Here is a 47,330-nt window from a genome sequence, read left to right on the forward strand (position 1 = left end):
CATCGCACCAGTCGTCACTATAGGTCACGGCGTAGCCGACCGGCAAGGGCTCGACAGCGTTGTAGGCATCAATGAGGGCCTGATGGGCGGGACTTCCGCCTTGGGCGCCTAGGTAGGCTTGGGCCTTGGAGAGAAGTGCTTGGATTTGTGGCTTCATGGGTGGGTTCCTCCTTTGAATGAGATGAGATGGGTTTCGAGCGTGGGATGGGTGGCTTGGGGCGTGAGCGGTGGGCCTAAGCGGTCTTTACCTTGGTCTTAGTCTTGCGTCGGCCATAATGCCAGCCTTGAAGCAGTGCCCCTAGGAAGACGCCAACTAGGTTGAGGGTGCCAACTAGGCGGTGGGCCCAGGGGTCGGGCCAGGCATAGAGTTCGGCTAGGCCTTGAACTAGGACCGCTAGCGCCGGAATCAGAATGAGCGCTATCCATTGGATCGTCGCATAAGCCTTGCGACTAGTGGGAAGATGCATAATGACTGCCTCGCTTTCTTTGCTTAGAGATAGAAGTGCGTGGGTGCATCAGGCCAGACTGTGGGCCCGCCTGTCCTCCAGGCACCCCAAGCGTTGGCGGACGCGGGACAGGTCCTGAGTGACTGTTGTGACTTGAGTCTGGGTCACTCCCAGGTCGGTCTGAGCGACTTGGAGCTGGGCTTGGGTGGCGGCAAGATCAGTTTGCGTGGTGTGCAGGTCAGCTTGGGTGATTACTAGATTGTTTTGTGTAGCATGCAGGTTGGCTTGGGTGGTGACTAAGTCTGCTTGGGTGGCATGCAGATTGGCTTGAGTGGTGACTAAGTCATTTTGCGTGGCATGCAGGTTATCCTGGGTCGTCGCCAGGCTGGCTTGCGCGCCTTGAAGATTACTCTGCGTACTAGCCAAGTCCGTCTGCATACGCTCAATTCGAAGAATTAGCGTCTGGATCGCCGCAATCAGGCGCACCAACTTACCCAGGAGGGTCGCGCCCGCGACTAGGCCGGACGCCAGCGTCGTAAGCTGTAGCCATGTCATGATGAAGGCTCCTTTCTGAATGATGGTGGGGTGGCTACTTGGTTGGCGCCAGTCCATTGTTCTAGCTATCTATGGACTGGCTCGTAAGATACTAGGTGTTTTTGGCTGCGCCATGTCGCGTTGGAAGCCCAATGCGACTTGGCTCATCCCCAACGCGACATGACGGGCGTTATTTCGCCCTTTTCCTAGCTGAAAGAGGGGGGCTGTCGCAGCCACGTCGCGTTGGAGGCCCAATACGACGTGGCTCATCCCCAACGCGACGTGGCGGGCGCTTTTTCGCCATTTTCCGGACTAAAAGAGGGCGTACCGCCTTAGCCATGTCGCGTTGGAAGCCCAATACGACGTCGCTCCTTTCCAACACGACGTGGCGGGCGCTTTTTCGCCATTTTCCGGGCTAAAAGGGAGTTTCCTGCCGCAGCCATGGCGCGTTGGAGGTCCAATGCGACGTGGCACTCCTCCAACGCGACGTGGCGGAGGATTTTTCGCCCTTTTCTGAGCTAAAAGAGGGTATCATGCCGCAACTACGTCGCGTTGGAGGCCCAATACGACATGGCGCTCCTCCAACACGACGTGGCGAGGGATTTTTTGCCCTTTTCCGAGCTAAAAGAGGGGGGCTTGCCTCAGCCTTGTCGCGTTGGACGCCCAATGCGACATGGCGCTTCTCCAACACGACGTGGCGGGCGTTTTTTCGCCCTTTTCCGAGCCAAAAGAGGGGGGCTTGCCTCAGCCTTGTCGTGTTGGAGTTCCAATGCGACGTGGCTCACTCCCAACACGACGTGGCGCCACCCCACCCCTAAGCCTCAGCCTTATAAACTTCCTCTACGGTGCGGGTGACGTAGTTGGCGGTCTTCTCCTTGGCAAACTGGTCGACGGCGTCCTTGGTGAAGATGTCCTTGCCTACGATGGTGGCCATGGCCGCTTTGGCCTGGTCCTTGGTGATGTCTGCCTTGGCGTGGCGCAGGCTAATCTTCTTAGACTTGCCGTCTGCGGTCGCGAAATTCATCTCAAATGTCTTAATGGTTTTGTTAGCCATGATGGGTTCCTCCTAAATTATCTACTCTACTCAACAAGTCGATTAGTTGACGCTGAAGACCTCGGTCACCTGGGTCTCAGTGATGGGATGCTCAACTAGAGTAGCAATAGCGTCGCGCACTGACTTGATGTCCTCGGCGCTGGCGTTCTCTACCAGGTTGGGCATAGAGACATTCTCCGCCTTCTTGTTCTCATCCAGGGACTTGAACTTGAGGATGCCCTTAACATATGATCGTGCCATAATGAATCACTCCTTAAACTAGTTTCTTGTAACGTTACATACTTAAAAAGAATTAAGCCCCCGCCTCATGCCCAAGTCAGCCTCAAAAATTTATTTTTCTGCAAAATAAAAAAGCCCCCTCTGCGGGAGCTGGAGAAAAAGAGCTGAGCAAGGCACTCAAGCCGACCAGTCGCTAGCTTGCAGGGTCTGGCGTAGGCGCTTGAGGCGGGCATAGTAGGTATTCTTACATATGCCTAGCTCTTGGCATTTGGCCCCAAGCGAGAGTTGCTCGTTCTGGGCCACACAGAGGAAATGATAATCTGCTGGCGACAAGACTTGCGACAGCAACAGCGAGTTGACCAGGTCGTCTAGAGGCGGGCGACTGGCGCCAACCTGTTCGGCAAAATGCAGGACCTTCTGATTGCCAATCAGGCCTTGCGCCTGACGTGATCGTTTGGCTAGGAGTTGACCTAGATGCCAACTCAGGCCCCGCTGAGCATAGCCCACGAAGCGGAAGCGGTCAGACTCGCTGAGCGCGTTACCATCGAAGTCGCGGGCTAGGCGGACAAGGTGAAGGTAGAGTTCATTAAAGTAATCGTCATAGTCTTGATCCTTAGCCAAGAGATGGTATTGGTGCAAGACATGATGCAACAAGAGCCGGTAGCGGGCCAGGAGTTGCTCTTGGTCCAAGGCATAATGGTCGGAAGTCATAGCTGTTCCCTCCTTAACCCTTGTTAGGCAACTGCATGGAGTTGAGGCCGCTCTTGCGCCAAGTCCTTATAGGCTTGGTCCAACTGAGCCTGCAAGTCGACCGGGACCTTCCATTCCTTCCAGAAGCTGACAGCTGCTTCATAACGCTCCTGTGGCAGATGGCCATAACTTGATAAGCTAAAATGACTGAGGAAGGCCAGGCGAGCCGTCCGATAGACTAGACGCACCAGTTCCGGACGCCGAGCTATTAGCAAAGCATCCTTGTCCCCTAGTCGTTGGTGGATCTCATGACGGCGCAAGCGCGTTAGGGCATAAGTGGCTTCAGGTGACAGAGGTTGCCGGTCTAAGAGAGTCGTTAAAACTTGGAGATGGCTGTTAATCTGCCCCAGCAACTGGTGTTGAGCTTGGACTTGGGCTTCTAGGCTAGTCATTTGATTGTTCAATGTACTTGGGCTTGCTGTTTCCATGGTAGTTCCTCCTTATATTATGCAACGGCTTGATTTTCTTGGGTTGGGTTAGTGAAGTTGGACTGAGGTGTGCTAGGGCCAGGGCTCGCCTGCTTAGCCTGCGTTTGACTGGCTTGTGTCTTAGTACCCTCAGTTGTCACATCTCGCCGGCCTACTGCTTGGGCTTGATGGATGCTGGCACGCATGGATTGAACCCAGTCGTCCACCCGGTCAATCTGCTTAAGATAATGGTCGACCATAACCTGATTCTGAATAGCCTTAAAGTCATCAATATAGCGCATAGGCGCTAGCTTAACCAGCAAGTGGTCAATCTCATGACTGAAGGCGATGATTCGATTGAGGCCCTCCAAATCCGGAATGAAGGTCGTGGACCGATTAGCAAAGTGCGATAAGCCCTCCCGGAATCGCTTGAGGTAGCGGTAGCGCTCCTCAATAGATTGTAGCTCTTCCTGATACTTAGCATTAGCCTGCTTAAGGGATTCCCGTAGACGTTGGTTAGTGGCCTCCGCCTCGGCTAGCTTGGGGGCTAGTGGGTTGGACTTCAGGTCTTGACTTGGGGTAAGCATGTTAGTCTGAGCCTGGCTCGCTTGGTGTGTAGCATTGTCCGATTGGGCGTCAGACTGGAGCCCGTCAGCTTGAGGGCTAGTTGGAACCTGTTGCGTAGCAGCTTGGTTAGCAGCGGGAGATTGCGGTGCACTAACTTGACTTGCTTCAGGCGAGACGGCATCCTGTGTCTCCTTCTCACCCTTTTGACTGTCAACTTGTAACTGACGACCCTCCTGGAAGCAAGACTCCAGCTGTCCCACCTTCAATAGTCGCTTAACAGTCCGAAGTTCTAATTGAGACATTTGATGCAGGTACTTGCGCTGTCCTGAGGGTAAGGTATAGAGCTTCTGACGATGTTCCTCGGGAATGGTCGCAATCAAGTAAAGTAGCGATAAGCCTAGATGCTCGTAGCACTTCATCTTAGGTAAATTCTTGGTCACAAACATCATGCGATTGGCTTCATCATAACTAATATAAGTCGTCTCTAACCAAGGGAGAAATCCCTCCTCTGATAGCAAAAACGACTTGGCAAAGTGTAAACGCCGACCTATCTCCCAATAGGATCGGGTGACCTGAACGGAATAGGCTAAAATCTGCTCTCTCACCTTGGATAAATCCAAGTTTTTTAAATCATCGAATTTCATGGTTTTTCTTCCTTCCAAATGGTTATAAAAACCCATGCAACAAAGTATTTACTTTTTTGATATAACTTTCTTGTTCGGTCATGATTTTTTGGTGAGTTCGGGTTAACCCGAACTCGAATAATTATATTGTCCCAATATAACGGGTTCGATAACTGCGCCTCCTGATGTCATATGTCGAATTTGATGTCTTGGGTATCACCCATATTCACCCCTAAATGACGTAGGATACCCATACAAGAGAAATAGAAAATCTCAAGTTGCTCTTCAACCGTCAGTTCCAAAGCTAGACAGACCGTAATGATGGTCTCAATGCTTAGACGGCCACAACCATTGAAGATCCGAGAGACTGTAGCTGGCGAGCAATAGATTTTCTCTGCAAGCGCACGCTCTGTCATGCCTCTCCGCTTAAGCGCCTCATAGAGACGCTCATGATCGTATTGGTAGCTAATCTGAATTTGCTGCATCTCTCTCATAAAGTAACCCTCCTTTCTTATAGAATTTGTCTTGATATAGCAAAAAGACGACTTCTACCTAACTGCTTAACCATGGAGCCAAACGAGAGAGAGAATCCGCCTTAACTTACTATAGTTATATTATACGCCTGGAAATTCTAGAAAGAAAGCCCTTCACTAAATGATTTCATAATTTGCAACAAAATTCATTTTGAGCAATATTATAGTCTAAGAAATGGCTTATTGATGGGCTATTGTTAATTGAAGAGGTTAATGAGGTTGTGCACATTACGGTGTATAATGAAGGGGATTGTAATGGCAATAAGTATGTATAGGATAACTAGTATGAAAGATAATAGTCCGGTAAATTACTTTATATATCTCATATAAGTTGAAAATACTAAGATTGGAATATCCTACACCCTCTTTACAATATCACATCAGAATTACATTCTTCAAATTCCCCTTCAATAACCTCATCTTGATCAAGTATTTCTATAAAATCTGGCTTTAGCTCATCATATCCGTCAGTAAACTCCCCTTCATACATTTTTACGAAACTATCTGCCAACTTATTTCCCATAGGCTTGAATGAAGCATACGTCATTACTCCGGAGATTACTCCACCTACTACGGGAACAGATTTAGCGACAAATGAGCCTACCGATTTCTTTGTTATTTTAATGCCAATATAACTAGCGGTTTTCTTCACTAAAGGGTACCAAACGGTTTTGGTAAGTTTCCGTCTCATCACTTTTTTTCCCATATGTACCCCTGCTTTTATAGAAGTATTCATAACTAAAGAGCCTACCCCACTAGCACCCATCATAATCCCTAAATAGCCAACAATACGATGTTGGATTTCTTCAGGTAATATCTCATAGTCTTCTCGAAACAAATCATCTTCTCCGAATAAATAAGCAATCTTTTGAGCCAGATTCAGGGCAAACGCCATATTTTGCACAACATCTATCGTGGTAGTCGGCACTGCAATTACTGGATTTGCCGGTAAACCCGCTATAAATGATGCTAACGCCGTTTTTTTCGTGCATGAATCCACCAATCTTGTAGCTCTTCGTCGAAGTGCTTTAATTGTATAGACTGCCTGTGGACCGTCCTTTAATATAACATCCAGATGCTTACTATTTTTGAATTCTTCTCTCAAAAAATTATCGCGACTAACTTTTACTATTGGTAATTGGCAAGCCGATGTAATCGTCTGTAACGCAATTTCAGCCATTTTGTTATTATCAGTAGTAGACATGTAATTTCCCCTATCTCTATAATTCTTTAGACATAAGTGTATCACCTTCTACCTTTAGATTCCTTACACTATCTTGCTAAATAATTACATATCCTTGCGGATATAAGTAAGAAAATTACGTACTTTTGTTTCAGGATAATATGCTACAGTCATGTCCCAATACTAAATTAGATTCAGCAAACCAATAATGTTCCTATTTTTTTGGACAACACTGCCACTAAATGAAATATATAATTGTACGGCATTTTCTACTATAGAAATACCAATTGAAAATAAACAAAAACAGAGCAATCCTCCTCTACCAGAAGATTGCTCTATTCAGTCTACGTTGTATGATTCTACTAGTAATTGATAATGTTAACTATCTCTGCTTACTCTAAAATTGTAAATCCTAAGCTAGAACTATCTCTTAAGAACATTTGGACTGTCTCAAGAGAATATTCAGTTAAATCCTTATCTTTCAATTCTAACTTCTTAATCAAGTCTGAAGTACAGGTGATGATGTCCACTCCTAAGGAATCCGCTTGATAGATGTTGAAGGTCTCGCGCGGACTAGCCCATAATAGCTCAACGCCTTCTTTTTGGCGGCAAATAGCAAGTGCTTCTTGCATGATTGGCATTGGATCAACGCCTGTATCCGCAATACGTCCTGCAAATACGGACACCACTGCTGGGGTTCCGCTCTTGAGCGCATCCACTACTTCTCGAACTTGCTCAACCGTGAAAATAGCAGTTACATTGACTTTGATTCCTTCTGCAGTCAATCTATCAATTAATGGGGCGGTAGACTCACCCTTAGAGTTGGTGACAGGAATTTTAACGTAGACATTATCGCCTAAGGCTGCAATTCTACGCGCTTCTTGCTCCATTCCTTCTAAATCATCTGCAAACACTTCAAATGATACAGGATAATCAGTAATCTCTTTTAAGACATCTTTTGCAAAACCAATATAGCTAGTAATTCCTGCTTTTTTCATTAAACTAGGATTGGTTGTAAAACCTGTCACTAAGCCTGAATTTAAATCATGCAGCATCGTTTCCAGGACAGCGCCATCCGAAAATACTTTAATTGATAATGCTTTGCTCATTTGCCTATTCCTCCTCCGTTACATTATTCAATGCTTCCTTAGACTTGGTTAGGATAGATGGCAGAATCAACACGATTGCTAATACTGCAGCGACAACATAGATACCGACTGAACCGACAGACTCTCCTACACGTCCTAATAAAATCCCAAAGATACCAAAGTCAAAATCTCCGAAGGTCGTATTAGCGAAACCTAGTTGGCCTAAGACTGGTAATAGCGTAGCAGGCAGGAAGGCAAGGAATAACCCATTAACAAATGAGCCAATAACCGCACCTTTGCGCCCACCGGTTGCATTACCATAAATACCTGCCGTTGCGCCACAGAAGAAGTGCGGCACCATGCCTGGGATAATTAAGACGCCACCGATTGCGCCAAGAATGAACATGCCGATCAGGCCTCCGAGGAAGCTAAAGGCGAAGCCGATAATAACGGCCGTTGGGGCATATGGGAAGAATACTGCGCAGTCTACAGCAGGAACTGCGTTCGGAATGATCTTAGTCGCAATGCCTTGGAAGGCTGGAATTAAGTCTGCCAGAATCATACGTACACCTGAGTAGACAATGGACACACCCACTGCAAATGTTAGCCCACTAATAACTGCAAAGATAAAGGGATTCTTACCTCCAGCTAATTCTTCTACTGCCTGCGGGTTACGAACTAAACAAGCTACTACTCCGACTAGATAGAAGGCAACCATCACAATCCCCGTAGAAATCGTGGTATTTCTGAGGAAGCTCCATTTTTCAGAGATTTCCAATTCCTCAGTACTTCTGCTATCTTTACCTACTTTCTCTCCAATCCAAGCTGATAAATAGTAGCCAAGGCTTCCAAAATGCCCCATGGCAATTTCATCACCGTCTGTCACCTTGAGGGTGTATCGTTGTCCGATAGCCGGTGAAATTGCAGACCAAGCACCTAGGAAGAAGCCACCAACCAGGACAAGTGTTACGCCTTTAAATCCGATGGCCCCTAACACTGCTGATAACAAGCAAGCCATGAAGAAGCTATGATGACCGGTTAAAAAGATATACTTAAAGCGCGTGAATCTTGCAAATAATAGGTTTAACACCAAACCCACAATTAAGATAGACATGGTTTCTACACCTAAAATTTGTTGCGCTACACTGGTAACAGCCTCGTTATTAGGAACCACCCCAGTAATGCCAAAACCTTCTTCAATTAATCTTGCTAAAGGTCCTAAGTTAGCTTGAATAACGCCAGCACCTGCCGCTAACATCAAATAACCTAAAACAGGCCCTAAGGTACCGGTTAAGACCTTATGTCCAGGCGTTTTTAATGCTACCAAGCCAATAAAAGCAATTAAACCCATTAAGAAAGCCGGTTCACTTAAGATGTTTTGTAAAAATGTCAAAATGCCATTCATTGTACTTCCTCCTTCTTTTAATGCTAGTGATATTATTGATTGACCATCTCTTTTAAGATTGGAACAAGTTCCGTTTCAATTTTCTTGCGATTGGTATAACTTGGCACGAGGCAAACTTTCGTACCTTCTGGGAATATATCTTTAAATTCCTTTACGGTTACATACAAATCTGCATTCTTACCAACTGCTGCATTGGAATCGCATGATTCCACATCTACGTCAATCCCTAGATCCTTAGCAATTGTTTCTACCTTGAAACGTAGCAATAAACTACTACCAATTCCATTACCACAAACAGTGACTACCTTAATCAAGTTACTCTCCTCCTTCCTCTATGATTTTGTCAATAATAGCCAATATTTCCCTTGGGTCAGAAGCTGCAATTAAGGAATCAATTGCCTCTTCATCATCTAAAATTAAGGCTAACTCTTGTAAGGCTCTTAAGTGCGCAGTTGAATCTACTGCAGCTAAGACAAAGATTAATTGAACCTTCTTATCGTCATGACCCTCTTCAGAGAAATCGACAGGTTCTTTTACTTGCAATAAACTAATGCCTAGTTGATGCACGCCTGCATCAGGAGAGGCATGAGGTACAGCTACTTTGGGCGCCAAGACAATATAAGGTCCTGTTTCATTAATGGACGCTATCATGGCCTGAATATAAGATTCTTCAATATAGCCATTGGCAAGCAGTGGCTGAGCCGCCAGACCAACGGCATCTTGCCAATTACTCACGCTGTCTACTTGTTGAATCAATTCTTCTTTTAATAGTTCAGTCAAAGAATCACCTCCTAATAATTGTTGGTTGTTTTGAGCAAAAAGATAATGGATTAACTCATTCTTTAAGCCTTCTTCATTCTTGATAGTGGTATATTTGGCCACAATCCCCATCAATTCGTCTATCGATACCACATCCTCTTTTTCCAGGTGCAAGTATTCATACACCCTTCGTTTTAAGAGAATTTTTTCAATAGAAGTCATTAAGGGTTTAACTAGGAAGACCTTGTCTTGACTTTCTAAATGAGTGGTTGAAAAAATAACTTGAACATCATCCCTCTCCATATTATCTACAGTATTAAAATGACTCCTTGAGATTGACTGGAATTCCATCCTTGGAAAGATTTTCTCCAATTCAGATTGCAGTATCAAGGATGTACTGACCCCGTTGGGGCAGACGATCATTGCCCTTAAATCCTTCGTTTCTCTACGCTTGACTTGGGACTGTAAATACCCACCAAAATGTATAGTGAAGTAGGCAATTTCGTCGCTAGATAATGGTTTGTCAGTCATCTCTTCTAGCGGTTTTAAACTGCGTCTAATTAATTCATACAGCGAACTATATTCTCTCTTGATCTGATGGGTTAAGGGATTATGCAAAGAAATATTGAATAAAAGACGATAATAAGACGGATACAAGTGCGCATACAGATTCTTCCTGAACGAAATCCCTATCGGGAATTCAAGGCCAGTATTGGCTTTTACTTGCTTGATAATTTCGTCCATAATCTGCACTACAGTCGGATCAGGGTTTAAATCCAAGTTGCCTTGTAGACATCCTGCAAGTCTCGACAGAATATAGTCTCTTTCTCTGGCTAGCCTCGGATATTCTTCCTCAAGTTCCTCCACTAGCTTCAATAGGGCTGTTGCCTTAATATTACGGTAGTCCTCTTGCTTTATTTGATAGTCGCCTTCAATCTCGATTTCATTCAGAACAGCCATCACGAGCGAAACTATTTTCACGTTTTCGAAAATAAAGGTAAGCTGATATTTTTCACTCAGCATTCGGATTTGAGAGAAGATGGCTGCGTCCTTAGTTGCTATGCGACATTCCTTGAGCACATAATCTAAGATAAATCGTCCACTCTCTAGACGCATTAACTTCTCAATCGTGCGCTCTAGTAATTGCCTTAACTGACTTCCTGTGCCTTCCAAATAATAGCCCTCACTACGCGTGTATTGTAATGAGATTGATTGATTTTTTAGCAATTGCCGAATATCTTTCAAATCAGCTACCACTGAGTTTTTGCTCATTCGTAATAAGTCTTGCAAATGATAGTTGGATATGTAGTCTGGATACAATAGCAAATAAAGAATAATCATATCCAGCCGTTCATGTTGAAAAATATAGGATCTACTGCTTATATCTACATGACCTAGTAGCTCGCCACTTGAAATAGCAGGTACTCTAATTAGGTCATTCTCAATTCTTATGTTTGGAAGTAATAATTGACTCAGCGCTTCATTGATTCTCAGAATATCTGAAAGGATGGTTCTCCTACTAGTATTGGACAAATTCTCTAACTCCCCAATTGAAGAATTAGTATAATTCAGGAAAAATTGGTATTTCTTTATGAGCTCATTGGTAAACACGTTCTCCCTCCTATCTCTATTATACTTAGGCTTTCTCTCGCCTTAAACAGCCTTTGAGCACAATCTCATGCCTAATCTAGAACAGCAAATTGTGCTCAGTGTATCCCCTTTCATTTAGGGACGTGTCTTGGCTTATTTTTAAGCCAAAAATGCCCTGTATGTGTGTAAACAGAAAAAGCCAGATAATCCCTAGCACAATGTAATGGTCCGAAAACATTGAAAATGGAGATTAATCTGACTTATCTCAATTTTAACCTAAAAGTTGAATAATTAACAGTGGGAGATTGAGTTAGTGGCATAAATATGTTAATAGTGTCTTAAATATGCCCTACATCGCCATTCATATCTTCTTAATGCCGCTACCATCCTCCTGAAAGAGATTTGACTTTTTCCAAACCTGTACAGTATAATAAACATAGAAGGAGTCGAGTTAGCCCTCGACTCCCATGCAGAGCCGTATAAGACGGTGATGCGAAGATGACTAGAAATAGCCGTCCCGCGGGTCAAAGTGGGGACGGCTATTTTTGTCGTTTTTATCAAGGTTCTTGAGGCATCGGGATATAGGCCCTCTTCAGCGGGATTAGTTGCTGGTAGCGTGGACTCAAATTAGGGTAATGCTTTACAAGCAAATCCACCAACTCAGTTCCATTAATCCCACGTATAATTGGCGTGTTATCCAAATACTTTTGAGCATTCTTTGTATAGCTAGACAGCGTTACGAAAAGGCCATAATCTCCTTCTTTCATTGCACCTTTGAGGAATTGTATGGTTGCTTCCTTGATGGGGCTATCTTGACTTTTGACTTGAACAAGAATTCGCGGAGGCAACTCATCCTTGTAGGCGGTGATATCAATTCCGCTATCTCCACCTTGCGCAGAAACAGTCGTCCGGTAACCCATGGCATTCAGCAAATCGTTTAATGACATTTGATAGATATTATCATTACTTAATCCTGACTGCTTCATAGTAACTCCCTTCTAATTAAGATTACCCATATATCTCTACCAAGATTGCTATGTAGTCACATTTTCTAATATAAGCTCAAATTAGCACAAAATAGATATGTATTTGTTATCTGCTTGATTCCTTTAAAAAAGAACCAAGATTACTCTTAGTTCTCGTTTTAACAGGATGCTTGAACAATATATACTTATAATCTAAACTCTTAGATTAATTTCACGAAAGAAAGAGTTCATGTCAATGCATCTTATTCCGAGTTGATCGCAAACATCCGGAATTTTCGCATTTCTACTAGGAGTATTTGAGTTTAGATTGGGGTTTCTTAACTCTTCAGTAACGATAGTATGATTTCCTTCTTTAGCTATTGCAATAATCCAAGGATCCGCAATTCTGTATTGCGCCCATCCTCTTTCTGAATTTAACGCCTCCTTTTTATAGTATCCACAGGAGCTAACGTGTTCGATAATACTAGCCCAATTATCCACATATTCTTCATGTTGCAATAAATCAGTTGTATAGTTTTCCTCTAACCATTCTTTAAAACTACTATCATGATATGTTTCACTAACTACAATACTAGGAATGATAACATATGTATTTAAGATTTCGGGTAGCTTCTCCCAAAAACTCGGAAAGTACTCTCTTTTATAATATCTATCATAAAAATTAATATAAATATTAGCATCCAGCAGATACATCTATCTATCCCCTTTCAGATAGTATCTTATACCCTTTGTATTTAACACCTACAATATCTATTGCCTCAGTATAGGATATTTTATTTTGCTTAACTGCTCCATCCACATATCGAAAGAACTTGTTATCTATTCTAAACAATAAGTTATTTCTGTAGTTTCCTCCACTAGAAGTGGATTTTTTCGCTTGAAGCGCTTTGTACTCAGCCTCAAGTTCACTAATTTTCAAACTGTATTCTTTCTTCGTTATATATCCTAAATCTAACAATCGCCTTGCTACAACAAATTTGCTTACCTCACAATTATTAGAAAGGAGGGTCAAATTTGTATCTAGTATATCATGTTTATTGTACTGTTTTCTAAGGACGTGTGTTGGAACAAGTATCTTACCCGTAATATTGTTAATAACAGCTTCCAATTTTCTCTCGTCATTTGAATTTTTGTTTAATAAATCGTCGTTACCCAACATAAGGTGTATAAATTCATGAACCAGAGTGAAAAGTTGCCCAGTTTTAGTATCTTTCTGATTAATAAATATTAAAGGTGCCTTTTTATCTGATAACGCAAAACCTCTAAACTCTTCTATATCCAACGGCCTATGGGTGTTGTCTTTAACCTTTCCATTAAAGAAGATAAAGACTCCAGCATTGGATAAATTTTCCCGATATACCTTAAGTCTATTCTTTTGTATATTTTCACCTAGATATTTCAGACTTTCATTTAGAATTTTATCTGGGCTATCTTGAAAATTAAATTTACCAATAAACGGGCACTCATCATCTATTTCATTACGCAAAAACTCTTGCTTTTCTTTCATTTCTTGGATAGTGTCCCTGAGTTCATGGGTAAATTCTTGAATAGGTTGTGATTCCAACGTGCGGAAGTTAACCTGTAAATCTCTACTTTCAATTATTTCATCCAAAAAAAGTAAACCGATAGGTACCCTGATTGAATTTGAAATTTTTACAAGTTGCTTAAAGGTGGGTTCTTTAGAACCCTCTAAAATTACATCAATTGACTCTACTGATTTTCGGATTGTATCTAAAGGTATATTTGAAGATTCTATGTAACTTTTAAGGACCTCTGTATTAATTTTCGCAGTGCTTTTCATACAAATCTCCCCCTCTCTAAATATATCTTATAATCTGAGTATACCACAAAAAGGTCAGACATGTTAGTCACAGACGATAAAAGGAAACTATCGCAATAGTACTGAATAATTCAAAGAGCCCCGGTGAACTGTGTGTATTTTAAATAAAATTCTAAATTCTAACTTGCCACATTCAAAAGTTGCACCGTTGATTAGTTATAACTATGTCTTCTTAACCTTATAAACTATCCCTTTGCCTAAAACATCAAATAATCATATATAATATAGTGAAACACTTGCCCTGTAGCCCAATCTATTTCTATTCGTCTACTACAATATCATCTAGTAAAACAACTCTTAAATTATCATCCAATAACTCAGGGCCCAATATCAAAACTCCCAACAACTTAAAACGAATGCTATAAATTATCTCGTCCTTAATATTTAATACGAGATAACTGTGATAAGCTGATTCTGTCTAAAGCCTTAGTTAAATTTACTAGATTTTCTACACATATACTCGCACTATAATTTAATTGATAACTCTAGCATTGGTACGTCCACTTTTAATTCGAATATTACATACACAAGCAACAAATAGAATTTAGTACTATCCACATCTTTCTAACTAAATTAATCCCTCATATACACCTTGACCATCACCTTCAGCCAGTCGCCCCGCTTCTCCTGAGACTGATAGCGGCCATAGATTTCCTTCCCCGCATCCATCAATCTGGCTAGTATCTGGTTTTGCTTTTTAGGGATATAGCCGATAGGCTCACCATCAAGTGTATAGAACCTGATAGCCCACTCATCATGGTAATTATCAGGCTCTCGTCGGCATATGAGGCGATCGCCTACTTGCATGTGCATCAAGGTCAGCTCAATATAATCGATATGGCTAGTCCCTGCTATCTGGACCTCCAAGAGGAAGATTTCTTGTTCAAAGGGTATAGGAAGATTATCGCCCGACTTGCCTCGCTGATTGAGTAAGTTAACTAAGCCACGGTCAGGTAGCGGTTGTAAGCTATTCAACGGTGCCACCTCCTTGACGGGCCATAACATAGAGTGCGTCCAGACGTTGACGATAGCTAACAATATTAGTCTCGTATTGCTGAATCAGTTCTTCATATTCCTCTTGGCGCTCACGTAATCGTTGATCATCTTCCAGAATTTCTAAATAAAGATAAGGATAGCTTTGTCGAATCGTCGCCATACGCTCCCGATAGTTTGCTATCAAGTCCTTGGTCTCCTCAAATTTTGTCTGCCAGTATGACAGCGAATCAGACTCTTCGCGATTGACTTCTGGGTCCTGTCCACCCTGAATGACAGCCAAAATTCTCATGGTGACCAAATCACCGCTCCGATAGGCTTGAACCGCACGCTCGAAGAGTTGGGCATATTCCGGGCCTAAATTAGGATTCATATCCGGATGCCAAGCCTTGACTAGCTGTCGATAAAGCTGTTTTAACTCCTTCATTTCTTCTTCTGATAGGCAGTCTGCCTTGGCTCTACCTAGAGCTCTATCAAGTTGGTTAAGTTGCTCCGTCAGCTTAGCTTGAAAAGACGCAAATTCTGCTTCTAAGCGTTCTTGGATGACAGTAGGTTGTACCGGCTCCCCACGATTAATGCAGGCCTGAATCATACTAATTTCTCGTCTCATCCGACTAAAGGTCAGCTGTAATTCGAAGGCCTTGACTTCAAGATAACCCATCTTGAACATATAGTCATTTTCAATATTGACGCAAATAACATAGCGTAAATGATCATGCTCTCCCACTAGGTCTAACAATTCTTGTTGCAGGCTCGCAACCTTTTCCTGGAGACTGGCTAGAGTTTCCCAGTCTGTTGACTCTTGATTAGCTGCTATCGGAATGTCGGGTGAGTCTGACTTGTGGTGCCAGACTGGTCGAAGCTCCTTGATAGAAGCTCTAAAAGAGGAGATAGCTTGGAGATTATCTTCTATTTTCTTGGACATGCTAGTTGCTCCTCTCATAGTTAGATGCATTGCTTTCAGTATATATTACTAGCTCCAGCCTGTCATTGCACAATCTTGCTGAAAAGTTGCATTTTCTTGCGATAATAGTGTGTCCTTACATGAAGTATAACAAGCAGCTAGCTTAAGCGGCTAACAGCTTGTAGGATTAGCAAAGGAGCCAGTGGCCCACTAAACAAAGTGGACCACTGGCTCAGACAATACCGTCCCCTTAAAAATGCGCAAAAAAAAGCCAGGTAATCTCTGGTACAATGTAGTTGTCCGACAACATTGAAAGAGGAGATTACCATGACTTACCTTAATTTTAACTTAAATCTAGGAGAATTAACAGAGGGAATTTTAAGCCCTAACCAAAAGTATTCTTAAAGAAAGTAGCAAAGCTTTCTTTCCCGAGAAAGAGATTTGACTTCTTCCAAACCTGTACAGTATAATAAACACAGAAGGAGTCGAGGGCAAACTCGACTCCCATGCAGAGCCGTATAAGACGGTGATGCGAAGATGACTAAAAATAGCCGTCCCGCGGTTCAAAGTGGGGACGGCTATTTTTTGTCGTTTTTATTGAAGAGTTTGTGGCAGAGCCCAATCAAGGCAATGACAAAAGTGCCAAATTCCAAGATAAGCCTTACCACAGCTTCAGCTGACAAATTCAGTGTCCTCCTTCCCTCTAGATTTTGATGGATGCACATAGGGCACCACCTCCTCCTGAGTGGGAGTCACCACCGTCTTCACTTCTCTACAATCTCTATTATACGCCTATTGCAAGGAATATGGAAGAGCAAACACGAACTATAGTTCGCTTTTTGTCATAAATAGAGCCCACCTATTGGCGGGCTCTCTGAGTGTATATAAAGTTTATTCCATCGCTTGGACTTTTTCTTCAATGAAGGCAATCTCTGACTCACTCAACCCATACTTTTTGTAGAGTTGTTGATCAATGTCTGCAACAGATTGTGACCAATCAATATCAGAATTAGTTGTAAAATCTTGAAGCGGTACCTTCATCCACTTTTCTCGAGTATTTGCTTGAGTGATTTTAAGAATACCTAATAGTGCCCTTGAAAATTTCGTTTTAACATACTTTAATGCCGCTTCTGCCTCTAAATAGGTATCAAAAGATCCTATGGATAAGAAGGTCTCTGTTGCTCCAATGAGCGGTTTTCCTATTAGGGGAGTAGATATAGCTTCTCCCAGCGCCCCACTTCCATTCGCTTGAGGGATAATTACTTTATACTTATGGAAACTCTGAGGAGGATTGATATGACTCTTATCAATCCAGAAATAGACCCTCTTAAGATTCAGTAAACCAAGAAACTCTACATATTCTCTCCCATCGTTCGGTTTCTCTTCAAAAAACACAATATCTTTCAAAATTTTAAAGGCACTTGAACCTATATCGAACTTATGTCCTTTTGATTGAATTTGCTCAATGCTAGGATAATCATCTAGAGCTTTTTGAGATAGCTTATATACACCCCGACCGCTAATTATAGTGTCTAGTGTGGATTCTCTTCGTGCTATAACTTTATGTAGAATGCTATTTAATTCCTCAAAAGTTGTAAAAGTATCTATCGGATCAAAGCAGCGTGTTAAATCTCTGTAAGTTACAACTACTCCGCCTTTAATATCTGTATTAGGGAATACTTTTGAGCTATCGACCTCAAAATGCAATACGCTTAGATGCTTATCATCTAGCATTTTTCTATTCCAATTTTTTGGCGTGCCACCTGCATTAAATAAAAATCTTCCTGGGGTAATTAAGGCAACCTTATCTGCCACCGCGTATGAAAGTTCCATAAAAAGATGATAAATAGGTGGCGCAAAAGTAGTATTATCACCAAGTGTTGAATCCTGATACGGCGGATTCCCCACCACAACATCAAATTTCACGTGACCAAACGCCTCCTCTACTTTTTCTTTACCCTTGTCTATATCCTGCTTTAGGACGTCCGTTAGCCCCGGAATATAAACCACATTCGTCTTATAAGCTCTGTATCCTGCTAGGGTCCGCTCCGTAATGGTTTTGGCCATTGGAGTTTGGGCAATGACATAGATATTTTTCATTAGAATCGACTGATAGACTTGTCTATCAATAAATCGCTTGTCTTCATTCGCTAACATGGCCTGATAGTATAAGCTCATCGCAGCATGCAAGGGATATAGGCCTGTCTTAGAGTTTATATCAATAATCTTGGTGTCTGGGTGATAGATTTCCTTAGTCACTTCACGCTCTACCCAATGTAGGTTAGGTCTTCCGCCGTCCGTCATCGCATGGAAATCATCATCATAGAAGTTCAAACCACCAATCCCCTTGGCAATTTGCATGTTGACAACACGCCATGGGGTGAGGACTGTTTCCTTATCGGGATTCTTGAAACTGCCAAATAATTCAGCAATCCGCTCTGCACGTTCAATAAAGTCCAGCTCGTCTAGCTCTTTGGCGCGATGCCGAATAATTCGACCTGCTTCCACGAAGACTTCTGCATCATAGAATTGTGCGATGTCATGGAACAGCTCCTTAGTAAAGCCCTTAGGCATAAACTCCTTCCAAGACTTATCATCCACCTGCTTGATGAATTCCTCAATCGAGATATCCTCTTGAATATCGACATTCATCCCATAAATCATGAGAGGAATCTTAGTTGATACCCCTCGCAAAATAGAAATCATGGTCTTACGCTGTTGCTTAGCCTTCTTAATTTTATCAATTGCTTCTTGCTCTTCTGGGGTGCGGTCTCGTTTTTTCTTTTTCTTGCCCTTCTCACCCTTCTCGTATTCTTCATCGGTCAAACCATTGTCATTCACAGTAATCGTTTTAGGTGTTTTCTGTTTGCTCGTTTTACCGACAATCGCGTTCAAGTCTTGGAACAACTTAGCATCGCCCTCTGTTAAGGTTAGAAGCTTATCATTATAGAGACTGTCGTCTTCAAATCCAGATCGTACAGCTTTTTCCGCATATACCTTCTTCAATTGAGTTAACATACGATCGACATCATAAGTCTTCATGCCATTGTCTGCTTGACCAAGAATTGGCAAGAAGTTCAAAAGGTGAGACATGGCTTTCTTCTGCTGATGTGTATTCTTCTTACCCACACCAGAATTAATCTGCGCACTCTCCGCCATTACGGTCAGCGCTCGATCTGGCGCAAAATCAAAGATATAACAATGCTTCTTCATCCCTAATTTTTCATGAGCAAATGGCGTCTGAGCACGAAAAGCAGCCTGTAAATAGTTCATTGCTGAGTTGGTATTGGATAAAAATATTACGGCCGTCCATTCGGGAATATTGACGCCAGTCGTTAACTTACGAACCGTTAGGGTAATGGTTTTTGTCTGCGAAGGGTCATCTGTTATCGCCTTACGCACTTTTTCCAGGTCCGCCTCATTGGCAACGCCATCGTCACTATCCCGCTCGCTTCCTCGAACTACATTAACAATTTGGTACTCCTTACCAAAAATTGGATGCTGCTTCATAAGGTCTTCTAAGGCGTTGGCTTCTTTAACTCCTGGTAATAACCAAAGTGTGTGTCGCAATTCTTCTCGGTAGGCCTTGGTCGAGAAAGGATAGTTTGTTCGGCTATCAGGATTGGTAATATTATCAAGAAAGGCTCGAACCTCTTGCTTATGGACTAGGCAACCTGAGTCATCTGTACGGAAGAACTCCCTGAAATTAAAAGATTTCCGTTCGTCTAAAAATTTTTTATTCTTCATTTCGAAGGTATACATAGATACCTTCGGTAACTTCTCGTAAGGGTTTGGTTCATTGGGTTTCTCGAGTGCCCACTTAAGCTTAGCCGTCTGTTCCATGGTATAGTCCCAGGTATAAACTTGATCTTCTTCAAATTTATCCAAGAGATTGAAGGGGGTCCCAGATAGCTCCAGAACTTTGGTTTTATCTTTAACTAACTGCTCCATTACAAGTTCACTTAGCTGAGTCTGAGTCCCTTCATGGGCTTCATCAATCAGAATAAGATCCCAGTCTACCTCAGCAAATTGGCTCAAGTTCGTTTGCGCATTATTATGACGTAAGAGCTGAATGGAAGCAAAATAAACAAAAGGCTTGTTTCCCTTTTTGAGCGATTCAAGCGAGGCACCTTGGGTCACTGAACCATATTCATAACCTTCTTGGTTCATCATCATTTTCTTAAAGTCCTGGAACCAAGAGTCTGATACAACGGGACGATGTGTCATAATCAGCACTTTTTGGAAACCTTCTTCTTTGACCAACTGAAGAGCCGTCAATGTCTTACCAAAGCGCATTTTAGCATTCCATAGCATTGTATCCTTAGTCTTGAAGGCCTGACGCGTCTTCGCTACTGCTTCTTCTTGTTCTGGACGTAAAACGACAGCCGTCTTCTCTTCTACCGACTCATTGATATACTCACGTCCATCCTTTACCGCTTGAATAGCTGATTTAGCTGTCTCCAAATCCGTATCAAACCACTCATTGCCTTCTAGTAATTCCGCATGCTTAATTCCAGAACGTCTCAATACATTATGGACATCATAATCATGAAACCAGGTCTTGTCTGACTTGCGATAGGCCAGTTCAACCCATCCCAACATAAAAGGCAGGCCTGAGGTCTTCATATATTGTTTAATTCGTTTAGGAGCTAACTTCCGTAAGAAACTACTATTCGGACTCCAGTCTCCCTCGACTTCATCTTCTGGAACAGTTCCTTCGCCAACTTTGTAAGTCCCATCAAAAGCAGGAAATTGGCCACTTGCATTGTCAACTGTCTGAACATAGATAAATTTTCGCTCAGCCGTTTTGTAGAGGGCTTGGGCTTTAGGTTCTAAAAATTCATCGAATAAGTTAGCCTGAATTTCATCGTCAATATAATTAATAACGAACCAGACTAAGATATAGAACATATGCTCCAAAGCTCTAAGCGCATTCTCTTGCGTTGCGTCAGAGGGGTTCAGAACGTGGGCAGAATTATTACCTTTCCCTTTAATCTCGTAAAAATAATCCACAACATGTTTATCATTAATCGAGTACTTAATTTTCCGAAGAATCTCATTGAAATTATCCCGCTCACCCAATTCAATGTAGGCACGATCAGCAAATAACTTGGCTGTATTTTCCGCGACTTTACGGACTTTGGTCAAGGTCCCTTCATAGTCTTTCTGAGCGTAGTTCTCTTCCGCCATATTAATAGTCGCATACAATTCTGCTGTATCTAAATCGACACTTAGAAAATCAAAATTTGAAACCACACTCATCCTTAATCCCCCAATAAGTATACTTTTTGTATTTCAATTTCTGTTATGACTCTTTCAACTTCAGGCTCTCTAGAAGCCTCATCCTCCCATTCAAAGAGGCTAAGTTGTTCCATTACAAGTTTTTTCTCCTCTTCCACTTCTTCACCGAATAATTCCGCAAAGGCAAATGGAATAGCTCGAACTTTGCTCGGATATCCCGGCACTTTCTGCCATTCAATCATTCGAATTGGCTCTTCAGTTATGGGGTGACGTTTGGTTAAGGTATTCCCTCTTACAATATTCTTGTGGATGATATAATTTGCCGATTTGTAGATGTTGGTCTGACTATTGAGTCGCTCACCAAAAGCCTCTTCATACCAATCGAGATAGTAATTAAACATCCTCGAGCGTGCTACATCAAGATTGTCTGCAAGATACTCGATGCCATAAATTGAGGCTAGAGCTACTAGTGCCTTGGTCTTCCAATTACGTTTATCATACTGCTCTGTTACAGCCTTCAGCTTCCGTTCTAGAATTGCTAAGAGGAAGTTGCCATCTCCTGCTGCTGGCTCTAGAAAAGTAGCATAAATATTTTCGCAGGCTTCTTTTATGCCTGGAGTATCTAGCATCTTCTTCACCATCCAAGCAGGAGTAAAGACTTCCCCATGCTGCTGGACGCGTTTCTTACTTTTTATTAATCCCTCTGACATGCACTCACCCAGCTCCCATTCCCAGTCCACAAACCCGAGGTTTTTCGGACTAGAGGTGACCTATGCTATGGTGAACCCAGCACTACTAACTAGATGGGTGCAAAAAGGAGTATGAAAAATGACAAAGAAATATGGCTATGTACGGGTATCGACTGCTCAGCAGAAGACGGATATTCAATATGAAGAACTGCGTCAATACGGCGTCTGCCAAATATTCGTCGACAAGACAAGTGGCACTACAACTGAGAATCGGGAAGCTTTGCAGAATCTTTTGGAGATAGCGCAGCGCGGAGATGAGGTGGTGGTTACCAAAATTGACCGATTAGCACGTAGCATTATTGACCTTAATCAAATTGTGACTACCCTCAACAGCAAAGGTGTTCAAGTGCGATTTTTACAAGATAATTTGATCTTCGAGGCTCACGAAAAGCCAAGCCCCTTAAGCTTGCTGATGTTCAACATATTAGGGGCATTTGCTCAGTTCGAACGTGACTTGATTATCGAACGTACAGGGGCAGGAATTGAGAAAGCAAGACTGAATGGTATTAAGTTAGGCCGACCACGAGAACACTATGACCGAATTGAAAGGGCACTAGAGCTATATCTAAATCGGCCGCAAAATCAATTGTCAATCCAAGAAATTCTTCAACTGACCCAGGTTAAAAAATCCAAGTTTTACTACTACCTAAACCAACTAAAAAAAGGCAATCTTAACCTCTAGCAGAAAGTCCAAAAAATGGTATAATAAGTCTTGTGAGAAGGCGACTAAAACCGCCTTCATTAAACGATAAAAAAGAGTCCGAAAAACCTCGGTTTCTCGGACCCTTAGCTCAGACAAGGCGGTGGCCTAATGGCGGATTTTATACTTGAAGAAGTACGATTTGACAAGGACTCGATTGGACAAATTACAGAAGAGTTACTTACCGACTATCCCATTATCTACATTCTGCATAATACGGACAAACGTCGACCTGATGCCTATATTGGTGAAACAGACCAGATGCCCAAGCGCATGAAAGCTCACCTAAAAGATCTACGTCGCTGCAAGATGACCCAGACACTTCTAATTGGTAACCAGGACTTCCATAAGTCCGCTACCTATGACTTCGAAACCAAACTCATTAACTATTTCCTAGCGGATGAGAAATATAAGTTGCAGAACCGGAGCCAGACTAAGCAGAAGAAGACGGCTAATTACGCTAACAAGACTTACTTCCAGCAAGAGCTATTTCCCCGACTATGGGAAACTTTACGAGCTAAGAACCTTGTCAACCACACCATAGATGAAATAGAAAATAAGGACATCTTTAAGCTGTCGCCATTCAAAACACTGTCTACTGCCCAACAAGCCATTAAAGATGAAGTGCTCAACTTCTGCCAACAAGCACTCATCGACAACCAACACCACCTCTTCCTAATCGAAGGCGAGGCTGGAACTGGCAAGAGCGTTGTCCTCTCAGCCATTATGCATCAGCTGGCAGATTTGGCTGCGGACAAGAGCTCTCCTTTCCATGGGGTGAAGAGCCGTCTCCTAGTCAACCATTCGGAGATGCTTAAGACCTATAAAGCTATCGCTGCCGGTTTACCTAATCTCAAGAAGAATTCCTTCGACAAGCCTACGCCTTTCATTAACAAGGGGCAACCAGTCGATATTGTCCTGATTGATGAGGCCCATTTGCTCTTGTCTCAGTCTGATGCCTACAATAACTTCAGACAGGACAACCACCTAAGCGAGATTCTCAAGTTAGCCAAAATCGTGGTCTGTATCTTTGACTCTAAGCAAGTTCTCAAGGTTAAAAGCCACTGGGACAAGGAACGTCTCTCTGACGTTATAGGGAGCGAGCTCAAGCTTCATCACTTCCATCTGACCGACCAATTCCGTATGCAGGGGGCTGGTGCTGTCATTGATTGGATTGATGACTTAGTGGACCAGCGCCGTCTGTCGCCTTGGCCAGAGACGGATGGCTTTGACTTCCAAGTAGTAGCGGACCCTAGCCGCTTCAAGGATATGATTTGGGAGAAAGATCGGATTCTAGGCCTGTCCCGCATCATTGGTACTTTCGACTATGAGCATAAGAAGGATGGCAATAGTTATCTGGTTGACCCTGGTGGGATTAACCTCCCTTGGAATTCAACTGTAGATAACCAGACTTGGGCCGAGCGGCCTGAAACCATCCGTGAAGTAGGCTCCATCTATACTATCCAAGGCTTCGACCTCAACTATGCGGGCGTAGTGATTGGCCCTTCGGTCGACTATGACCCTGAGATGAATCGGATTGTCGTGGACCCGAACCGTTACATGGACCGTGGCGCCAAGGTCCGGCGAGCTGATATGGATGATGACACCTATGCCCAAGCCTTGGAGCAGATGATTCTCAATTCCTTGAATGTCCTACTCAAGCGCGGTGTCAAAGGTCTCTACCTTTACGCCGTTAATCCACGTCTGCGAGACAAATTATTGGCTCTACAAGCCGCAGCAAAATCCACAGAGGAGTGATATCAATGACCATTATGGACGAAATCAATGCCTTCCGCGATGCACGCAACTGGCGTCCCTTTCATAATGAAAAAGACCTAGCCATATCGGTTGCTATTGAAGCAGCGGAGCTTATGGAAATTTATCAGTGGCGGTCACCCGAGGACGTCAACAGCCCTGAGTTGGAACATATCAAAGAGGAGTTAGCGGACGTCCTCATTTACACCTATATGCTAGCCGATAACCTAGGCCTCGATATTAATCAGATTATCCGGGAAAAGTTGGTTAAGAACGCCATCAAGTATCCGTCACCGAATGAATAAGCAAAACCGCCCGTTCCCACGGGCGGTTTTTTCTTACATTTCTTTCAGCTTCCTCAGTTCTTCTAATAGAGGCTCATAACAAACCTTAGAATAGTCTGTAACGTCCACTTCGTAGAGTTTTCCCATTTCGAAGTGATTATAGCCTCTATCCTCAATGATTTTAGCAAACTCTTCCTTAGTAATCAGCTGGTCTGCTTGCCTTCTGTCTTCCAATCTATCACCATAGTGATAACAGCTAGTGATATAGCTTAAATGACGTTCTGGCGATAAGTCTCTCTTGAGCCTTCGATCCCATAAAGTCTCAAAGTCGCATACTAATCGAATAGTAATAACGTCATAGTGATAGGTGGTAGATAATTCTTCTAGCCTTTTTCTTTGTTTGTAGGAGAAGGGGTATTCAGATAAGATAAATTGTTTACCAATCTTCATATATAAGTCAAGAGCCTGATAATAATAGGTCCAGACCTTTTTTTCCAATTCCATCTTCTCTTCACTTGAGCTGAATCCCACATTATCTGCCAAATTCTCCTTCAACTCATCTGGCGAGATGGTATAGGTCTCAGGAAGTTCGTGGCAGATAAGACGACTTAAATAACTCTTTCCTGTCGCTGGTGGCCCAGCAAGTAGAATTAGGTATTTTTTCATCATAGTCATCACTACCCAACATTTAAGGGTTGATTTTTATTCATGAAGAGCCCGATTTTATGCTTCACGATTTCCTTTACTTTTTGATTGGCTGGAATAATGTTATAGCGAAGCGACCTATTCACGGGAGTCTCGGCGAAGCAATCTTTGGCTTGCTGGGTCCAGTTGACGAGCAACTCCGTGCCAACGTTAAACTTGCGAATCCCATTATTGATTAAATCAGGGTAATCTTCTTCCTTAACGCCAGTCCCACCGTGAATCACTAGCGGAACATCCACTACTTGATGGATTTCTTTTAAGAGTGGGATCTTCACATTTGTTTTCGACTTGAATTGCCCATGGTTGGTGCCAATCCCTACTGCCAATACGTCAACACCTGTTTCTCGAACGAAGGTAACCGCATCATTAGGTCGGGTATATTCTTTATCCTCTTCGGATACGGAAACTCCTTCTTCCGTTCCACCAATGGTCCCTAGCTCCCCTTCAACCGATACGCTTCGCGCATGTGCATATTCTACGACTTGTTTAGTCTTCTCAATATTCTCCTTGAAGGGCAGACTTGACCCATCGAACATAACGCTAGAATAACCTGCCTCGATAGCATCCTTAATCGCATCAAAATCCTTAGCATGATCTAAATGCAAAGCTACATCCACAATCATAGAATTGGCTAACTCTTCTACTACGGCAACGATGACATTGTAGCCAATGTATTTTGCGGTATCGACACTCGTTTGTATGATAATAGGAGCGCCCATTTCCTTTGCTGCTCGAATCATATCGGGGAGCATCTCTAAGTTATGCATATTGAATGCACCAATGGTCATATTCAGTCGTTCTGCATCATCTGTTAGGTCTCGAACGGTCTTATACATACTCTTTCCTCCCTTCCATCCCTAGCGAGAAAGCGTCAATTTCTTGGCAAGATTTCTCATGTCATCTAACTTATTCATGTAGTAATCGATGCTAGCATCATCCCGGTTCTTGGCAGCTTCTGCACGCTTGCTATTATAGAGCAACATGAGCTTCTTATAGCCTTCTCCCATGGAAGGTTTCAACTCTTGGCTTTTTTCCAGGTGTTCAATGGCATCGTCTACCTCGTTTAATTGCCAGTAATAAATTCCCACCTGCTCATATAGCTTCGCTAATACTTTCTCATCTGAAGTAGCCTTAATTTTCTCTAAATCTCTCTGGATTAATTCTTGAACTTCTTCCTGGGAGATTAGTCTTTCTGGCTTTTCTTCAGTTTTCGTTTTTTGGACTTCCTTCTTTTTAGATTTGAACCAATCGAACATGGCGGTCACCTCACTAATTAGAACATCTTAAAGATTGGATTGAGGACCCAGAAGTATAGTAAGGCTGCGGTTACCGTATCAACGTCCGTTGCTGTCGCATTGATGAAGCCTAACTGATTGAAGGCTGTAACAAGCAAGGCTGGAAGCAAGGTAATGAAGAACCCATGGGCAATACCGCCAATGATAGCCCCTCTTCTACCACCTGTTGCGTTACCGAAGATACCAGCAGTCCCCCCTGCGAAGAAGTTGGTTAGCATCCCTGGCAAGATCATGGCTAGCCCGAAGAATGGTAGGGTAAACATGGCGATAAGCGTACCGATAGTCGTTGTAATGAAGCCTAAGATAACAGCATTTGGTGAATATGGGAAGAAGACTGGACAGTCGAGCGCAGGAATGGCATCAGGCACCAGTTTCATGGCGATACCACGGAAAGCTGGCACGATTTCACCAAGCAATAAGCGAACCCCAGCTAAGAGGATGTATACCCCAACAACGAACTGAATTGATTGCAAGAAGGCATACATGATATAGTTTTGAGCGCCTGTATCAACTGCTTCTGGACCCGCGAAGAGCGCAGTAATGATGAACATTGGGACCATGACCACCATGACGGATAAATAGGTATCTTGTAGGAACTTGAATGATTTTGGCAGTTCAATTTCTTCAATCGACTTCTTATTCTCACCACGTTCGCCAAATAGCTTAGCTACCCCTGCTTCAAACATATAGCCGATAGTACAGAAGTGACCTAGAGCGATATCATTTGAACCTGTAATCTTGCGAATAATTGGTTGAGCGATGGCTGGCATAGCCACGGTGAAGATCCCACCAACTAAACCACCGACCAGGATGAGCACAGGACCTCTTAATCCACCAGCATAACCAAAGACGGTAGTCATGGTGGCCATCCAAAGTAAGGCTTGTCCTGTTAAGAAGATATACTTCCATTTAGTAATACGGGCTAAGATGATATTGAAGACGAAGATAGCAAGAAAGGTTAGGGCGATGGAACTCCCAAGGCCTAGATCATTCATGGCTTGACCGTTAATCGCTTCAATAGATGGCACTATCCCTTGAGTATGGAAGCCTTTTTTGAAAATTTCACCAAAGTAAATCAGACTTGCGACAATAACACTTGATCCGGCACTCAGAACTTGAAAACCAAGCAAGGTTTTTAAAGTACCAGAAACTACTTGCCCAACGGATTTTTTTCTGTAAAATGAGCCCCAACATCGCAATGAGAGAGACTGTAATCGCGGCATTTGTCAACACATTATTGATAATGAAATTTAGAATACTCATTTCCATTTCCTCCTTCTAATGGATGAAGCCTTTTGCTTTCAAAATGGGGATTACCTTTTCTTCTATTTCAGAACCGGAGACAATATTCTTAAGGAAAGCAATGGCTGTCTTTTCCGTATCAATATTGAATTTCTCGAATTGCTTTCTGAAGTTTTCGGCTGTAATGATAATATCTGGGCTCATAGAAGCAGCAGTAGAGATATCGACATGATCTAAATGAGCATCCACATGATACTTATTCAATACATCTTCTGTCGCCATCTGTGCTGCAAAACTAGACCCTAAACCTGCACCACAAACAAATAACATTTTGACCTTTCCCGACATTCGAATCTCCTCCCTAGTCTTGTAATAAGATGGTTTTGGCTGATTGGATATCTCTCGCTTTTGATAGCTCCTCAATTTTATTTGTCGCACGAATCAAATTCACTAAGCTCTTCATAATATTGAGATGTGAGAAAGAATCAATGGCTGACAAACAAAACATGACGGATACCTGTTGCTCCTTACTCTCTCCAAAAGAAACAGGGCACTTAAAAATACTTAAGCTGAGACCTAGTTTTTTGGCACCATCTTCTGGTCTTGCATGAGCTAACGCCATATGAGGGGCTAAGACAATGTATGGCCCATATTTTTCTACTGTGCGAATCATCTCATCAATATAGTGTTCCGTAATCGCCTCCTCATCCAATAAAGGTTTTGCTGCAAAGCGAATTGAGTCTTTCCAATCCATTTCCTCTGACGTAATCTGAATGTTTTGATCCATTAAAATATCTTGAATCATAGGCTGTACCTCTCTTGGATTAATATCTAATCGATATTTCTTGAAAATTGTCTCTAAGTCTGTATAAACCTCACCATCGACTGATTGATTCTTTTCAAAAATCGTGAGCACTTCTCTTAGCATTTCCGTGTAATCTTGTCGATTAGAAACTAATCTCCTTCTTGGTTGATTTAACTCTAAAAACTGACGAATTTGCTGCTTGGTATTTTCATCTAAGACTGAGTTAACTACTAAGACTGGTTTGGTGACGTCCTCTAACTCAATAGTTGAAAACACAATGTCTGCATCTAGTTTCTCAATCACTCCCACTTCACTCGAATTTAAGATGGCTACAATTTCGACATTGAAGAATTCAATAAGAGTTTGCGCCAATAATTGGCTTGTTGCGATGCCATAATGGCAAACAACGACTGTCTTATAGTAATAGGATGACTCTTTATTGAGTTGGCTAAGAATTGTAGAAAAGTGAATACATAAGAAAGCTAACTCATCATCAATAATTTCGCTTTCTAACACCTCCTCTATCCTGCTTTTAAAGACTGTCATGGCTTCAAAGATTTCTGTATAGTTTTCAATAATCTTCTCCTTTAAAGGATTAGTTAATTGAATATGATTATTCACCCGAGAAGCCAGTGCAATGAAGTGATTGAACAGTGCTTGTTGCAAGGTGCTCTCCTTGTGGGAGAAAGGAATACTCGTACGTTGCTCTATGAAGCGAATGAGGTCTACTACTAAGATTTGTAGCTGTAACCAGTTGACGGTTGAAGATAATTTCTGCAAATTAAAGGATTGTAGCATACGGAAAATATAGTCTTTTTCGATTTCTCTTTCCTTGAGCTTGAAGTTCATGGCTACTCGCTCAACAAACTGCTTAGAGAGTCCATCCTCTTCTAGTTCTCCAATTGGAAGTTCCCTTTTCTCAATATGCTCTCCTTTACGAACGCGCAGAATCCAGTTTAGAGTAAACAAGATATAATTTAGCTGATAAAGCTTATCTACACGTGACTCGAATACTTCTTCAAATAATTGATTGAGTTGCTTAACTTTCTGAGCAAAATGCTTAAACAAGACTTTTGACTGCTTCATTTTATTCTCGGCTTTTGAGAGATGATTGCTAATGAGTGAGTACAACATGATGCGAATAGAAGATTCTTGTCCACTTAACAGGACACCTAATTTAGGTTGGCTCACGATCTTTACTGAATAATCTCTCAATAAGGAACGCAACACTCGCATATCTTCATCAATTGTAGATTTAGAGACTCCGTACTCTTCCTCTTTGGCATAGAGATAGACTGGGCTAGTGCTAAAGGCTATTTCGACTAGCAAATCCAATACCCTTTCTTCGCGAGTTAGGTATTCCTCATCCAATTTCAAGCCAATGAATTCCTGAAGCTTAGACTTTTCTTCCCTATCAAGAGATAAAGAGAAACCCTTACGCCTATCAGAATGAATCCTTGAAAAATGATTTTCTTCCAAAATTTCGTTTATTTCCGTAATATCATTTCTGATTGTTCTGCCACTTACTCCAAATTGCATTTCAAATTGCCGAAGATGTATTGGCACATAGGAAAGTAGTAATAGATTAATAATCTCTGTTTGACGCGCATTCATACTTTTCCCTTCCTTATCTAAATTATATATGGCTCCTATAACTAAATGTAGTAGATATTATTTCACTTCATACCGGAAATTTAATAAGCTATGATATTTTGTTGGCTGCCAAGCACTTTAACTCAATATATGATGTTAAATCACTCACACCAAAATACTTTTTTAGAAAACTGATAAACGATGAGCAGACTAAAGATCTTTGATGGCCTAAATATATTAAAATAACCCCAAAAGTTGGGTAATTAATCCAACCTTTGGGGTATAGTTAAGCATATTTACGGCCTAGATTACATATGCACCTTAGATTCTAGGTAGCTATAACTGGAGTTAGCCGTTTTTCATTTTGTATTTGCATCGGGAAAAGGAATTAGTGGACCACTAGCACCTAGTTATTCTACCTTTTTAGTGGCTTTTCGGCACTTCCCGGCCTAGCCAGTGGTCCACTCGACGGAGTGGACCACTAGCTCCTTACTTTTCTACCTTTTTAGTAGCTTTTCGGCACTTCTTGGCCTAGCCAGTGGTCCACTCAACAAAGTGGACCACTAGCTCCCTACTTTTCTACCTTTTTAGTAGCTTTTCGGCACTTCTTGGCCTAGCCAGTGGTCCACTCGACGGAGTGGACCACTGGCTCCTTACTTTTCTGCCTTTTTAGTAGCTTTTCGGCACTTCTTGGCCCAGCCAGTGGTCCACTCGGCCGAGTGGACCACTGGCGCCAAACGAGTCACTTGCTCTTAGCTCCGATAGGTCACACCAGGTGTCAGGCAGTCTTCTAGAATGGCGCGTACATCTTTCGCTGCGAGTGGCACATAGCTAGCCGTCAGGCGGGGCGCCACGCGTTCTGAGATGACATCGAATTTGGCGTCATCGATGCCGACTTCTGGCAGGGTCATAGGCAGGTGGGCCAGGTCTTCGAAGAACTGATAGGTAGCTTCGATGCCGGCCTTAGCCATTTGGTATTTATCGGCCTGCTCGGGTACTAGCCAGACGGTGCGGGCATAGTGGGCGAAGCGGTCCACTGTCTGGTCATTGAGGACATAGGCCATCCAACGCGGGGTCAGAATAGCTAGGCCGACTGCGTGGGTAATGTCATAGTAGGCCGACAGCAGATGTTCAATCGCGTGGCAGGTCCAGGCACCGGCCCGGCCTTTGGAGGTCAGGCCGTTGAGAGCCATGGTGGAAGCCCACATAAGGTTGGCCCGGGCCTCGTAGTCATCAGGGTTAGCCAGCGCGACCGGCAGATAACGGATGCAGCAAGACAGAATGGCCTCGGCTAGGCGTTCTTGGATGAAGGCTTCTTGATGTTGGAAATAATTCTCGAAGGTATGGGACATAATATCGGCGGTCCCGGCGGCCGTCTGATAGGCTGAGACCGTGAAGGTGTAGGACGGGTCGCAAATCGAAGCGTAAGGATAGAGGACATAGGCGCCGGTCCCCTTCTTATCATCTGTCTCGAAATTCGTAATGACCGCCCCCGTATTCATCTCGGTCCCGGTCGCTGACAGGGTCAAGACATCAATCAAAGGCAGGGCTTGGCTAATCTTGCTTGGATCTAGCACTAGTTCCCAGGCATCCCCGTCATAGCAAGCTGCCGCCGCAATAACCTTGGAGCAGTCAATGGTAGAGCCACCCCCTACGGCCAGGATGACGTCAATGTCGTGCTCCTTACAGAGGGCTGCCCCCTGACGAACGGACTCAATGCGGGGATTAGGTTCTACGCCAGCTAGTTCCACAATTTGGCAGTCAGACAAAAGATCCAAAATCCTATCATAGAGGCCTATCTTCTTAATAGAGCCCCCACCGTAGACTAGGAGAACGCGCCGGCCCTTGGCCTTGACTAGTTCCGGCAGATGGGCGATTTGGCCCCGGCCGAAGTAGAGCTTGGTCGGAATGTCGTAAATAAAGTTATCCATAAATTTCTTCCTTTCTATGGTAAAGCTAGGGGGAATGTAAATAAGGAAGCTAGGCTGGCAAGCTCAGTTTGCCTACCAAGTCAATTTGAAGCAAGTCTCGCTCAGGGCGGCCTGGTCTGGCGTCAGGACAATCGAGCCCATATCGGGATGGTGAGGGGCGTCAGGCGCCACCTGGGTTTCGAAGCTGACACCGATATAAGGCACCTGCTCCTTGCCACCTAGGATAAAGCCTGGCAGTTGGTGGTTATGGGTATAGATGACCGCGCATGGCCGGTCGGTCCAAACCTTGACCTGGCGACCGCTAGCCGGTTCGATTAAAGTGCCCTGAGGGGCGTCTTCCTGGCCATGGCCCAAGGCGTGAGCCTGGCCGACTGGCACCGGGGCATCTAAGACATAGGCATGGTCTAGCCCCTTGCCTCGGATGGCCAACTGCTCTTCCTGGGTGTGGCGGTCAATGACCTGGCCTAGGGTCTGGTTCGCTAAACGCAAGTCCAAGCCTGGATGCTGATCCAAGGCCCAAGTCCCCCCTAGGGGCAGGCCGGCTGGGGTCAGCGGAATCATGTGGCTGGCCTCAACTTGTAAGATATGGTTAGTGATGGGCGCTTGAGCATTGCCGTTGAGGTTGAAGTAAACATGGTTGGTCGGGTTCCAATAGCTAGGCGCATCGATGCTAGCCTCATAGCGAACGGTCCAGCAATTGTCCTGGTCCAGGCTATGGATGACCCGGGCTGACAAGTTACCTGGATAGCCATTGTGGCCGGCTGGGTCCACTAGGCTGAAGATGACCGAGACTTGATCCGCCCCCTCTTCAATTTCATAGTCCCAGTTAGCCAGATCCAAACCTTCTGGTCCTCCATGCAAATGGGTGGATCCTTCGTTAGGCGTCAAGGCCAAGGCTTGCTGCCCTAGACTCAAAGGCTCAGGCCCAATCCGGCCGGCTACCCGGCCCACTGTGGCCCCATAATAGGTATGGTAGCGGGCTTCTTGGTCTAAATCACTTAAACTGAGGATCAAGGATTCTCGACCATTTTTGCCAGGAATTGATAAATCACTAATGCGGGCACCCAGGGTGCAGAAGCTTGCCCGTAAGCCCTGCTTATTTTCTACCAGAATTTCCGTGACTTTTTTATCTGTAAAATTTTTTGATATTTCCTTTACATACATCTTGAATTCCTCCGTTAAACCGTTTACAATATAACTATACCACTTTTTAGCACCATGAGACAACAGCAAAAATCATGGAACTTGGCCTGCTAACCAATATTTTGGAGAAGTTTAATTAAAATTTAATGGGAAACTCAATGGTACGGGTTCCATTTTTAATTTAAATGGTGTATTATTATAGTAGAACATTGCACGTTCGCTCAAAAACAGAAAGGAGATTGCTTTTTATGTATATTTCGAATGTAAATTCTGCATCAGTCAAGCTAACTTCGATTACAACTCAGCAATTACCTGCCAACGAGCATCACAAAATAGCATCAGAAGATTTATTAATTTTCTATGTTAACAAAGGCGCGGGTATTTGTCACTCAGAATATGAACAACACGAGATTAAGAAGCGTGATGTCATTATCCTGAACCCAGGCACCACCATTACCCTTGATCCAATTCGGAAGATTGACTGGATCTGCATTGCCCTATCCGGCGTTGTCTTCACTTCCTCTCAGGAAGCCAACTCTAGCTCACAATTATTTGTGGCATCCCATCCTAACCCAACTCTCAAGTACTACTTGGACTTGGCTCTGATTGAAGAGTCCAACCGTTTCCGCGGTTCCGACCTCATCATGAAAAAGTTGATTGAGTGTGTGATGATTCATCTCTTACGTCACAACGAATTATCAATCAAGGACGCCAGCCTCCAAGCTAAGCATAATGAGATTGACGTGCTCCAAAATTATATCCGCAAGAACTACTCTAAGAAGATTACCTTGGAAGAGTTGTCTGACTTGGTGGATATCAATAAATACTACCTCATTCGTCTCTTCAAGCAACAAACTGGCTTGTCACCAATTGACTACCTGATTCACGTTCGCTTAGAAGAAGCAGAGAAGCTATTGGCTAAGTCTAACATTACCGTCTCTGATATCTCAGACCGGGTTGGCTTCCACTCACCTTCTCACTTCTCCAAGACCTTCAAGGAGAACAACCACTGTACGCCTTCCCAATACCGCAAACGCTACTCAGCTAACACGGTGCCATTATAAGGCTACTCATTTTGACTTTTATCCCTGCTGCGGCAGGGATTTTTTTATGCCACAAATACAAGAAGAGCGCCCGACTAAGTCGGGCGCCCTTTGCCTAGGCTTAATTAGTTGCTGGCGCCAGAAGTAGCGTCAGCTTGTCCGCCGCCACCGTGGCTGTCTGGCGCATCAGAAGCACCAGAAGTCGCATCGGCATGGCCGCCACCGTGTGGGCCAGGGGCCACACTGCCGTTACCGCCAACGAGGCGTTGACCAGTTGATTTTAAGTACCAGTCTAACCATGGTTGGAAGTTGAAGACAATCTCGTTGATCCCAGCGTAAGACCCATCTGGATAGTACATAGCTTGGTAGTTGTGGGTGTTAATAACCCCTTCAGGTGAACCCGGTACGATAGTCCGTACGTATTCTTGGTCCCCGTTACGGAGAACCCCAACTACCCACTCAACGTTCTTCATCCGCGCAGCAGGCAAGGAGTTGTGAACGGTTGATAAACGGCTACCTGATTGAGATGGAACGCGTTTAGCGAACATGGTGTTAGGATCTTGGTGAGCGTTGTTATAGTAGAGGAATTGGTTGTTATCATCGGCATAAGTCAACTCGAAAGGCATGGCCTTAAGGAACATGTCGATTTGGTTAACGGTCAGAATCCCGTGGTCTAACTTGACGTAAGTATCGCCAGAAACTGCCCCTACAAGCTCAGCTGCTTTTTCTACCCATTCTGGATCATCTGGATCCACCCCTTGGATGGTAGTCGCGATTGGGTTAGTTACATCTAAGTCTTCAGGTTCGATTGGTTTTGGTTTCTTCAATTTAGAAACAACCTCCACATACTTAACGAAGTTATCCAAGCAGGAGCCTAAGAACTTAACCGTGCCTTCGTTGGTGATGTTACCGTTCAAGTCGAAGGCTTCTTTGGCTTTACCTAATAGGAATTCATTCCCTGGTAAGGTATAAGCGTTAACCCCTGGTGCGTCCAAGATCTTGCGTAGGTGAACTTGAGCACGTGAAGTCCCTTGGTCATGGTAGGAAGCCCCTACGATCATGACAGGTTTGCTTTCAAATGGGTGTACTTCATAAGACAACCATTCCAAGACATTCTTCAAAGCTGCGGTAATGGTGTGGTTGTGTTCTGGGGTTGCGATGATGACCCCATCCGCACGTGTGATTTTGTTGTAAAGCAAGCGAAGCTGGAAGCTATCGTCCCATTTGCTTTCTTGATTGAAGAGCGGTACTTCATCAATTTCCAACACTTCTAATTCGAATTTGAGTTTGAATTCCCGGCGGATAAACTCTAATAATTTACGGTTATAGGATTGTTCAGCGTTTGAACCAACAAGTCCGACAAATTTCATAGTTTTCTTCCCTTCTCGTCACGTATGTTATAGGTTTTCCCAGTCAAAGTTTTCCGCTTCTTTGTGGAGCAGATCTTGCGCGCTTTTTAGCTTTTGCGTAATCTTAACGAATAAACGGAAATCATCGAAGATGGCGTCTAATTTCTTAATGGTGTCTAGGTCAATTAGGTTGCCCTTCTTGTCAAAGGCCTGTAAGGAGTGTGACAAGAGGAATTCTGAACCAGGCATGACGTTAGCCTTCAATTCTGGGGAGTCCAGGATTTGGCGTAATTGTAATTGAGCCCGTGAAGAACCTAAGGTCCCGTAAGAAGCCCCAGTAATCATAACTGGTTTATTCAAGAGTGGGTAAATCCCATAAGACAGCCAAGCTAAGGCGCTCATTAAGACCGCTGGAATGGCGTGGTCGTATTCAGGTGTCCCGATAATAACCCCATCAGCTGCGTCAATTTTAGCGGCAATTTCCTTAACGATTTCTGGAACTTGCTTATCAGCTGGTTTGTTGAAGAGTGGGATATCTTGAATCTCAACGAGTTCGATTTCTGCCTTATCAGCAAAATGCTTCTGCATGTATTGAAGCAAACGACGGTTAGTGGAACGTTGGAAGTTAGTCCCAACAAGTGCAATAAATTTTGTCATAAGTGTTCCTCTCTATACTTAGAATGTTCAGTCTCGCTTGAGACCGGAAGTATGGTAGATGTGTTGGTCTTGGGTGACTAAGACAGCCTCTAGACCGGTTTGAGCCTCGACCTGGGCCAGGATATCCGCTGGCATGTCGCCGAAGAGGCGGGTTGTCCAGATTTCGCAATCGACGGAATGCTGGGCAATAATGGTCAGGCTGGCAATGGGGCTAGTCATAGGATAACCCGTCTGGCGATCCAGTATGTGGTGGTAGGTCTGACCTCCGCGCGATAGGGTCCGCTCATAGATGCCTGAGGTCACCACCGATTGGTCCACAATAGGTAGGACCATGAGGTGTTGGCCCCGTGCCGCCAAGGGATTCTGAATACCAATTTGCCAAGCTTGCTGCCGGTCTTGATTCTGGCCAATGGTCAGAATATTACCGCCTAAGTCAATCAAGGCTGATTGGACACCCTGCGCTAACAAGAAATCCTTAAGACGGTCCGCAATATAACCTTTGGCTAGGGCGCCAAGGTCTAGCTTCATGCCGGGCAAGGCCAGCTGGACTGCCAACTTGTCCTCATCCATGAGGATATTGGCTGGGTCCGTGAGAGCCAAGGCCACTTGAATTTCCTGTGGGCTTGGGACGCGGGCATCTTTAAAGCCAATCCGCCAGATTTGGACCAAGGGCCCTATGGCGATATTGAGATGGCTACCAGGGGCTAGGCTGTGGGTCCGTCCCAGTTGAATGAGCTCGAAGAGCTCGGGATGGACGGTCACCGGGGCCAAGCCTGCTTGCAGGTTGACCTGCATGAGCTCCGAGCGCGCATCATTGGCACTAAAGCGCATATTATAGGTATGTAGACGTTCTTCCACCGCATCGAGGAGGCTCGGATCTTCCGAGTCTGCCAGTGAAATGGCGATTGTCGCACCCATCAAATGAATGACACGTTTGATATAAGGCAATTCACCACTCCCCTCCGTGTTATACAAACATCCACCCCTATTATAACACCTCTATAGCGTTTTCACAAGTTATTCTAGAATCAATCCTGAGGGCCAGGCATGGGGCTAAGATGAGGAAAAGCTGACGGTCAGCCTATTGACGAGATTGGGCGGGTGCCTGCCTGTCAAGCAGCCTTCGGGCAAAATTTATGGTGGCTTCTTCCTTAAGTCTTTTAGGCAAAGCAAAACAGTAAACCTTATTCGGTTTACTGTTCTATCTTAGATTTAATAAGTTGGGCCTTGCCTACTGGCGATAGTCTTTTATCTTATCTTCATAGTCCCTTAAGAGATTCTCTGAATAGCGTTTTTCCTTGTCAGAATCTCTGACTTCTTTCCAGAGAATGGCCGCTACTTTCAATTTATTTGAGTAGTGGCCACTATGTTTATCGGCACAAAAATCCTTTAAGAATTGATTCCATTGGCAAACAGCATGATCATACTTGGCATAATCTGATTGGCCGTAATAGACCTTCAGCAAGTCTCGAATTGTAAACTTGCCATCCTGTTCGCTTTTTACTTTCCGCCAGGCAGTCGCCATATCAGCAGTAAATTTAAAGGGCGAGATCCCCGTTACAGCAGCGAAATATTCTCTGAATTTGGCATTAAAGGAAAAACCACATTCAAGTAAGGGGCTATCTAAGCTAATATTTTCAACTTGCTTCTTGACCTTTTTTCTTGGCGATTTCTTAATTAAATTGTCTTTGAAGTAGGCTTCAATAATGTGATTGAGTTCTTGTTTGGTTCCTCTATATTCTAATCCTAAAGACTTGCATATCTGTGAAATTTCCTCACGGTACCAATAGTATTTATTAAACTGGTCAAAGGATGTAATTTTATCAAAGTCAGGTCTAGTTTCCATCAATTTGTTAGCTCCTCAACACTTATTTGCTTTTTCGACTCAACAGCATGGCCTTTGACTGACTTTAGGCAAAGGCTTGCAGCATGAGCTTTAGAGGCTGACCACAAAGCGGATGACCCCATCCTTGTAGTGGACGCTAATCTTGCCCCGGTGCAGGCTGACAATGTTTTGGGCCATGGACAGGCCGATGCCGTAGCCTTGGGTGGAACTGGTGCCCCCACCTACTGGCGTCGAGTCTAACTCAGCCCCCTCTTGGCTAACTACTTGGCGGGTGCGGGACTGGTCGGACCGATAGAAGCGGTCGAAGAAGAGTCGGTAGTCCTGACCCTGGCCGGCGGCATAATCGTTGGAGACTGTCAAGACAGCCCGCCCCTTTCTAAGCCAAGGCTTGTAATTGGCCAACTGCAGTCGCACAGTGCCCTGAGGGTCGCAGTACTTGCGGGCATTGTCCAGGAGGATGCTGACCAACTCATAGAGGTCGTCAGGCACCCCTTGCAGGCTGATGCCTTCTTGAATGTCGGCCTCGTAATGCAGGCCTTCTTGCTCCCAGAGGGCCGACATGTTGTGTGAGACCCGCTGGACCAGTTGGCTAAAGTCTACCGTAACAGGCGCCTGGTCCTTGCGTTCTTCTAGCCGAGCCAGGCGGATTAATTTAGCGATCAAATGATCTAAGCGGTCGACCTGATCCTTGGTGCTCTGGGTCCACTCCGTCTCGCCGGTTAAGAGCTCCTGCAGTTCATTATTGGCTGCAATGACCGCCAGCGGCGTCTTGAGCTCATGCCCGGCATTGGTAATGAAGGAGCGTTGCTTGTCGTAATTGCGGACAAAGGGCCGGATGGCCAGGCCTGAGAAGATGGTCACCACCACCACAAAGGCCAGCCAGCTGATGGCTGCGATTTGGATAGAGAGGACCAAGAGGGCCCAACGGTCGCGGAAGGCCTGAGTGGTCTCGAAGAAGACGACTAGGCGTTCCGTCTCGGAGACGGGACTAATGCGATAGGAGAAGTAGCGCCCATCTTCTTCCAGGTAACCCCGATCACGGAAGGATTGCAGGCCCGACTGATCCACAAAGCCTTGAATTTGTTCCGAGGTCAGGTGGTTGGCCGTGCCCGGGTTGATGATGGCCTCGTTGGCCTTGATGCGGGCGCTAAAGTAGTTAAAGTTATAGAGGGTCCCCTGGCTGACAAACTGGCGGTCAAAGGTCTGGCGGTTCTCATTGGTGTCGGGGATGGTACCGTTATTTTCCGTCAACAAGTCTAGCACGGCCTGAATATCGTGCTCGGTCTGCAGGTAGCGGACCGTGTTAATGACGCCGACTAGGGTCATGAGGATGAGGGTAATAGCCAGAGTCGTAATGGCGATAAATTGGAAACGTAGCTTGCGGAACATGGCTAGTCGCCCCCTTCCAGGCTCTGGCTAGGCTCAGTCGGCGCGGCTTCCACTAGCAACTGGTAGGGACCACTTGGCTGACCCACAATCTGGAGATTGGAGCGGATGCTGAGTAGCTTTTGGACCAAGTAGGCCAAGTAGACATTGACTAGTTCATAGTCGGCTGGGCCCGGCTCACCAGCCCAGACATGGTCATAGATATAGGTCTGGGACAGGGCCTTGCCTGGATTCTTCATGAGCAGGGCTAGGAGCTTGGCTTCCTTGCCGGCCAGACGAATGGCGTTGTTGGCTGACACTTCCATTTCTTCTAGCTTGAGTTGGGTGTTGCCTAGGGCCAGTTGTGGCGCCTCATAGTGGTCCACCCGGCGGGACATAGACCGCAGGCGGGCCAGGAGTTCTTTGAGTGAAAATGGCTTGGTCAGATAGTCGTCGGCTCCGGCATCCAGGCCGGTCACCCGGTCGTCGACTTCGGCCATGGCCGTCAGCATAATGACGTGATTGGTGTGGCCACTGGCCCGAATTTCCTTGAGGGCTTCAATGCCGTCCTTGACTGGCATCATAATGTCCAGAATCATGAGGTCATAGACCGTCTGCTGGGCCAGTTGGACCGCTTGCTGGCCGTCCTTGGCCCAGTCTACCTGATAACCTTCATGGGCTAAGGCCGTCATCACGACCCGGGCCAATTGTTGTTCATCTTCAGCTAGCAGGATCCGCATGGACCTCACCCCCTTGGATTAAGTGTCGAATGGTCTGCATGGTCAAATCACAGGAGGCCAGCTCGTCGGCGCAGCGTTTGAGCTCGCGACTGATGCGCTCCGGATTGGCAATATCATGTTTGTACTTCATCTGATGCTCTAGGCTAGCCCAGGAATCCATGGCGATGGTTCTGAGCTGAACCTCGATATAATAACGACCCGGCGTCTGCCCCTGACAATCCGGATAGTCGGTCTCTACCTCTAAAATGACATGGTAGGAGCGGTAACCATTGGGCTTAACTTGGCTGATATAGTCCTTCTCCTCCACTACCTCATAGCCGGCTTCCTGACGCAGGCGGTCGACTAGGTTATAAATATCTTCGACAAAGCCCGTGACAATTCGGACGCCAATAGCATCGCGAATAACCTTAAGGGCTGACTGCGACGTCTGTTCTAGGCCTTTGCGCTGGCACTTGTCTCGCATCGAGTCCTCAGCCTTGACCCGGTAAATCAGATGCTCATAGAGCTTGAAACCCGTGGCGGCCTTGTTCTCCTTATTATAGTCTTCCAGTTTGTTAATCAAGTCTTGCATAATAGGCGCTAGGTAGGCCCCGTATTCGCCGTATATTTCCTCATGTGACATGCCGTCACCTCCTCGCAAAGCTTCTTGCCCCTATTATAACATCTCACCCGCCTTTTGTGGTTTACAACACATTTTCTTCTAAGAAATTTACATCTTAAGATAAATCGTGCTTAGGCTAGCCGGAGGAACTTGCTAGTAGCTAGCAATTTTCTGCTAATGAGCTTGGGCTAGATTAGCCGACGAGCTTGCCTGATTTTGACTCCTAGCTGATCCCAGCCAGTCCATCTTTCTGCCTATCCATGGACTGGCACCGGGAAAATCACCACTATACATCTCTTTTCCCTGCAAGCTTGCCCTGCCAGTCCATTGTTCCACCAATCCATGGACTGGCACACAGACACCTAACTTACGGGCCGGTTTGGCGCCTTTTCCTGGGTTTCCGACCTAGCTAGTGGTCCACTCTTCAAAGTGGTCCACTGGCTCACGGCTTCTACCCCGGTTTGAGCCCTTTTCCTTGCTTTCCGACCCAGCTAGTGGTCCACTCTCCAAAGTGGTCCACTGGCTCTCAGCTTTCTCCCCGGTTTGAGCCCTTTTTCTGGGTTTCCGGCCCAGCCAGTGGTCCACTCTCAAAAGTGGGCCACTAGCTCACAACTTTCTCCTCAGTTTGCACCCTTTTACCAGGTTTCCGGCCCAGCTAGTGGTCCACTCTCAAAAGTGGGCCACTAGCTCGCGGCTTCTACCCCAGTTTGGGCCCTTTTGCCCTATTTCCGACCCAGCTAGTGGTCCACTCTTCAAAGTGGGCCACTAGCTCGCGGCTTCCACCCCGGTTTGAGCCCTTTTCCTGGGTTTCCGGCCCAGCTAGTGGTCCACTCGACAAAGTGGGCCACTGGCTCTCAGCTTTCTCCCCGTTTTGGACCCTTTTACCAGGCTTCCGGCCTAGCTAGTGGTCCACTCGACAAAGTGGACCACTAGCTCACAGCCTTCTCCTCGGTTTGGCTCTATTTCTAAGTTCCCCAACCCATTTCCACACAAAAAAGCAGGGAAGCTACTTCCCTGCTTACTGACTTTACTTTAGTCGATTTCTAGGCCGCCGGTGTAGAGGCGGTAGTAAGTGCCTCGCTCGGCCATGAGAGAGGCGTGGTTGCCGCGTTCGATAATGCGGCCGTGGTCCATGACCATGATGACGTCAGAGTTGACGATGGTAGACAGACGATGGGCGATTACGAAGACGGTGCGGCCGGCCATGAGACGGTCCAGGCCTTCTTGCACCATTTTTTCGGTCCGCGAGTCGATGGATGAGGTGGCCTCGTCCAGAATGAGGACGGGCGCGTCAGCCAAGGCCGCACGGGCAATGGCAATCAGCTGGCGTTGGCCGTTGGAGAGGCCGGCCCCGTCGTCCGTCAGCATGGTTTCATAGCCCTGATCCAGGTGCTTGACGAAGGAATCGACGTTGGCGATGCGAGCCGCCTCCAGAATCTCCTCGCGACTGGCGTCTTCTCGGCCGTAAGCGATATTTTCCGCAATGGTCCCGGTAAAGAGGTGGGTATCCTGCAAGACGATGCCCAGAGACTTACGCAGGGAGTCCTTGTCAATCAGCTTGACGTCGACACCGTCATAGGTAATAGAGCCTGACTGGATATCGTAAAAGCGATTAATCAAGTTAGTAATGGTGGTCTTACCGGCCCCAGTTGCCCCGACGAAGGCCACCTTCTGACCCTTATCAGCGTAGAGCTGGATGTCATGCAAGATCTGCTTCTTGCCATCATAAGAGAAGTCTACATTGTTGAAGACCACATTCCCTACCAAAGGCGCCAACTCGTATTGGCCTTGTGGACGCGGATGTTTCCAAGCCCAGCGGTTAGTCTTCTGATCAGTGACAACTAGCTTACCGTCGACTTCTTCTACATTAACCAGGCTTACCTTCCCTTGGTTGACTTCAGGCTCCTCATCTAGCAAATTGAAGATGCGGTCTGCCCCAGCCGATGCCATGAGGACAAAGTTAAGCTGTTGAGAGACCTGGGAAATCGGCCCGATAAAGGAACGGTTGAGTTGCAGGAAGGACATAAGGCCCCCAATGGTCAGGCCGCCTACGCCATTCAGGGCCATAAAGCCCCCGGCAATGGAAGTCAGGACGAAGGAGACGTTACCCAAGTTCCCTAAGATTGGCATAAGGACGTTAGAGAAGCGGTTGGCCAGGTAGGAAGATTGGAAGAGTTGCTCGTTAATTTGGTCGAAGGCTTCAATGCTGGCTGCTTCATGGACAAAGGCCTTGATGACCTTCTGCCCAGACATCATTTCTTCAATAAAGCCATTCTCAATCCCTAAATTCTTCTGTTGCTCGCCAAAATAGCGACCAGACTTGCTGGAAACGGTCTTGATGACCCAGACCATAATGGCCAACATGACCGCCACCACTAAGAAGAGCAAGGGACTGACTACCAACATGGAGATCGTGACCCCGATCATGGTGATAGCAGACGAGAAGAGCTGGGGAATTGACTGCTCGATAGCCTGACGCAGCGCGTCGATATCGTTGGTATAAATAGACATAATATCCCCATGAGGATGGGTGTCAAAATACTTAACTGGTAGCTTCTGCATGCGCTCAAAGAGTTGATTACGTAGGGAACGCAAGGCATCCTGAGAGATGGTAGCCATCATAATGGAGAAGCCGTAGTTGGCCATGACCCCAACTAAACAGAAGAGGGCTAAGCCCAACAAGAAGTCACGCAGAGGCCCAAAGTCACTAGAGCCCGTCTGCAACATAGGCTGGATGAAATTGTCAACCAAGGAGCGGATAGAACTGGTCAAGTTAACGGTCACTAGGGCTGATATAACAATCAGGACAGCGGAGACTAGGAGGACCCACTTGTAGTCCTGCCACATGAATTTGAGGAGTCGGACAATGGAAGTCCAATCGCCACGTCTTTTCTTATTCTCCATCTGAGGCCGCCTCCTTTCCTTGGGTTTGCATTTGATAGACTTCTTGATAGATAGCGTTGCTTGCTAGCAGCTGCTCATGATTGCCAATGGCATCGATTTTGCCGTCATTCAAGACCACAATGCGGTCGGCCTCTTGAATAGATGAAATCCGCTGACCGATAATGAGCTTGGTGGTCTCCTTAAGACTAGTAGCCAAGCCCTGACGAATCAGACTGTCGGTCTTGGTATCCACGGCCGAGGTGGAGTCATCCAGAATCAGAATCTTAGGATTCATGAGCAAGGCGCGGGCAATACAGAGCCGTTGGCGCTGACCACCAGACACGTTAGCCCCGCCACGTTCAATCATGGTGTCGTAACCATCCTTGAACTCGGAGATAAATTCGTGGGCCTGAGCCAGCTTGCAGGCTGCTTCGATTTCGGCGTCAGTGGCATCCTTCTTACCCCAGCGCATATTTTCCTTAATAGTCCCGGAAAAGAGCACATTGGTCTGCAGGACCATGGCCACTTGGCGCCGCAGGCTATCAAGGTTGTAGTCGCGGACATCCTGTCCCCCAACCTTGACAGCACCGGCTTCCGCATCGTAGAGACGCGGAATGAGTTGAACCAGGCTGGATTTACCAGACCCGGTCCCGCCTAGAATCCCGATAACCTCACCAGACTGAATGCTGAGGTTGATGCCTTCTAAAACATGGGCCTTGTCACCATTTTCATCCGTATAGGCAAAGCTGACCTCTTGGAATTCAATACTGCCATCAGCCACTTGAGTCAAGCCATTTTCAGGCGAGACAATGGTAGACTGGGTCTTGAGGACTTCATTAATCCGTTCAACGGAGGCGATGGATAGGACTAGCATGACGAAAATCATCATGAGCATCATAAGGGACATGAGAATGGTCATGGTGTAAGAGAACATAGAAGTTAATTCCCCGGTTGTCATGTTTCCGACCACAATGAGATGGGCCCCCATCCAAGAAATCATAAGGAAGGAAGCATACATAGACAGCATCATAGCTGGCGTGCTTAAGACGCTGACATTAATAGCCTTCATGAACATGCGGTAAATTCTGCCAGAAGCAGTTTGAAACTTAGTAGTCTCCTGGGCTTCCTTAACATAGGACTTAACCACCCGCATATTGGTGATGTTCTCTTGAATACTACTATTGAGATTATCGTAAGCCTTGAAGACCTCAGTGAAAAGTGGATAGACAATCTTAAGAATGAGGGCTAGTACACTCCCTAAGAATAGGGCTACCCAGACAAAAATCATGGCCATCTGGCCGTTAATGAGGAAGGTCGCCCAGATGGCAAAAATCAAGTTAAGCGGTGCCCGCACGCCCACCCGGATAATCATTTGATAGGAGTTCTGAACGTTGGTCACGTCGGTCATCATACGGGTAACCAGCCCCCCAGAAGAGAAACGGTCAATATTCTCGAAGGAGAAGGACTGAACCTTGGTGAAGAGGGCCTTACGCAAGTTCTTGGCGAAGCCAGCCGAAGCAAAAGCCCCATAGCGAGCAGACTGCATACCACAGAAGAGGGATAAAAAAGCACAGACCAACATGATGCCACCATAAAGGGCCACCTGCTGCATATCCCCCATCTGCACGCCCTTGTCTAAGAGCAGGGCCATGACAAAGGGAATGGAAATCTCGAAAATGACTTCCAAAAACATATAAAAGGATGCTAAGAATGAGGGTTTCTTGTACTCCTTAATCTCAGCAATCAATGACTGAAACATAACTACCTCCTAGTATCGGATACCGAGTATCCCTTCATTAAAATAGAAAAGCCCCTGACAGCCTAGCTGTAGGGAGATCACAAACTATTGTACATACTTATTATATAGAATCTTCCATTCATGTGCAAGAATGGAGGCAAGACCATAAAAAAAAGAGCAGCTCAAGCTGCTCTAGTATGCAAGCGGGTGACGAGAATCGAACTCGCGACGACAGCATGGGAAGCTGTAGTTTTACCACTAAACTACACCCGCATGGCGGTCCCGACGGGATTTGAACCCGCGATCTCCTGCGTGACAGGCAGGCATGTTAACCCCTACACCACGGAACCTATTGCGGGGGCAGGACTCGAACCTGCGACCTTCGGGTTATGAGCCCGACGAGATGCCAACTTCTCCACCCCGCGATGATATTAAGGAGGATAAGGGATTCGAACCCTTGCACGCTTTTACACGCCTGACGGTTTTCAAGACCGTTCCCTTCAGCCGGACTTGGGTAATCCTCCGAGATAATATAATGATCCGTACGGGATTCGAACCCGTGTTACCGCCGTGAAAGGGCGGTGTCTTAACCACTTGACCAACGGACCAGCTAAGTTAAGGCAATAAAAAGAACGGAGAAGGAGGGATTTGAACCCTCGCGCCGGTTTACCCGACCTACACCCTTAGCAGGGGCGCCTCTTCAGCCTCTTGAGTACTTCCCCACCATTCTAATATTTTATTGCAATGGGCCTAAATGGACTCGAACCATCGACCTCACCCTTATCAGGGGTGCGCTCTAACCAGCTGAGCTATAGGCCCTTCATTATATAAAGTTAAGCGGGTGACGAGAATCGAACTCGCGACAACAGCTTGGAAGGCTGTGGTTTTACCACTAAACTACACCCGCAATATTGCGGAGGCAGGACTCGAACCTGCGACCTTCGGGTTATGAGCCCGACGAGATGCCAACTTCTCCACCCCGCGATGATATTAAGGAGGATAAGGGATTCGAACCCTTGCACGCTTTTACACGCCTGACGGTTTTCAAGACCGTTCCCTTCAGCCGGACTTGGGTAATCCTCCATTATGCCCAAACTGGCAAGAGAATGGACCTTGTAGGACTCGAACCTACGACCGGGCGGTTATGAGCCGCCTGCTCTAACCACCTGAGCTAAAGGTCCATGTCTATAGCGGCGAAGGGGATCGAACCCCTGACCTCCCGGGTATGAACCGGACGCTCTAGCCAGCTGAGCTACACCGCCAATATATAAAAAAATGGAGCCTAGCGGGATCGAACCGCTGACCTCCTGCGTGCAAAGCAGGCGCTCTCCCAGCTGAGCTAAGGCCCCATTATAATATAATCGGGAAGACAGGATTCGAACCTGCGACCCCTTGGTCCCAAACCAAGTGCTCTACCAAGCTGAGCTACTTCCCGTTTATATAATACACCCAGCAGGAGTCGAACCTGCAACCGCTTGATTCGTAGTCAAGTACTCTATCCAATTGAGCTATGGGTGCCTATTCAGTTGTTTTCAAGCCTAAGCTTGAATGCCGAGGACCGGGGTCGAACCGGTACGGGTATCACTACCCGCAGGATTTTAAGTCCTGTGCGTCTGCCAATTCCGCCACCCCGGCAAGGGCCATTATTGGCTAAGCGGAAAACGGGATTCGAACCCGCGACCCCCACCTTGGCAAGGTGATGTTCTACCTCTGAACTATTTCCGCGTGGTGCCGGCTAAAGGACTTGAACCCTCGACCCTCTGATTACAAATCAGATGCTCTAC

Annotated in this window: 43 protein-coding genes, 17 tRNA genes and 1 pseudogene (1 of these 61 only partly in view); 4 read left to right on the top strand and 57 right to left on the bottom strand. The window is 45.3% G+C overall.

What is annotated here, in order from left to right:
* The 23 genes from RWO08_RS07980 to RWO08_RS08090 all read right to left on the bottom strand — a co-directional run.
* Positions 1 to 157, bottom strand: the 5' end (the start) of a protein-coding gene (locus RWO08_RS07980; RefSeq protein ID WP_314211737.1) for a CHAP domain-containing protein. Its footprint begins 524 nt before the window's first position; 157 of the gene's 681 nt are visible here — the first part of the coding sequence; its start codon is at positions 155 to 157; the stop codon falls past the left edge of the window.
* Between the two features lie 76 nt (positions 158 to 233).
* Complete coding sequence (locus RWO08_RS07985) at positions 234 to 467, bottom strand: phage holin (RefSeq protein WP_314211738.1); 234 nt, start codon at positions 465 to 467, stop codon at positions 234 to 236.
* Positions 468 to 515: 48 nt separating this feature from the next.
* Positions 516 to 1,001: a hypothetical protein gene (locus RWO08_RS07990; protein WP_314211739.1), complete on the bottom strand. Its 486-nt coding sequence runs from the start codon at positions 999 to 1,001 to the stop codon at positions 516 to 518.
* 69 nt (positions 1,002 to 1,070) lie between these two features.
* On the bottom strand, positions 1,071 to 1,250 hold the full coding sequence (locus tag RWO08_RS07995; protein WP_314211740.1) for a hypothetical protein: 180 nt from the start codon (positions 1,248 to 1,250) through the stop codon (positions 1,071 to 1,073).
* Positions 1,251 to 1,794: 544 nt separating this feature from the next.
* Positions 1,795 to 2,034, bottom strand: a complete 240-nt coding sequence (locus RWO08_RS08000; RefSeq protein ID WP_291431321.1) for a DUF2922 domain-containing protein — start codon at positions 2,032 to 2,034, stop codon at positions 1,795 to 1,797.
* Positions 2,035 to 2,076: 42 nt separating this feature from the next.
* Complete coding sequence (locus RWO08_RS08005) at positions 2,077 to 2,274, bottom strand: hypothetical protein (protein ID WP_268445269.1); 198 nt, start codon at positions 2,272 to 2,274, stop codon at positions 2,077 to 2,079.
* A gap of 156 nt (positions 2,275 to 2,430) precedes the next feature.
* Entirely contained in the window at positions 2,431 to 2,964 is a 534-nt protein-coding gene (locus RWO08_RS08010; protein WP_314211741.1) for a hypothetical protein, read from the bottom strand.
* 23 nt (positions 2,965 to 2,987) lie between these two features.
* On the bottom strand, positions 2,988 to 3,431 hold the full coding sequence (locus tag RWO08_RS08015) for an ORF6C domain-containing protein (RefSeq protein WP_314211742.1): 444 nt from the start codon (positions 3,429 to 3,431) through the stop codon (positions 2,988 to 2,990).
* A gap of 17 nt (positions 3,432 to 3,448) precedes the next feature.
* Positions 3,449 to 4,621 (bottom strand): hypothetical protein, encoded by a 1,173-nt coding sequence (locus RWO08_RS08020; RefSeq protein ID WP_314211743.1) that lies wholly within the window; start codon positions 4,619 to 4,621, stop codon positions 3,449 to 3,451.
* A 167-nt stretch (positions 4,622 to 4,788) separates the two neighbouring features.
* On the bottom strand, positions 4,789 to 5,094 hold the full coding sequence (locus tag RWO08_RS08025) for a helix-turn-helix transcriptional regulator (protein ID WP_314211744.1): 306 nt from the start codon (positions 5,092 to 5,094) through the stop codon (positions 4,789 to 4,791).
* Positions 5,095 to 5,500: 406 nt separating this feature from the next.
* Positions 5,501 to 6,337 (bottom strand): ABC transporter ATPase, encoded by an 837-nt coding sequence (locus tag RWO08_RS08030; RefSeq protein ID WP_314211745.1) that lies wholly within the window; start codon positions 6,335 to 6,337, stop codon positions 5,501 to 5,503.
* Positions 6,338 to 6,708: 371 nt separating this feature from the next.
* Positions 6,709 to 7,425: a transaldolase gene (locus tag RWO08_RS08035; protein WP_303823992.1), complete on the bottom strand. Its 717-nt coding sequence runs from the start codon at positions 7,423 to 7,425 to the stop codon at positions 6,709 to 6,711.
* A gap of 4 nt (positions 7,426 to 7,429) precedes the next feature.
* The gene (locus RWO08_RS08040) at positions 7,430 to 8,809 is read right to left on the bottom strand and encodes a PTS ascorbate transporter subunit IIC (RefSeq protein WP_314211746.1); all 1,380 of its coding nucleotides are present in this window, start codon (positions 8,807 to 8,809) and stop codon (positions 7,430 to 7,432) included.
* 32 nt (positions 8,810 to 8,841) lie between these two features.
* Positions 8,842 to 9,123 (bottom strand): PTS sugar transporter subunit IIB, encoded by a 282-nt coding sequence (locus RWO08_RS08045; RefSeq protein WP_314211747.1) that lies wholly within the window; start codon positions 9,121 to 9,123, stop codon positions 8,842 to 8,844.
* 1 nt (position 9,124) lies between these two features.
* The gene (locus tag RWO08_RS08050) at positions 9,125 to 11,179 is read right to left on the bottom strand and encodes a BglG family transcription antiterminator (RefSeq protein ID WP_314211748.1); all 2,055 of its coding nucleotides are present in this window, start codon (positions 11,177 to 11,179) and stop codon (positions 9,125 to 9,127) included.
* 536 nt (positions 11,180 to 11,715) lie between these two features.
* Positions 11,716 to 12,144 (bottom strand): restriction endonuclease, encoded by a 429-nt coding sequence (locus tag RWO08_RS08055; protein ID WP_314211749.1) that lies wholly within the window; start codon positions 12,142 to 12,144, stop codon positions 11,716 to 11,718.
* 192 nt (positions 12,145 to 12,336) lie between these two features.
* Positions 12,337 to 12,837, bottom strand: coding sequence for a DUF4411 family protein (locus RWO08_RS08060; RefSeq protein ID WP_314211750.1), 501 nt, complete (start codon positions 12,835 to 12,837; stop codon positions 12,337 to 12,339).
* Between the two features lie 4 nt (positions 12,838 to 12,841).
* Positions 12,842 to 13,945 carry an ImmA/IrrE family metallo-endopeptidase gene (locus tag RWO08_RS08065; protein WP_314211751.1) on the bottom strand — a complete coding sequence of 368 codons (1,104 nt, stop codon included), beginning with the start codon at positions 13,943 to 13,945 and terminating at the stop codon, positions 12,842 to 12,844.
* A 612-nt stretch (positions 13,946 to 14,557) separates the two neighbouring features.
* The gene (locus tag RWO08_RS08070; protein WP_314211752.1) at positions 14,558 to 14,959 is read right to left on the bottom strand and encodes an HIRAN domain-containing protein; all 402 of its coding nucleotides are present in this window, start codon (positions 14,957 to 14,959) and stop codon (positions 14,558 to 14,560) included.
* Positions 14,952 to 15,902, bottom strand: coding sequence for a J domain-containing protein (locus RWO08_RS08075; protein ID WP_314211753.1), 951 nt, complete (start codon positions 15,900 to 15,902; stop codon positions 14,952 to 14,954). The genes RWO08_RS08070 and RWO08_RS08075 overlap by 8 nt, the downstream gene beginning before the upstream one ends.
* Positions 15,903 to 16,459: 557 nt before the next feature.
* Complete coding sequence (locus RWO08_RS08080) at positions 16,460 to 16,564, bottom strand: putative holin-like toxin (protein ID WP_314211754.1); 105 nt, start codon at positions 16,562 to 16,564, stop codon at positions 16,460 to 16,462.
* Between the two features lie 208 nt (positions 16,565 to 16,772).
* Positions 16,773 to 21,137, bottom strand: a complete 4,365-nt coding sequence (locus tag RWO08_RS08085) for an Eco57I restriction-modification methylase domain-containing protein (RefSeq protein WP_314211770.1) — start codon at positions 21,135 to 21,137, stop codon at positions 16,773 to 16,775.
* 8 nt (positions 21,138 to 21,145) lie between these two features.
* Positions 21,146 to 21,832 (bottom strand): methylase, encoded by a 687-nt coding sequence (locus tag RWO08_RS08090; protein ID WP_314211755.1) that lies wholly within the window; start codon positions 21,830 to 21,832, stop codon positions 21,146 to 21,148.
* Positions 21,833 to 21,950: 118 nt separating this feature from the next.
* Between RWO08_RS08090 and RWO08_RS08095 the strand changes: the two genes are divergently transcribed.
* The 3 genes from RWO08_RS08095 (at position 21,951) to RWO08_RS08105 (ending at position 24,631) form a co-directional block, all read left to right on the top strand.
* On the top strand, positions 21,951 to 22,553 hold the full coding sequence (locus RWO08_RS08095; protein WP_314211756.1) for a recombinase family protein: 603 nt from the start codon (positions 21,951 to 21,953) through the stop codon (positions 22,551 to 22,553).
* Positions 22,554 to 22,682: 129 nt separating this feature from the next.
* Positions 22,683 to 24,329, top strand: a complete 1,647-nt coding sequence (locus RWO08_RS08100) for a DUF2075 domain-containing protein (RefSeq protein ID WP_314211757.1) — start codon at positions 22,683 to 22,685, stop codon at positions 24,327 to 24,329.
* 14 nt (positions 24,330 to 24,343) lie between these two features.
* On the top strand, positions 24,344 to 24,631 hold the full coding sequence (locus RWO08_RS08105; RefSeq protein ID WP_399495944.1) for a nucleotide pyrophosphohydrolase: 288 nt from the start codon (positions 24,344 to 24,346) through the stop codon (positions 24,629 to 24,631).
* A gap of 33 nt (positions 24,632 to 24,664) precedes the next feature.
* Here the strand turns inward: RWO08_RS08105 and RWO08_RS08110 are convergent, their stop codons facing one another.
* The 8 genes and pseudogenes from RWO08_RS08110 to RWO08_RS08145 all read right to left on the bottom strand — a co-directional run bounded on the left by RWO08_RS08110 (position 24,665) and on the right by RWO08_RS08145 (position 33,345).
* Complete coding sequence (locus RWO08_RS08110) at positions 24,665 to 25,276, bottom strand: AAA family ATPase (protein WP_314211759.1); 612 nt, start codon at positions 25,274 to 25,276, stop codon at positions 24,665 to 24,667.
* Between the two features lie 11 nt (positions 25,277 to 25,287).
* Positions 25,288 to 26,151 (bottom strand): class II fructose-bisphosphate aldolase, encoded by an 864-nt coding sequence (locus tag RWO08_RS08115; RefSeq protein ID WP_314211760.1) that lies wholly within the window; start codon positions 26,149 to 26,151, stop codon positions 25,288 to 25,290.
* 21 nt (positions 26,152 to 26,172) lie between these two features.
* Positions 26,173 to 26,571, bottom strand: coding sequence for a tetratricopeptide repeat protein (locus tag RWO08_RS08120; protein WP_314211761.1), 399 nt, complete (start codon positions 26,569 to 26,571; stop codon positions 26,173 to 26,175).
* Between the two features lie 17 nt (positions 26,572 to 26,588).
* Positions 26,589 to 27,873 (bottom strand): annotated as a pseudogene (locus RWO08_RS08125) (PTS sugar transporter subunit IIC).
* A 15-nt stretch (positions 27,874 to 27,888) separates the two neighbouring features.
* The gene (locus RWO08_RS08130; protein WP_314211762.1) at positions 27,889 to 28,200 is read right to left on the bottom strand and encodes a PTS sugar transporter subunit IIB; all 312 of its coding nucleotides are present in this window, start codon (positions 28,198 to 28,200) and stop codon (positions 27,889 to 27,891) included.
* Between the two features lie 13 nt (positions 28,201 to 28,213).
* On the bottom strand, positions 28,214 to 30,271 hold the full coding sequence (locus RWO08_RS08135) for a PTS sugar transporter subunit IIA (protein WP_314211763.1): 2,058 nt from the start codon (positions 30,269 to 30,271) through the stop codon (positions 28,214 to 28,216).
* A gap of 731 nt (positions 30,272 to 31,002) precedes the next feature.
* On the bottom strand, positions 31,003 to 32,181 hold the full coding sequence (locus RWO08_RS08140; RefSeq protein WP_314211764.1) for an iron-containing alcohol dehydrogenase: 1,179 nt from the start codon (positions 32,179 to 32,181) through the stop codon (positions 31,003 to 31,005).
* A gap of 72 nt (positions 32,182 to 32,253) precedes the next feature.
* Positions 32,254 to 33,345, bottom strand: a complete 1,092-nt coding sequence (locus tag RWO08_RS08145; protein ID WP_314211765.1) for an aldose epimerase family protein — start codon at positions 33,343 to 33,345, stop codon at positions 32,254 to 32,256.
* Between the two features lie 227 nt (positions 33,346 to 33,572).
* On the opposite strand from RWO08_RS08145, the gene RWO08_RS08150 reads away from it, so the two are divergent.
* Positions 33,573 to 34,388 carry an AraC family transcriptional regulator gene (locus RWO08_RS08150; RefSeq protein WP_023392450.1) on the top strand — a complete coding sequence of 272 codons (816 nt, stop codon included), beginning with the start codon at positions 33,573 to 33,575 and terminating at the stop codon, positions 34,386 to 34,388.
* A gap of 104 nt (positions 34,389 to 34,492) precedes the next feature.
* Here the strand turns inward: RWO08_RS08150 and RWO08_RS08155 are convergent, their stop codons facing one another.
* From RWO08_RS08155 to RWO08_RS08280, 26 genes are all read right to left on the bottom strand, one after another.
* A complete protein-coding gene (locus tag RWO08_RS08155; RefSeq protein ID WP_306487081.1) occupies positions 34,493 to 35,737 on the bottom strand; it encodes an NAD(P)H-dependent oxidoreductase in 1,245 nt (414 codons plus the stop codon).
* Positions 35,738 to 35,764: 27 nt separating this feature from the next.
* Positions 35,765 to 36,373 carry an NADPH-dependent FMN reductase gene (locus RWO08_RS08160; protein WP_070755753.1) on the bottom strand — a complete coding sequence of 203 codons (609 nt, stop codon included), beginning with the start codon at positions 36,371 to 36,373 and terminating at the stop codon, positions 35,765 to 35,767.
* A gap of 27 nt (positions 36,374 to 36,400) precedes the next feature.
* Positions 36,401 to 37,321, bottom strand: coding sequence for an FAD:protein FMN transferase (locus RWO08_RS08165; protein ID WP_314211771.1), 921 nt, complete (start codon positions 37,319 to 37,321; stop codon positions 36,401 to 36,403).
* 283 nt (positions 37,322 to 37,604) lie between these two features.
* Positions 37,605 to 38,219, bottom strand: coding sequence for an SAP domain-containing protein (locus RWO08_RS08170; protein ID WP_399495941.1), 615 nt, complete (start codon positions 38,217 to 38,219; stop codon positions 37,605 to 37,607).
* A 90-nt stretch (positions 38,220 to 38,309) separates the two neighbouring features.
* On the bottom strand, positions 38,310 to 39,608 hold the full coding sequence (locus RWO08_RS08175) for a HAMP domain-containing sensor histidine kinase (RefSeq protein ID WP_311466926.1): 1,299 nt from the start codon (positions 39,606 to 39,608) through the stop codon (positions 38,310 to 38,312).
* 2 nt (positions 39,609 to 39,610) lie between these two features.
* Positions 39,611 to 40,324, bottom strand: a complete 714-nt coding sequence (locus tag RWO08_RS08180) for a response regulator transcription factor (protein ID WP_291454418.1) — start codon at positions 40,322 to 40,324, stop codon at positions 39,611 to 39,613.
* Positions 40,305 to 40,946, bottom strand: coding sequence for a GTP pyrophosphokinase family protein (locus tag RWO08_RS08185; protein WP_314211767.1), 642 nt, complete (start codon positions 40,944 to 40,946; stop codon positions 40,305 to 40,307). Before RWO08_RS08185 ends, RWO08_RS08180 begins: the two co-directional genes overlap by 20 nt.
* A gap of 1,011 nt (positions 40,947 to 41,957) precedes the next feature.
* On the bottom strand, positions 41,958 to 43,829 hold the full coding sequence (locus RWO08_RS08190; RefSeq protein ID WP_314211768.1) for an ABC transporter ATP-binding protein: 1,872 nt from the start codon (positions 43,827 to 43,829) through the stop codon (positions 41,958 to 41,960).
* Positions 43,819 to 45,567, bottom strand: a complete 1,749-nt coding sequence (locus RWO08_RS08195; RefSeq protein WP_314211769.1) for an ABC transporter ATP-binding protein — start codon at positions 45,565 to 45,567, stop codon at positions 43,819 to 43,821. Before RWO08_RS08195 ends, RWO08_RS08190 begins: the two co-directional genes overlap by 11 nt.
* A gap of 181 nt (positions 45,568 to 45,748) precedes the next feature.
* A tRNA-Gly gene (locus RWO08_RS08200) sits at positions 45,749 to 45,819 on the bottom strand.
* A gap of 1 nt (position 45,820) precedes the next feature.
* Positions 45,821 to 45,896: transfer RNA gene (locus RWO08_RS08205), tRNA-Asp, on the bottom strand.
* Positions 45,897 to 45,898: 2 nt separating this feature from the next.
* Positions 45,899 to 45,971, bottom strand: a tRNA-Met gene (locus tag RWO08_RS08210).
* Positions 45,972 to 45,980: 9 nt separating this feature from the next.
* Positions 45,981 to 46,070 (bottom strand) — tRNA-Ser (locus RWO08_RS08215).
* Positions 46,071 to 46,082: 12 nt separating this feature from the next.
* Positions 46,083 to 46,154 (bottom strand) — tRNA-Glu (locus RWO08_RS08220).
* A gap of 25 nt (positions 46,155 to 46,179) precedes the next feature.
* Positions 46,180 to 46,268: transfer RNA gene (locus tag RWO08_RS08225), tRNA-Ser, on the bottom strand.
* Between the two features lie 23 nt (positions 46,269 to 46,291).
* A tRNA-Ile gene (locus tag RWO08_RS08230) sits at positions 46,292 to 46,365 on the bottom strand.
* 17 nt (positions 46,366 to 46,382) lie between these two features.
* Positions 46,383 to 46,453 (bottom strand) — tRNA-Gly (locus RWO08_RS08235).
* A 4-nt stretch (positions 46,454 to 46,457) separates the two neighbouring features.
* Positions 46,458 to 46,530, bottom strand: a tRNA-Met gene (locus tag RWO08_RS08240).
* 9 nt (positions 46,531 to 46,539) lie between these two features.
* Positions 46,540 to 46,629 (bottom strand) — tRNA-Ser (locus tag RWO08_RS08245).
* Between the two features lie 24 nt (positions 46,630 to 46,653).
* Positions 46,654 to 46,727 (bottom strand) — tRNA-Ile (locus tag RWO08_RS08250).
* 7 nt (positions 46,728 to 46,734) lie between these two features.
* Positions 46,735 to 46,808: transfer RNA gene (locus RWO08_RS08255), tRNA-Met, on the bottom strand.
* Positions 46,809 to 46,822: 14 nt separating this feature from the next.
* A tRNA-Ala gene (locus tag RWO08_RS08260) sits at positions 46,823 to 46,895 on the bottom strand.
* A gap of 12 nt (positions 46,896 to 46,907) precedes the next feature.
* Positions 46,908 to 46,981: transfer RNA gene (locus RWO08_RS08265), tRNA-Pro, on the bottom strand.
* A 9-nt stretch (positions 46,982 to 46,990) separates the two neighbouring features.
* Positions 46,991 to 47,064, bottom strand: a tRNA-Arg gene (locus tag RWO08_RS08270).
* 31 nt (positions 47,065 to 47,095) lie between these two features.
* Positions 47,096 to 47,181: transfer RNA gene (locus tag RWO08_RS08275), tRNA-Leu, on the bottom strand.
* Between the two features lie 18 nt (positions 47,182 to 47,199).
* Positions 47,200 to 47,271, bottom strand: a tRNA-Gly gene (locus RWO08_RS08280).
* Between the last annotated feature and the right edge of the window lie 59 nt (positions 47,272 to 47,330).

Source organism: uncultured Abiotrophia sp. (assembly GCF_963520105.1).
Classification (GTDB): domain Bacteria; phylum Bacillota; class Bacilli; order Lactobacillales; family Aerococcaceae; genus Abiotrophia.

Bases quoted from the DNA above. Each gene is read 5' to 3' on its own strand.
- RWO08_RS07985 (WP_314211738.1), bottom strand. From the start codon at position 467: ATGCATCTTCCCACTAGTCGCAAGGCTTATGCGACGATCCAATGGATA.
- RWO08_RS07990 (WP_314211739.1), bottom strand. From the start codon at position 1,001: ATGACATGGCTACAGCTTACGACGCTGGCGTCCGGCCTAGTCGCGGGC.
- RWO08_RS07995 (WP_314211740.1), bottom strand. From the start codon at position 1,250: ATGAGCCACGTCGTATTGGGCCTCCAACGCGACGTGGCTGCGACAGCC.
- RWO08_RS08000 (WP_291431321.1), bottom strand. From the start codon at position 2,034: ATGGCTAACAAAACCATTAAGACATTTGAGATGAATTTCGCGACCGCA.
- RWO08_RS08005 (WP_268445269.1), bottom strand. From the start codon at position 2,274: ATGGCACGATCATATGTTAAGGGCATCCTCAAGTTCAAGTCCCTGGAT.
- RWO08_RS08010 (WP_314211741.1), bottom strand. From the start codon at position 2,964: ATGACTTCCGACCATTATGCCTTGGACCAAGAGCAACTCCTGGCCCGC.
- RWO08_RS08015 (WP_314211742.1), bottom strand. From the start codon at position 3,431: ATGGAAACAGCAAGCCCAAGTACATTGAACAATCAAATGACTAGCCTA.
- RWO08_RS08020 (WP_314211743.1), bottom strand. From the start codon at position 4,621: ATGAAATTCGATGATTTAAAAAACTTGGATTTATCCAAGGTGAGAGAG.
- RWO08_RS08025 (WP_314211744.1), bottom strand. From the start codon at position 5,094: ATGAGAGAGATGCAGCAAATTCAGATTAGCTACCAATACGATCATGAG.
- RWO08_RS08030 (WP_314211745.1), bottom strand. From the start codon at position 6,337: ATGTCTACTACTGATAATAACAAAATGGCTGAAATTGCGTTACAGACG.
- RWO08_RS08035 (WP_303823992.1), bottom strand. From the start codon at position 7,425: ATGAGCAAAGCATTATCAATTAAAGTATTTTCGGATGGCGCTGTCCTG.
- RWO08_RS08040 (WP_314211746.1), bottom strand. From the start codon at position 8,809: ATGAATGGCATTTTGACATTTTTACAAAACATCTTAAGTGAACCGGCT.
- RWO08_RS08055 (WP_314211749.1), bottom strand. From the start codon at position 12,144: ATGAAGCAGTCAGGATTAAGTAATGATAATATCTATCAAATGTCATTA.
- RWO08_RS08060 (WP_314211750.1), bottom strand. From the start codon at position 12,837: ATGTATCTGCTGGATGCTAATATTTATATTAATTTTTATGATAGATAT.
- RWO08_RS08065 (WP_314211751.1), bottom strand. From the start codon at position 13,945: ATGAAAAGCACTGCGAAAATTAATACAGAGGTCCTTAAAAGTTACATA.
- RWO08_RS08075 (WP_314211753.1), bottom strand. From the start codon at position 15,902: ATGTCCAAGAAAATAGAAGATAATCTCCAAGCTATCTCCTCTTTTAGA.
- RWO08_RS08090 (WP_314211755.1), bottom strand. From the start codon at position 21,832: ATGTCAGAGGGATTAATAAAAAGTAAGAAACGCGTCCAGCAGCATGGG.
- RWO08_RS08095 (WP_314211756.1), top strand. From the start codon at position 21,951: ATGACAAAGAAATATGGCTATGTACGGGTATCGACTGCTCAGCAGAAG.
- RWO08_RS08100 (WP_314211757.1), top strand. From the start codon at position 22,683: ATGGCGGATTTTATACTTGAAGAAGTACGATTTGACAAGGACTCGATT.
- RWO08_RS08105 (WP_399495944.1), top strand. From the start codon at position 24,344: ATGGACGAAATCAATGCCTTCCGCGATGCACGCAACTGGCGTCCCTTT.
- RWO08_RS08110 (WP_314211759.1), bottom strand. From the start codon at position 25,276: ATGAAAAAATACCTAATTCTACTTGCTGGGCCACCAGCGACAGGAAAG.
- RWO08_RS08115 (WP_314211760.1), bottom strand. From the start codon at position 26,151: ATGTATAAGACCGTTCGAGACCTAACAGATGATGCAGAACGACTGAAT.
- RWO08_RS08120 (WP_314211761.1), bottom strand. From the start codon at position 26,571: ATGTTCGATTGGTTCAAATCTAAAAAGAAGGAAGTCCAAAAAACGAAA.
- RWO08_RS08130 (WP_314211762.1), bottom strand. From the start codon at position 28,200: ATGTCGGGAAAGGTCAAAATGTTATTTGTTTGTGGTGCAGGTTTAGGG.
- RWO08_RS08135 (WP_314211763.1), bottom strand. From the start codon at position 30,271: ATGAATGCGCGTCAAACAGAGATTATTAATCTATTACTACTTTCCTAT.
- RWO08_RS08140 (WP_314211764.1), bottom strand. From the start codon at position 32,181: ATGGATAACTTTATTTACGACATTCCGACCAAGCTCTACTTCGGCCGG.
- RWO08_RS08145 (WP_314211765.1), bottom strand. From the start codon at position 33,345: ATGTATGTAAAGGAAATATCAAAAAATTTTACAGATAAAAAAGTCACG.
- RWO08_RS08150 (WP_023392450.1), top strand. From the start codon at position 33,573: ATGTATATTTCGAATGTAAATTCTGCATCAGTCAAGCTAACTTCGATT.
- RWO08_RS08155 (WP_306487081.1), bottom strand. From the start codon at position 35,737: ATGAAATTTGTCGGACTTGTTGGTTCAAACGCTGAACAATCCTATAAC.
- RWO08_RS08160 (WP_070755753.1), bottom strand. From the start codon at position 36,373: ATGACAAAATTTATTGCACTTGTTGGGACTAACTTCCAACGTTCCACT.
- RWO08_RS08170 (WP_399495941.1), bottom strand. From the start codon at position 38,219: ATGGAAACTAGACCTGACTTTGATAAAATTACATCCTTTGACCAGTTT.
- RWO08_RS08175 (WP_311466926.1), bottom strand. From the start codon at position 39,608: ATGTTCCGCAAGCTACGTTTCCAATTTATCGCCATTACGACTCTGGCT.
- RWO08_RS08180 (WP_291454418.1), bottom strand. From the start codon at position 40,324: ATGCGGATCCTGCTAGCTGAAGATGAACAACAATTGGCCCGGGTCGTG.
- RWO08_RS08185 (WP_314211767.1), bottom strand. From the start codon at position 40,946: ATGTCACATGAGGAAATATACGGCGAATACGGGGCCTACCTAGCGCCT.
- RWO08_RS08190 (WP_314211768.1), bottom strand. From the start codon at position 43,829: ATGGAGAATAAGAAAAGACGTGGCGATTGGACTTCCATTGTCCGACTC.
- RWO08_RS08195 (WP_314211769.1), bottom strand. From the start codon at position 45,567: ATGTTTCAGTCATTGATTGCTGAGATTAAGGAGTACAAGAAACCCTCA.